Here is a 44,771-nt window from a genome sequence, read left to right on the forward strand (position 1 = left end):
ACACCCCGCGGGCCCGCGCCAGGTAGTCCGCCAGTGCTGTGCGCAGCTCCACCCGGCCGCGGGCGTCGCCGTAGCCAAAGGCGTCGTGTGACGCGGCGGTCAAAGCCCGGCGGGCCGCGGTGAGCCACTGCGAGCGCGGAAAGGTCGCGAGATCCGGTGCGCCAGTCCACAGGCCATACCCGGGACGGGGCTCGTCCGGCCTCGCGCGGGGAGCATCGGGCGCGGCTCTGTGCGGCTCGGCCCGGGTGGCCACCCGGGTCCCGGAGCCCTGCTGGGCGGTGAGCCAGCCCTCGGCGACCAGCTCGGCGTAGGCCTCGACCACGGTGTTACGCGAGAGGCCGAGATCCGCGGCGAGTGAGCGGGAGGCCGGCAGCCGACTGCCGGGCGTCAGACGTCCCGTGCGCACGGCCTCCCTCAAGGCGTCCCTGAGCCCTGCACGCAGCCTGGGTCCGTGCAGCTCCAGATGCAGGTCGGCGCCGAACGCAGGGGGCGGGCCGGCCGCGGAATTGGTAGGGGAACCTGTCATGTAAATGAACCATACTCCCATACCACTGGCTGGCCAGCAGTCCCATTGGGCCGCTCTGCGCGCCTGTGGGGCTCGGAACCTCAAAGCCTTGGCCCCGTACGGGCGCCGTGCTCACTGACGGTTAGCGCCTGCCGGCTTGACTCGGTCATTGAGGCGTCACCGGCCTGGACGTCAGGGCGCAGCCGTGGCCGAGCGTAACGGTAGGATCACGGAGTCCTTGCAAGGCCTCACTCCCAGGAGACGAACCCATGTCTACGAAGGTCAACTTTCAGGGCAACCCGATCGCTGTCGCCGGTGACCTCCCGTCGAAGGGGCAGAAGGCGGAGCCGTTCAAGCTGGTCGCCAAGGATCTGTCGGATGTCTCGCTGGACTATTACGCCGGGAAGCGTAAATTGCTGAACATCTTCCCCAGCTTGGACACCGGCGTCTGCGCGGCGTCCGTACGGAAGTTCAATGAGGTGGCGGGCAGACTCGACAACGCCGTGGTGCTGTGCATCTCCGCAGACCTGCCGTTTGCACAGTCGCGGTTCTGCGGGGCCGATGGCCTGACCAACGTGATCACCCTGTCAACGCTGCGTGGCCGAGAGTTCCTGCGGGACTATGGAGTGGAGATCACTGAGGGTCCGCTGACTGGTCTGGCCGCCAGGGCCGTCGTCGTTTTGGACGACGACGACACGGTGATCTACTCCGAGCTCGTGCCGGAGATCACTAACGAGCCCGACTACGACGCGGCCCTGGCCGTTCTGGGCTGAGGCCGGCGAGCAATGGTCAAGCGTTGTGCGTGAGCTGAGTTCAGCCACGAGCCGGGTCGCAGCATCGGGCGGGCTGCAGGATGTCCCCATCAGCTTGCACTCCGAGATGGTCTTCACCTGCTCCCTGAAGGACAACACCCCCTGAGTCAGTTCTTGACGCCCTCCGCTGGCACATGGGCCTGCGCGCCGACCAGCCGGCACCTGTCGGTACTGATGAGTGCCCGCATCCCCTGCTGACTCCGAATTCGGACAGCAACACACACCTGGCCGGCGGTGAGCTCGCGAGTCTGGTGCACCAGTCCCGCGGCTCTCGCAATGCCTGGGGACTCTTCGTCCGCGTCTTCTGGCCGGACGACATATTGGAGGAGCTCGTAACGGTCCTTGAACTGCTGGCTCCGCACGTCGACGAGCCGGGCTACGGCGGCTACTTCCGTGAGGAAGCCGACGCCTGGCCCTCTGTCTTCATGTTCCGCGAAGGAACGTACGACGTGTCCGGGTCCCCCTTCACCCCGGCAGCAGCGACCCCGGCCGGTAACCATCCGGCCGGGGTCTCTCTACGTGTTGTTACTCGGGGCGGATGTGCTCCGCCTGCGGGCCCTTCTGACCCTGCCCGACGTCGAACGTGACTCGCTGGCCCTCTTCCAGGGAGCGGAAGCCGGAGGCGTCGATGTTCGAGTAGTGAGCGAAGACGTCGGGGCCGCCGCCGTCCTGCTCGATGAATCCGAAGCCCTTTTCAGCGTTGAACCACTTGACGGTACCGCTGGCCATGCCTGTCTCCCCCAAGGAAATTTAGGACCCCGCACCGCGCGGGATCCGGAGGTGATCGCCTTGGTCCGGAGAGGCGCTGAACAGCAAGAACGCCCGAGACATGTGCCACGGGCGAACGGACTTCGGAACCACGACTACTGGCATCGACGCTACACCGGGCCGGGCCACTCGTAACAGGCCTTACGGGATCATGCAGGCGAGTCTCTAGGGCCACGACGACCGCGCAGGTCAGGAGTTGAGCTGTGAGTGGCCCTGCTGGCCGCTACCGGCCGACGTCGCGGCGGCTGCGGACGGCCTTCCACGCCGGCCCAGTGAGATCCATGACCATCATCCCGCCTGTAGCCCCGCGGACGAGGATCCATCCCTTCGCCTTGAGCCCTTTGAGCTGCTGCCGAGTGTCCGGGCCCAGCTCCTCGACGAGGTGCGTCTCCAGCGGTTGCATGCCCGCATCCAGGAGCTTCGCGAGCCGGAAGACGAGCGCTTCCTCCTCAGCGGTGATACGGAATTCCATGCGCTGACGCTACGCCCCTGCCGACCAGGGAGCGCGGCCACCCCTAGGCCGAACACCAATTCGTGATCCTTGCAGCACCTGTTGAGCGACGTTCGTTGTGGTGACGAGCGGGCGGTGCTGCGGCCGGCGAGGCGCTGGTGGAAGATCCAGGTGACGATGGGACCGGTGCAGGGGTCGGGGTCGAGGCGGTGGATGCGCACGCCGCGGCGGGCCAGGGCGCGGTTGGAGTGGGGTCCGGCGTCGATGAGCCGGTAGCCGTAGGGCGGGCGCCCGCCGAGGTAGCGGCCCTGGTCGCGGGCCTGGACGGTCATGGCGGTGTGGGCACGGATGCGCGCGCGAGCGACCTCGCGTTTCGCGAGGATGCCCAGCAGGACCATGAGCTCCTCGTCGCCGAGACTGTGGCTGTCGGCGGCGCCGCCCAGTTCCGGGATCCACGCGATGACGCCGTAGTTCTCGAAGAGCGGGGACATGACGGTGAACTGGTTCCCGTAGAAGGCGCGCTCGCTGGAGCCGACGACGATCGCGTCGAAGTTGCGGTCGGGGTCGGTGAGCGCCGCGAGCAGGGCGCCGGCCTCGGGCGGCGGGCCCACGGCACTGTCCGACTGCGGCCGATGTCGAAGTACTCGGCGGTGATGCGCCCGTACCCGGAGGTGAGCGCCTGCGCACGAAGAAGCTGCCAGGCGCGGGAAGTGGCGGGGTCTTGGTGGTTCTCGGTGGAGACTCGGCCGTAGAAGGCGAAGCGGAGGGCGGTTGGCGCAGGCTTGTCGGTGGCCGCAATGGTCTGCTGGGCAATCCAGTGGTCCGACGGACGTAGGCGGGATTCTCGGCCACGAGAGTGCGGAGCAGGTCAAGGGCCCACGTGACGGTTTCTGGGCTCTCCAGTTCGGAGGCGGTCCTGGCGAGCGGTTGGAACGCGGCGAGGGCCGTGGTGCGCGCGAAGGCGTCCCGGTGCACGGCGAGTGCCTCCTCGTGCCGACCGGCCGAGATGAGGAGGTCGACGAGTTCGTCGTTCAGCTTCGGCAGGTAGGGGTTGCCGGGGTAGGCAGCGACGCCTTGTCGGGCCCAGTCGGTGGTCTCCTCGGGCCGCTTGGCTGCACGCAAGGCACGGACGATCTTCACATATGGTCAGGGCCGGTTCAGGAACTTGGCGAGGACGGCAACGTACTGGTCAGTGTCGCCGGAGACTTCGGCGAGCTGTTCGCGCAGGTGGCGGACGCCGTAGACGGTGCCCCAGCTGTCCTTGAGGGCTACATCCGCAGCGCGGGTATCGACCATGTCCGCCAGGTGCGCCTGTCCGACGTCGCCGAGCGCGGCGGTGAAGACAGCCAGGCGGATGTCAGGCCAGCCGGGGCCGTCGAAGAGGGCCTTGGCGATCCAGTTCGCCAGCGTCTTCGGGTTCTTGGGCGGGGCTGCGGTCAGGGTTCTCGCGTACATGCCGGTCAACTCGCGCAGCACATCCCCGGCCATGCCGGAGGAGTCGTCCATATACATCAGCGCCGTTGTGATTCGCTCGACTGCCTTTCGCAGCTCAGGGGCCACCAGCGCTGCGTGGCCCGCGTCCAGTAGGCGCCCGGCCTCCTCGTGCACCGCCCATGCCGTGTGCACGTACTCCCGGTGACTGGCGTACGGCCCGCGGCGCTTGTCTCGCCGCAGTCCGTCAACCAGCCCGCTCAGCGTCGCCGTCTCGCTCATCCGCCCATCCCAGCACACGTGGGGCGCGGGTAGGCTGCCGAGCCGTGAGCGAGTACCAGTACTACGAGTTCCTTGCCGTCGACCGCCCGCTGAGCGAGGAGGAGCTCAGGCAGGTACGGGCGCTGTCCACCCGCGCCGACATCACCCCGACCCGCTTCGTCAACGAGTACCACTGGGGCGACTTCCGCGGCGATACGACGAAACTGGTGGAGCAGTTCTACGACGCCCACCTGTACTACGCGAACTGGGGCAGCCGCCGCCTCGTCCTGCGCCTGCCCGCCGGCGTGCTCCCGGCCAAGCAGGCCGCCCCGTACGCCATGGAGGAGTCGCTGAGGGTCTGGACCCGCTCCGGGCACGTACTGCTCGACTTCTCCCTGTCTTCGGAGGACGGCGAGGAGTGGGACTTCGAAACGTCCTATGCACTCTCGACGTTCGTGGGGCTGCGCGCCGAGCTCGCAGTTGGCGACCTGCGGCCGCTTTACGTGGCCTGGCTCGCCGGGCTCACCGCCTGGGAACTGGCTGAGGACGACGAGGAGGAATACGCCCTCGAAGTCGAGCCGCCCGTCCCCGCGGGTCTGGCCTCGCTCACCGGCCCCCAGCGGGCCCTCGCCGATTTCCTGTGCGTCGATGCGGACCTGCTGACGGCCGCTGCCGAGAGCAGCGAGTCGGCCACCGCGGACGCCGTGGACCGTGCAGCTCTGGCGGCCTTCATCGCCGCGCTCCCAGCCGCCGAGAAGGATTCCCTGCTGCTCGAGGCGGCGCTCGGTACTGCTCCTCTGCCGGGCCACCGACTCCTGGCCCGCTATCGCGCCACCACCGCCCCCGGCCCCCGTGCCGGAGTCAAGCGGCGCACCTCCGCCCAACTCCTGGACGCCGCCTACCATCACCGCACCGAGCGCCGGCAACGCGAGAAGGTGGCCCGCGTCGCAGCCGAGCAGGCCCGGACGCGCGCCGCTGCCGAGGCCCGTGAGGCGCATTTGGACCGGCTTGCGCGGAACACCGGCAAAGCGTGGCGTGACATCGATGACCTGATCGCCCAGCAGAAGGCCGCCGCCTACGACGCCGCCATCGCACTCCTGCAAGACCTCCGCGACATTCAGGCCCGCACCGGGTGCACCGCCGACTTCGATCGCCGAGTCGGCGAATTGCGAGCCGCCCACCGAAGCAAACCCTCGCTGATGCAGCGCTTCGACAGCATGGCCATTCCCAATCCCTGACCAACCCCGAGGGCCCACCTTCTGCCGGTGCACCTCGGGTCTCCCACCGCGCGCTCAGCGAGCATCCTGCACCGCTGTTCGTTTCCGCCAGGACTGGCGCAGTCTCACGTTGAGCTGTCAGTGAGCAGGTGCCCGGCTCGGTGGGCGAATGCCGGAACCCCGGCTCAAGACAGTCATGGGCGGCTGGCCCTTGCCGGCCGCCATCCGTCGAGCGTCGCCATGACCTCGTCGGGACGCTCCCGTCGAACAGGGCGCACAGGTACGGTTCCGGTGGGGTCACGGCAACAAAAGAGCGGTGGGCCAGCTTGAGGTGGAGCTGGCTCCAGGAGCGCGCGATGGCGGTGTGGTAGATGCCCGCTTCGGTAACGGTTTCGGTGTTCGGCGTTGCGCGTGCCGATAACCTCATCCGCGCAGGTGAGCGCCCTGATCGGGAGTCTCAGCGAGCGCCCTCGTGAGAGTGGAATTGAACGCGTTCAATTCGCTTGCTCCTTCAGACCTGCGTGAGCCAGTCATGAGCGCGCTGAACTGCGCGGATGATTTATCGGCACCCGCAATGCTGGCCACCTCACCGGCACACCTGCAGCGGTACTGGTTGTTCGCCGCGGAGCGGCGGTACGGCCATGCCCGGGCTTGGCTTGCCGATCAGGGCTACCGGCCGTCGCCACCGGGCGACCAGTGACGGGGGCGGCCTCAGGTTCCCCAGTGCCGGTACGCCTCGATCCACTCGGCCCCCTCGGGCGCCGGATCCGGCAACGGAAGGTCGAGGATACCGATCGCCTGCCGGTGCCTGCCTCGCGTACAGACCGCCACGATCTGGCTGCCGGGTAGGAGGTCCGCCTTCTTCACGGTGACCTCGACCCCGAGAACGACCGTCTCGAAGGGGACGGCCAGATGCTCTGCGAGCATCGTGTAGAGGCCGGTGAGCTGCTCCTCGTCGTCGTAGGCGTCCACGGTGGCCTGCGCGACCAGTTCATCCAGTTCCGCGTTACTCAGCTGCCCGTCCACAGGGAGCACCCTACCGGCGGAGCACGCAGCTCCACTCCCTCGGCCCACTGCCGGCCGCTCCGCCCTGGGTCATGACAGCCGTGTTTCCTCTCCTGTGCCGAGGGCGATCGTGCTGCCTGGTAGCGCGCACCGACTCTGCGGCCGCACGGCGGCATGCAGGACGCGGCGGACGGTTGCCGGACTGATTTTGTGCCTGAGGCGCCGCAGTTCGCCGCGCACGCGCCGGAACCCCCACCGGGAGTTCTCGGTGCCGAGTCGGATGATCAGATCCCGCAGTTCGTCGTGTACAGGCGGACGGCCCGGTGAGGGTGGCTGAGGACCAGCCACGTGGAGGTCCGCGAGGTGATCAAGTAGAGCGTTCGTACGAGCACAAGGATCGATGGTGCCCTACTGGCTCCGAGGAGCCTCGTCCCAGCCCACGGGCTGTGCTGTCATTCATTCTGAAGCGGTACGAGCCGCCGATCAGGCGGCGTCAGTGTGCGGGGTGAGCTCGATGGTCAACTCGGCCTCCAAGGCGTCGGCCAGACGTCGTAGCAGAGGGATTGTCGGCACGGTGCCGCCGCCTTCGATCCGGGAGATCTGCGGCTGTTTCATGTCGCACCGCTCAGCCAGCTCGGCCTGGGACAGCCCGAGGGCGGTGCGCCGGTCGTGGACCAGCCGGCCCAGCTGCTTTGCCAGGACGGGTTCCGAGGGCTGCACGGCTGCCTCCGTCAGGCGGCCGGCGGGAGGATGGTCACGGTGGGCTCGGCGCCGGGCTCCAAGTGCATGTCCACGGTGAGGTCCAGGGCGCGGGCCAAGCTCATGATGACCGCGATGGGCGGCAGTTCGGTGCCGGTCTCGATGCTCTCGATCTCGGCCGTGTCGATGTGCATGCGCTCGGCGAGGTCGGCCTCGCTCAGCCCGAGTTGCTTGCGCCGGTCATACACGGCCTGGCCGAGTGTGATGGCCGATGCCGGTGGTGATGACCTTCAGGCCGGCGTCAGCCATGAGGGTGTCGAAGGTGGCGGTGAACTTCGAGTCGCGGTCGCGGATTAAGAATCTGGCCCTGTTGCCGCCGTCCTCCAGGTCCATGAGGAGGTTGCGCCCGAGCTGCACGATCCAGTCCGCGGTCGGGTGTGCGGTGGCACCGGGGATCCGGATGCGCCTCGTGGAGTGCTCGATGGCCGCGAAGACGTACAGGCGTGCTCCGGTCAGGGTGCGGACCTCGAACAGATCGCAGGCGAGCAGCACCTCGGCTTGGCTGCGTAGGAAGGCGGCCCAGGTGGTGCTCTGCCGTTCGGGGGCGGGTGGGATGCCGTGCTCCTTGAGGATTTCCCGGACGGTGGAGGCGGCGACTTTGATGCCCAGGACTGCGAGTTCACCGTGGATCCGGCGATACCCCCATGAGCTGTTTTCGCGGGCGAGGCGCAGGACCAGGGTGTGGATTGACCGGACGGTGGGTGGGCGTCCGTGTCCCCTCGGGACGCAGGTCGCGGCATGGTGGCGCTAGAGCAGGTTGCGGGGCCAGCGCAGGATCGTGTCTGGGCGTATCAAGGGGTGCGAGTGACCTGGCTCGGAGGAGTGCTGGTCATGTGCGGGTGAAGGCCGGCTGCACCAGGTCGGCCACGCGTGTGGAGCGCCCGAGCAGGGCCACCTCGCGGAACTGCCACAGCAGTGCGCCCGTCGGCGCGTGCAGCACCATTCCACGGCGCAGCGGCATCTGCAGCACAGGCCGGCCGTCGCAGTCCGTGCGCCAGCGTGGGATGTCGGGGTCGGTGAGCCTGCGGAGCACGTCGCCGCCGGAGGAGGCGCCTGCCCCCTGCGGTTCCGCTGCGTGGGGTGCGACCACTTCTCCACCGACATCTCCTACCTCCCCGAACTCGGCGCCTACCTCGATGGTCTGCTGCGGCAGCGGGAGAAGCTGCGGTCGACGACTGGTCACCGAGCCGAGGCCGCCCCCTCCGAGGAGGAGATCGCCCGCATCCGGCGGCTGATCCGTCGCGTCACCGAGGGGGTCGACCAACTCACCGACGCCGAACGCGCCGAGATCCAGCAAGCCGCCGCCATGGTCCGCAAGACCCGCCAGGGCTTCCTCGGCATGCCCCGCATCCCCCAGCCCCTGCCCAACCTACGACCGGAGCGACCCGCATGACCCCGACCGACCCCGCGGCCCAGGCGATGCTGGAAGGCCGGCGAGCCGACACCGGCCGTCGCCGCAACCGCGTACTCGCCGCCCTGGCCGAGGCCGCGAAGGACGGGCTCCGAGGTCACCGCCGCGGCGATCATCCGCCGCACCTTTCTCTACCGCCACCGCGACCTCCTCGGCCAGGTCCCCGCCCAGGCAGCCGAGCCCCCCCACGATTCCCGGCGGCCGAGGCCCGGCCGCCAGCCGGGCGTCGCTTCAAGCCGGCCTGGTGGCCGCTGACGCCCGCACCGCCCGCCTCGCCGCACACATCCGGCGTCTCGAAGCCCGCCTCAGCGAGGTCCTGGGCGAGCAGGTCTGGCGCGAGTCCGGCATCGGCGGCCCGACGACACCGAACAGCTCCAAGCCCGGATCACCACCCTCGAACAGCAGGTGGTCGGCCTGGAGCTCAAGCTTTAAGACCGTGGCGACGACCTCGCTGCTGCCCGCGCCGCCAACCGCGAGCTCATGGCCCAGCTCGACCGCGGACGCGACACGCCCACGCATCAGGATGAAAGACCAGTGGCAGGTGCCTTGGGCGAAAGGAGGCCATCGCGCCCCTCTCCTCTCAACAAGGTCGGGGACTGGAAACGGAACCTTCACAGGCCACCGCGCCAGTCCCCGGCCCACCAGGCCGCAGCGACCCTTGACCAGGTCCATCAGGCGGATGTCGACGGGGCCGCATGGCCGAACTGGCGCTGGGCCGTGATTCGCGCTGCCGCTGGACTGGAAGTGATCTCTCGCATGATCGGTGAATCCGCTGAAGGCGAGCGGATGGTGCTGTCGGCAGCCCCGCCCCGGGAGTGGAGCGAGCCGCGGTGGCGCCATGGAACAGCAATGACGTATTGACCAATCGACAGACGGAGGGGCCGACCTATGCGGCGAATCGTTTCCCTTACGATGTTCCTCGCTCTCGCCATTTGCGGCACGGCCGCCTGGGCGCCACTACCGACATCAGCCGCCGAGCACGTGACCGCCTCCGCCTCGTCGGGCTGCCACCACCGGCCACCAGTCCGCCCGGGTGAGACTGTGGCGCAGACGCTCACGTCCGGCGGGCAGCAGCGCAGCTACCTCGTCCACGTCCCCGCCGACTACCAGGACGCCGAACACACACCGCTGATCCTGGCCTTCCACGGCGCCGGCGAGAGCGACGCCCAGATCGAGTCGTACAGCAATCTGTCGACCTTGGACGCCATTGTCCTCTACCCCGAGGGAACCACGGGCACCAACGGCGACGCGTCCTGGGAAGGCGCGCCCTACTCGTCAGGCGCTGACGACGTGCGGTTCACCCAGGACCTGCTCGACCGCACTCAGGCGCAGTTCTGCGTCGCCCCGGACCGGGTCTATGCGACCGGCAAGTCGAACGGCGGCGGCTTCACCGCCCTGCTCGCCTGCCAACTTCCCCGCCGTATCGCCGCGTTCGCTCCCGTCGCCGGCGCCTACTACCCGCAGACCATGCGAGGCTGCAGGCACAGCCCACCTGTACCGATGCTGGAGTTTCACGGCACTGACGACCCTGTCATCCACTATGACGGCGGAACCAGCCACGGCGAGAACTACCCCTCGATCCCCCGATGGCTGAACACCTGGATCAAAAAGGACCGTTGTGCGGCACACAGCCGCCATGCCATTGGCTCGGACGTGGTCAAGTTCGACTGGTCGCGGTGCGCTCGCGGCACCGAAGTCACCCACTACCGAATCATCGGTGGCGGCCATACATGGCCCGGAGCAGTGAAGCCCAGCGGACCGGGGGCCACCACACGGACGATCTCAGCGACCGCGATCATGTGGGAATTCTTCATCCACCACCCGCTGAACCGGTCAACTCGCCGAGGCTGGTGACGAGCCGACCGAACGAAGGTCTACCCCGCCGACCACCGCAGACGGCGGCCACCGGCACGGCCGCCCATCCGGGCAGGCTGCTAATGCTGCAACCGCACTCGATGATTCGCCGCAGGTCGAGCAGAGTGCCCCATCCTCACGAGGATGACACGCCATCAGTTCTGTGCGCCGCTGACCTGCTGGTTCGCTGACCCTACTGAGACAGGGACGCGGCCCGTGGCCGCTCGGTGGTGAATGCAGGTGTGTCCCTCCCGCCGCAAGGAGGGAGGGACACACCCGGTGTGTACCGCCGCCGGAGCGGGGCGTCAGCGGTGTGCGGCGGACGTGGAGGTGTAGGGGGCCGCGGCGTGCTGGGCGGCGTAGAGGAGGGCAGGTTCGATCTTCGGCCAGAAGTAGCTGTCCTGGCAGGAGTACGGGGGCGTGAAGCCGTCGCAGCCCACGCCGTCGCTGTCGCCGATCTCGATGGTGAAGCTGGCCAGACCGAGCTTGTCGTAAGTCCAGTCGTCGGTTCCGCCGGAGGCGTTGTAGAGGATCTCGCCTGCCTGGCCGTACTGGTAGCCGGTCTGTGAGGCCATGTGGGCGGCCAGCGCGCGCAGGGCGGTGTCGTTGCCGGTGTGCACGGTGGCGTCGTACTCCCAGGGGAAGAGCACCATACTGGCGTCGCTGTGCATGGTGATCATCATGCCCCTGGCGGTCGACGGCGCGGGGTCGGTGTCGCCGGTGCCGGTGCGTACCGCGGGGAACAGTTCGCGGAAGAGGTTCTCCAGAGCGGTGTTCTCCACCTCGGAGTCGCCCGAGGGACCGCCGTAGGTCTGGTCGCAGGACGCGTCGGAGGTGCCGGAGGTGCCCCAGTGGGTGCCGGCGTTGCGGTTGAGGTCGACGCCGATCTGGCTGTAGGCGCTCACCCCGCACTGGGAGCCGTGCGCGGCGTCGGCGTTCTTGCGCTGCAGGACGGGGTTGTCGCCGCCTGCCGCGACCATGTCGACGCCGTCGGGGTTGGCGTCGGGCACCACCCACATCTCGGTGGTGTCCATCAGCCGGGTGATCGCCGAGTCCTTGCCGTAGCCGCTGGTCAGCGCGTCGATCCAGCGCCACGACATCTCACCGGTCGTCAGTTCGCGGGCGTGGATCTGACTCATCAGGAAGAACCGTGGCTTGGTCGAGTTCGGGTTGAGGGCGCAGTCGCCCGCCTGGATCTTGGTGATGCATATCGCCTTGAGGTCGCGGCCGCCCTGCCCTTGCTGTTTGAGCCATGACTGGCCGTACGTCACCACCTTGGCGAGAGCGGGGTGTTGGGCCGCAGTGTCGTCCATGTGGGAGTGCTGAGCGGTGACCGTGTGGTAACCGCCGTCGTAGGTGTCCCCCACGGCGTGGGGCGCCGCGGCGGAGGAGGGGATCGCCTCGGTCAGTGTGGTGACGACGGCGGGGCTGAAGCCGAGCCGTCGCAGTCCGGTCGCGGTCGACGTGTCGCCGGAGACGAACAGGTTGTTGCCCTGCCGCTTCTCCAGCAGGTCGTATCCGGAGTCGATGAGGAGCTCGGCGTCGGTGCGCGGATGGCGGGTGGGCACGCGGTAGATGACGACCGTACGGTACCCATCGTGGGCGCGGCCGGAGGCGGTGGCGCGGCCCGCTACGGCGCCCATGTCGGTGCTGGCATGCGCCAGTTGTGGCAGCAGGGCGGCGGCGACTATGACGGTACCGGCGGTCAGACCCGCCAGGCGTTTGTGTGCCATGGAGGTGACCCTTCGTGGGGGATGGTCCCTCTCAATATGGCATGTCCATGATATGAGCGGTACGGGTTGCGCGGTATGAGCAGGTCCTTCTGGCCGCCGGCTCGGACCGTCGCGATGGTCTTCGGCAGCGGAGATCCTGTCCGACCGGCCCTGACCCCGCCCGCATCCGTCTTGCGATCCCGGACGACGAGATCATGCCGACGCACCGTCTCGCGCAACCGGCGGTGGGCCGGGTCGGGTGGTTGGTGACCGAGCCCTTCCGTCCGGGCCATGACGACCGGCCCGGTTCGGCTCGTCACGTGCGACCGGGGCCAGGCCATGCGGGCGGAGTCGGAAGGCCTGTGGGACCTGAAGTCGTGCGCCGACGCGGGCAGCGGCGAAGAGCCGAAGCGATCCCGGCGGACGGAGGGGAGCGTGACCAGGCCGCGGACGCCGGGCTCGCCGTGCCGGGAGATCATCGGCCGCCGTCGCCGGGGGCCTGCCTCAGTGAAGGGGATGTGGCGCCAGCACGGTCAGCCGCAGCAGGGCGATGGTCCCGGCGCCCATCAGTGGGGTGAGTATCTCGGTCTCCAGTTTGTTGCCGCTGCTCTTGATCAGCACGATTTCGTACCGGGTCTTCAGCGGCCACAGCCAGGGTGTGCCCTGTTTGGTGATGGAGTCGCCCAGCAGGTGGGTCAGGCAGCCCAGGCCGATCGCGTAGGGGAGCCAACCGGGCGCGGAGGGAATGAATTTGGCGATGGCTGCGGAGCCGAGCCCGGCCATGGCAACGATGGTGCCCCACGCGTGGAAGCCGTGTCCCGGCGGGCAGAGGTTGAGTGCCCGCACGGCCATCGCCAGCAGGAAGAAGCTCATGCCGAGAGTGAACGGCCTGCCCAGGTAGGTGATTCCGGCCCAGCTGCCCACGGCCATCAGGACGACGAAGAACAGCGAGTGCGTGGCATGGCGGTGGCCGCCGGAGATCCAAGCAACGAAGCGGCACAGTAGGCGGGAGATGGGGCCGAGGAAGTGCGCGATGGTTCCGTCATGGTGATCCAGGTCGGGCAGCAGCGCGGCACCCGCGCACAGCACCGTGCCCATGAGGATCTCCCGCGGTGCGAGGTGTGTGTGCAAGAGCAGCGGCGGCAGGAACGGTGCGCTGCCCGCGAACAGCAGCGCACCGCTCACGGCATGCGAATGGCCCATCATGGTGAGGTTGTTCTCCCCCGATCCGATGCCACCGAGACGGTGGCAACGTCGATGTGTCTGTGTGTCAGAGGTTGGTGAGCTGCTCGCCCTTGCGATCCTCGAGGATGTGGTCCACGCACACCGCCAGGATGATCAGCAGCAGGGCATCCGGCTCACTCATCACGTCGACCGCGTAGGCGTCACGGATGCTGAACCAGCGGCGCGAGATGCGCGCCAGTGTGGCGTCGCCGTCCGCGATGTCGAACTCGCGGTCCCAGAAGTTCCCGGCTATGCGCAGCCGCCGCCCGTCCCGCAGGCGCACCTTGAAGCGGTCCCCGAAGATCCGGATGACTCGCTTGCTGATCCAGCCCACCACGTCGCCGTTCTGCCTGATGAGGATGGTGTGGTGGAGGGTGAGGGCCTTCTTGACGATGCTGGCGACCTGGTTGCCCTCGGTGTCCACGAAGTTGAACGTGGTGCGCAGCCGCAGAAATTTACGGTCGACCTTGAGCAGCTTCTGCCGGTGCTCGGTCTCGACCCAGGCTTCCTCGTGGAACGCCAGCATGCGGTCGCGTACCAGGTAGCGCATGGGAAACCCCTTCCAGATCCGGAGATGGGCAGAACCCTTCGCTGAGATGATAGTTGCGCGGTTGCGCAAGGCAGCAGCCTCACCCGCGAGTGAATCGGCGACGCATGAATGAACGCCAGGCATCGGCACCACCACAGGGGGCGAGCCGTGACCGTGCTGCTCGGGTTGTTGCTCGGGCTGGCACTGGCGCTGGCACTGGCAGTGGCTCCGGCCTCCGCTCAAAGCCGCGGCCAGACGATGCACGCCGACCGCCTGGCCGCGGCGGCCGGCAGCCCGGCCGCTCCGTCCCGCCCATGTCCGGCATGACGTTCACCGCTCGCCCCCACCACGCCGCGTGGTGCGGTCGCGGGGCGGTGCTGTTGCCACCCAAGGAGAAGTGAACGGATAGATTCCGGTTAGAAAGATCGCTTGAACTCCGCCAGGGCGCAGCTCTATCCGCAGCCGTGACCTGCATGTTCATCGAAACTGAACCGCACCGACGATCGGGAGACATGGCGTATCCATCTCCCAGGCATCGAGGCCAGCTGCTAGCGTCCGGACGCCGCCCCCCTCGGTTGGCCGAAACGTGGCCATAAACAGGATGAGACGATCTTTGAATCGCAAGCAGCGAAAACACCGCCGGTCAGGGGTGAGGCGGGATTGGCGGTCGGGGGCGTGCTCGCGCTGGTCGCGGCGGGAATCGCCGCTGTGGCGCAGGCTAGCCAGTCGGACGGTTCGCACCCGACGGCGGTCGCTCCCACCGCCCTGCAGGACGAATTCGCCTCTGCCGCCCGGGAGTTCCGGGTGCCGCAGAGCGTGCTGATGGCGGTGGCGTACCAGGAGAGCCGCTGGGACACCCACGCGGGCCGACCGAGCATGACCGGCAACTACAACGTGATGGGCCTCACGCAGGTGACCTCGACGGAGGTGCACAAGCCGTCCGTGAGCGAGCGCACGCGGGAGTTGAACCTGCGGGGTGAGGGCCGCCCGGGATCCTTTCATCCCTCGAAGCACGTGCTTGCCGACGTGGGCGCCGTGCGGACCGGCGTACTCGCACTGCACACGCTGGACCAGGCGGCGAAGCTCATCGGCGCACCCGCGACGTCGCTGCGGAGCGACATGAGTCAGAGCGTGCGCGGCGGCGCGGCGCTGCTGGCCGAGTACGAGCGCGCCGCGACCGGCGGGCTGCCGGCCGATCCCGCGCGGTGGTACGCGGCGGTGGAACGGTACAGCCAGTCGCCGGACAGCCGGGGCGCGGCGCAGTTCGCGCAGCGCGTCTACACCCACATCCGTTCGGGGATCAGCCGTGTGACCGCCGACGGCCAGCAGGTGACGCTCAACCCGCGGGCCGGGCTGAAGCCGCAGACGAGCACGGCTGCCTACTCGACCACCGGCAGCACGCACACTGGCTACGCCACCGCGACGGACGCGAACTACACCAACGCCACGACGGCCACGGCGACCAGTAGCCCGGCCCCGGAGTGCCCGTCCGGTCTGGCGTGCAACTTCGTACCTGCCGCGTACCAGCAGACGAGTTCCACGGACACGACGCAGTACGGCAACTACGACGTCGCCGACCGGCCCTCGGACGGCGACGCGATCAAGTACATCGTCATCCACGACACCGAGAGCGATTACGCCTCGGGAGTCGGCCAGTTCCAGGACCCGACCGCCGGCGCCAGCGCCCACTACGTGATCCGCTCCTCCGACGGGCTGGTCACGCAGATGGTGCCCAATGCCGACGTCGCCTGGCATGCGGGCAACTGGTACATGAACCAGCACGCCGTGGGCATCGAACACGAGGGCTACGCGCTCCAGGGCGCGAGCTGGTACACCGAGTCGGAGTACGAGTCGTCCGCCGCGCTGGTGAAGTACCTCGCGGGCAAGTACGGCATCCCGCTCGACCGCGAGCACATCATCGGCCACGACGACGTCACCGGCCCGCTCGACGCGTACGTCTCCGGCATGCACTGGGACCCGGGCACGTACTGGGACTGGAACCATTACATGTCCCTCCTCGGCGCGCCGGCGAACAGCAACCCGGCCGGCTCGCCGCTCGTCGCCGGCGAAATCGTACGGATCGCACCGCCGTTCACCACGTCTTACGAACCGCCCGTCAACGGCCAGTCGGCGCAGCCAGCCAACTTCGCCTACTTGCGCACCTCGCCATCCAGCAGTGCATCGCTGATCACGAACCCGTACTTCTCCTCCGGATCGACCGACGCCTCCGACTGGAGCGACAAGGCGATCGCCGGCGAGGACTTCGTGGTGGCCGCACAGCAGGACGACTGGACCGCGATCTGGTACGACGGCATGGAGGCGTGGTTCGACAACCCGCACGGCTCGTACACCGTTCCGGTCTCCGACGCCTCCGCGTTCACGGTGGTCACCGCCCGCGACGGGGTCGACTCCATCCCGGTATACGGTCGCGCCTACCCTGAGGCGAGCGCGTACCCCAGCGACCTCACCCCGCAGCCGGTGACGCCGCTCACCAAGTACTCGATCCCCTCCGGGCAGTCGTACGTCGCCATCGCGAAGGAGACGTCGGACTACTACCGCTCGACAACGTACGACGGCAGCGCCCCGCACGACCGGACGGTGATCACCGGCACCACCACCTACTACCCGATCCGCTACAACCACCGCTTGGCATACCTGAGTTCGGCGGATGTGAAGGTGGTCTCCGCAGTGCCAGGGCCGGCCGCCTCGACACGGCAGGACCTCATCGCCCGCGACACCTCGGGCAACCTGTGGCAGTACCAGGGCACGGGCGTGGCGTCGTCGCCGTTCCTGTCGCGGTACGAGATCGGCTACGGGTGGGGCGGCTACAACGCCATGACGCCGATGTCGGTCTTCCACGCCGACGGCACGGGCGACATGGTCACCCGCGACGGCTCGGGCAACCTCTGGTACTACCAGGGCAGCGCCAACCCGTCGGCACCCTTCAAGGCGCGTGTGAAGGCCGGCTACGGCTGGGGCGGCTACACCATGCTCGGCATGGGAGACCTGACCGGTGACGGTAAGCCGGACCTGCTGGCCCGCGACTCCTCCGGGAACCTGTACGTCTACCCCGGCACCGGCAGCACCACCTCGCCCTTCGGACCGCGCATCAAGGCCGGCTACGGCTGGGGCGCCTACACCATGGTCAACTGCGGCGACCTCACGGCTGACGGCAAGCCGGACCTGCTAGCCCGCGACTCCTCCGGCAACCTGTACGTCTACCCCGGCACCGGCAGCACCACCTCGCCCTTCGGACCGCGCACGAAGGTCGGCTCCGGCTGGGGCGGCTACACCTTGGTCGGCCCCGGGGACGTGAACGGTGACGACAAGCCGGACCTCGTCGCCCGCGACTCCTCCGGGAACGTGTACCTCTACCCGGGCACCGGCAGCACGACATCGCCGTACGGCTCACGGAGCAGTATCGGTACGGGTTGGGACATCTACAACACCATCGTCTGACCCGGTAGACCGCCGGCCTGCCGGCCCCCGCCCGAACCGTGTGGTACGCCTCCGGATCGGGCCAGGGCCGGTCGTGTGCGCCGGACCGGTGGGCGTCGGGCGTCAGTACACAGGGCCGCGGGCAGCCGCGGCCCTGTCCGCGTTCGCAAGCGCACGCAACGAGATCCGTGCCAGATAGACGGGAACCCGGGTCGGGGTCAGCTATGGATTTCTGGGTCATCGCCGCCGCTTGCAGCGCCGGTTCCTGCGTGTGCCTGGTGCGGAACCTCTGCTTCGAAGGCCAGCCGGTGGGAGGGGACGGACTGGGCCGGGCACCCTTGGGGTGCCCGGCCCAGTTAATAGAGCTGGAATCGTTGGCGTTGCCTGCGCTGTCGGACGGGGAGACGAAGGTGGAGTTGGCGGTGAGGGAGTTGAGGTTGGCCCCGGCGGAGATGGTGAAGCTCGTCGGGTGTCGACGGCCGGGCCGCTTGTGGCGGCGTAGCCAGTGCTGCCGGTGAGTTTGAGGACGTTACCTCGTGTGCTGTCGCTGGCCCAGGTGTAGGCGCCAGTCAGCGATGCGGTGAGTCCGGTGCTGCAGTCGGAACTCGTGGCATTGGCGCAGTCAGCCGCTGTTGTGCCGGTGCCTTCGTCGAGGGTCCACGAGTGGGTGACGGTGTTGGTGGCGGTGCCGAGGTCCGGGGCTGGCCGGTTGTCGGAGCACACCAGGGGCCGTCGACGTCTACGTCGCGGGCTTGGCCAGGAGCAGTTCGGTGTTGTGGTCTGCGGCGGTGCCGATGCGAGTGGCGGGGGTGGCGTAGGGGTCGTTGTAGGCGAGTTCCCGGTACAGAGCCGCAAGGCCGGGATCGGAGGTGTCGCTGAAGTCGGTCCGGTAGGGGGCGGCGGACTCGATGAGCGTAGTGAACAACGAGAGAGTGCCGTCCTGGTTGTCGGCGATCTCGATGATCCGGGCGTGGTGCGGGTAATCGATGTGGGAAGCGGTGTTGATCTCCCAGAAGGCGCGCTCGGGGACGGTGTGGCCGTGCGGGATGATCTGGTTGGTGTGGGTGTGCCCGTTGACCCAGGCCACGACGTTCGGGAAGCGCTGGAGGAGCGTGACGAGCTCGTCGCCGCTGTGTCGGGCTTCGAAGGGGTGGTACGGATCGGGCAGCAGGTTGCCCATCGTGCCGCTGGTGTGGTGGCTGAAGACGACGACGAGACAGCTGTCAGATCCGCCACGTACTGCCTTGCCGTCGCTGTCGTACCAATGTCCGCTGTTCGCCTCGAGGACCGACTCCAGCCAGTTCAGTTGTGCGGTGCCGAGTGAACCGTCTGCGAACCCCGCCCGGTTGGTGGTGTCGAGGCTGATGCCGAGGACGCCGTTGGCGAGGTCGAAGGTGTAGTAGAGGTGTCCGCCGCTGACCGAGTCCTTGGTGAAGCCGTGGCCGACGGGGCCGGCACCGGTGTATGCGGGGTTCAGATGTGCCTGGGCGAAGTCGGTGGGGGCGAACGGGTGGCGCCGCTCGTCGGGTGTGACCGTGCGGATCGCGCTGCCGCTGGTCAGCAGCTTGCTCAGCAGCAGCACGGCTTCCGCCGGGTCGTGCAGCACGGCGTCCGCTAGTTGGGCCGCGGTGGCGTCGTCACAGCCCTCCAGCTTGCGTGAGCCGGTGTAGAGGTCGTTCAGCAGGCCGAGGTCGGGCAGGCTGCCCTCGATGCTGTCGTCGTGGTTGCCGACCGTCGTGTACCAGGGCACGCTCAGGCCTGGTGCGTCGAAGGGGCGGATGGCGCCGCTCAGGAAGCCGGGTATCTGCGGCAGGCCCTTGGCCTTGTAAGCGTCCTGGAGGGACGACTCGGGGTTCCAGTACTGGGCGCTGTCGGAGTTCTGTACGCCTTCGTAGCGGGCGGGGTCGCCACTGTTCGGGGTGATCCGGCCGCCACTCATGACGGTCAAGTACCAGTCGAGCTCGATCCGCTCATGGTTGTCGGTGTTGTCGCCGGTGGCCATGACCAGGCTGAACGGCAGGCCGGTGTAAGGCCCTTGGGTGCACCTGGTTGACCCGGTCGACGAGTGACGAGGCACCGCGCACGGTCAGCGTCTCCTGCGGCCGGTGCGCGCTGTCGTTGAACCGTGCCAGGTACTCGAACCGCACCGGCGACTCGGTGTCCGTCAGGTGCAGGTCGGTGAATTGCACGAAGGAGGCAAGTCCGGTCCGCCGGTCGTCCCGCCCGGAATCGGCACCGGCCAACTCGGCGCGCACCACGAGCGGCCAGCCGGCCCCTGCCACCAGCCGCTTGTACGCACTGTCGCCGGACGGCGTGGCCACCTGTTCCAGCGTGGTCCCGTCGATCCGAATCGCACGCGCGGCCGTGGCAGCCAGGGCCCGGTCCCGGGCACGTGCGCTGCTCGGCGTCAGCAGCGGCCATAGGGCGGCTCCCGCGGCTGCTCCCGCCACGAACCGGCGACGGCTCATCCCGCTCATGAATCCCCCTGTCCATGGCGGCGCTTGAGTGTCACGCCCGACGGTCGAACGCGTCCGCCGGAGCAACCTTACTGACGGGTATACAAGTGTCCAGAGCGCGCAGGGAAACTTGGGGGAAACAGGGAGAACGAGTGACGGGAGCCCGCGGTCGCGGTTGTGACCTGTGCACAGACCGACGCGCGGGCACGGGCGGTGCTGGAGCGGCTGCCGCTCGGGGAGTAACGACTGCATCTCCATCAACTAGCCCGCCAGTGGTGGGGCCTGGCACACGTACCTGGCCGCAGCTGGGATGCGGCCCAGCCGGATCCTGGCCTGCCCCGACAGCGGCCTCAGAGGCAGAGGTTCCCTTGCGCCACCACGACCGTATCGTCAGCCGTCAACTCGCCCCAGCAACCGGAGCCGACGCAGAACCTGGCGCGGCAGCGGCACCAGCAGAGCTGCGAGGAAGGCTCGGTCTTCCGAGGTGAACTTCACCCGGTCCGCCCCGAGCTGTCTCCACGCCACGCTCTCCCGCGCGTATCTGCCGCGGCACATCGGTACCGCCAGCGGCGTTCCCCTTGCGATGGCGACCACCTTCGAGGCTTCTACCCCCATTACCGTCTTCGTGGCCCCGCAACCGGGTTCCCGACCTACGGGCCCGGCATGACTGGTCCCCCCTGTTGACCATGATCTGGGGGGTGGTGTCACTGGGCCGGGAGGCACTGGGAGACCGCTGATAAGAGGCATGACCACCCACTCCGCCAGGGGTTTGGGAGGCTCTTCGTAATGTGGATGCCGGCAACCGGCGCCGCAGGTGAGGCCGGGACCCTGCGACCGAAGGATCCTTGTGATCGACACGAGTGAGATCGGCGTCATCCTCGGCCTGGACGTCGGCAAGGGCGAACACCACGCCACCGCCGCCACGCCGGCGGGGAAGAAGGCGCTCGACGAACGATTGCCCAACAGCGAACCGAAGTTGCGGGAGCCCTTCGAGAAGATGAAGGCCAAGCACGGGATAGTGCTCGTAGTGGTCGACCAACCCGCGTCGATCGGCACCCTGCCCCTGGCGGTCGCCCGCAACGCAGGCTGCCAGGTTGCCTATCTGCCCGGACTGACCATGCGCCGGGTCGCCGACCTCTGTCCCGGCGAGGCCAAGACCGACGCGAGGGATACGTTCACCATCGCGGACGCGGCCCGAGTCATGCCCCACACCCTGCGGGCCTTCGAGCTGAGCGACCAGATGGTCGCCGAGCTGGAAATGATCGTCGGCTTCGACGACGACCTCGCAGGTGAAACCACCCGCATCGCCAACCGGCTGCGCGGTCTGCTCACCCAGATCCACCCCTCGCTGGAACGGGTACTGGGCCCGCGCATCCAGCACCCGGCCGTGCTGTTGATGGTCGAACGCTTCAGCTCTCTTGAGGAAGGCAGGACGCCGCCAACTGATCAGCCTGATACGGGCCAAGACCCCGCGCATGGCCGAACGCCTGGTGAGCGACGTTTTCACCGCACTCGACGAACAGACGGTCGTCGTCCCGGGCACCGATGCCGCCGCACTGATCGTCCCCAGCCTCGCCAGCCAGCTGAAATCCGTACTCGACCAGCGGAAACTCCTTGCCACCCGGATCGAGGAATTGCTGGAGTCGCACCCTCTTTCCGCGGTCCTGACGTCCATGCCGGGGATCGGCGTCAGGACCGGAGCCAGGAATCTCGTCGACGTCGGCGACGGCCGCAGCTTCCCCACCGCAGGCCACCTCGCCGCCTACGCCGGTCTTGCCCCCGCCACGAGAAGTTCGGGCTCCTCCATCCGCGGCGAGCAACCGTCCCGACGGGGAAACAAGCAGCTCAAACGGGCCGCCCTCGCCGTCTCGCTCACCGAAAAGGAAGTGCACGAGGGGAAGACCCCGAACGTGGACGCACTCAACGACGAGGCCCTGGACTGCCGCAGGCCTAGCGGCACCGGCCGAGCGCATCCCGTCGGCCCGGGACTTTCCGGAGACAGACTCTGCCGACGGCGCCGCCTCACCGGCCGAGGGCCCGCGGTCACGCCTTCAGGCCCAGACGGAAAGCCCGGCTGCCCGGCTCTGGCCGTGATGCGAGCACCCCGGGCCCTGCAGGCCACCGTCGCCCGTACGCACCGCCCTCTAACGATCACTCGCCTTGTCCTGTCCCGTCGGACGGAACCGGTGATCGTGGGGTCCCCTCTAGCCAAGTAGCCCGCATGAGTGGTCATTGCGGACGCTACAGCCGGTAGCGCCCGCTTCACTCTCGTTCAGTGGTCCAGAAAGGTGGTCGTGTGTCTCTCACCGGAACGCCGTTCTTCGTCGCCCTCATCGTCGCGACGGTCGTGGCGATGGTTGGCACGATCGCCCTGTGGGCCAGGATCCGCGGGCCCAGGCCGGTGCGTTGGCTGGCGCACGCCGTGATGATCGGCCTGTGCCAGCTCACCGCGATCAGCGTCGTGGCCACCTGGATCAACAACAGCTACGGGCTGTATGCGTCCTGGGACGACCTTATGGGCAACACGGACAACACCAAGGCGGTCGCGATGCCAGGGCCGCCGGTGCAACGCGCGAAGTTCAACCAAAGCACCAAGGGCGGTGTCCTGGACACGTACTTCCACGGCCAGAAGTCCGCCCTGTCCGGGCAGGTGCTGGTGTGGAAGCCGCCGCAGTACGACGAGCCGGCCTACAAGAACAAGCGGTTCCCGGTCATCATGCTGCTGCACGGCGTGCCCGGATCCCCGGAGTCCTGGCTGGAGCACGGCGGCATGCCGGGCGCCTTCTCGGACCTGCTGAAGCAGAACAAGGTGCACCCTTTCATCCTGGTGATGCCCGTGGTCAACCCGGGCAGTGTGGACACCGACTGCACCGACCTGCCCAACCGCAAGGTCGCGACCTGGATGTCGGTGGATGTCCCGGACCTGATCAGACACAAGTTCCGCACCCTGCGGGGTGCCGGTGGCTGGGGCGTGATGGGCTTCTCGACCGGCGGCTTCTGCGCTGCGAAACTGCCCCTGCAGTACTCGAAGGTCTTCGGTGCGGGCGCCGCTCTCGACCCCGACCCGCTGACCGGCGACGAGTCGGTCCTCCCGGACCCGACCGTGCGCCGGCGCAACAGCCCGACCTACCTGGTGCGGCACACGAAGTCCCACGTCAGTCTGTTCCTCGCCACCTCACGCGAGGACCGTCTCAGCCCGCCCTCCTACATCACGCAGTTCCAGGCGGCCGCGGCGTCCTCGCCGGTCACGGTGCGCACACTGTTCCTGCCGAACGGCGGCCACAACTACAACACCTGGTCCGCGGAGTACCCGCCGGCGTTCGCTTGGCTCAGCCAGTGGCTCTCCGCCCCGCACTGACCCCGGCCGCGGGGTTGGCTCAGCGGGTGGTCGGGATTTTGCCGAGCAGGTTGTGATCGTGTGGCGGTAGGCGGCAGCAAGGTGAGTGAGGTTGGCGGCGTGTCTCTCGCTGGGCAGTGGCTGCACGCGCAGCGCGCCGGGCGCGCATGGCCACGTGTCGGCTGGAGGTGGGGGTGAACTGGGGGCCATGGCCGGGTAGGGCACCTGCTGCTGGGCCGGGTGCGACGGTGGGCGGGGGAGCGGGACGGTAGTGCTCCTCGGCGAGGTGGTCCAGCGCGATGGCATCGGGCTACCGGATCGGTACCGGTCCCGTCACAGAGCGCGGTTCCTGCGCGTGCTGCGAGCGGCTCCGCCCCGCCTCGCTCTGAGCGAGGTGAGGAATCCGACATTCCCCTGCAGGAAAAGAGCCACAGGGAACCGCCCCCAGAAGAGCCGAGTGGACCGGTCGCCCGCTCGCCCTGCACCCCCGTCCGATCGCCCGCGCGGTGGCCGAGACCGTGCAACGCGCCCAGGATGCCATGGACGCCCACGAGTGGCGGGCCGCACCGACCGACGCGGCCGTGGCCGAACGGCTCGCGCAGTCCATGGACTGCGCACCGCCGCCCGGAGAGGTCGTCGACGAGCCGCCGTACTCGCCCGCCTGGCGACAGTGGGAGCGGCGCTGGAGCAACTGCGCCGGGCGGCTGCCGAACCACTCGGCGAGCACGTCGGCACGCTGCTGAACGATCTCCTGCGGGCCCTGCCCACCGCTGCGGATCTCCCCTCGGACGAACTGCGCGCCGAGAGCGGCCCCCTGGCCTCGCCCCGGCTTTGGGATACCGAGCGGGCGCTGCGACTGGTCCAGCATTTCGTCCTTGACATCACTCTCCGTTAAGTCTTCCCCAACCGGGGCCCGGCTCTTCCTCACCCCGGGCTGGAGCCGTGATCAAGGGCTGGGGTGGCGCTTCCAACCAGAGCCTGGGCCGCGAGGGTACTCACGCCGCAACCGCCTCGGGACGCTCGACGGGCTGGCCCCGTTCGAAGCGGGCTCCGGCGCGGAGGAGGGCAGCGAGGGCGGACCGCGATCACGGCTCGCCACCGTTGCTGCAATGATTCGACGGCATTGACGGCCATGGCCAGGGTGGCGGTACGGGAATCGGCGCCGCGGGAGACCTATGACGACCGTCATTGAGAGCCTCCGTCAACGCGGGTCACTCACCGCCGCCGAGCAGCTCGGACCTGCCTACGGGGGTGTCCACAGCAAGGCCGCGAAGGGGAAGTGGCCTGCGGTCCGCCCGAGGCGGCACCGGAAGAGCCGGGGCAACAACCGAGTAAAGCCCAGAGAATCACGGTCGGTGGCGGCGGATGGATGCCTGATACTGAGGGGATGCGCGATACGGGGCGGGGGCTGGCGGAACGGCTGACCGAATCGCATGAGGGGCGGTTGGACGGAGCAGCGCTGGTAAATGAGTTCCGGCGGGCGCTGGTGCATGTGCCGGTGATCGGGGAGGCGTTGTGGTCGGCGGATTCCGGGGGCGTGAGGTGGGTGTATGCCTTCACCGGTGAGGAGTCGCTGGGGCGGTTCCTGGCCGCGCGGGCTGTCGGACCAGGCACGGAAGTGCCGTACATGAGGGCGTACGGGGCGCGGTTGCTGGATGTTGCGGTGCCTGCGGTCGGCCGCCCGGCCGGGATCACGGTGGATGTGGCCGGGCCGTGGCCGGGGCTGCTGCCGCCGGTGGCGGGGATCGTACCGCCGGCGGCGGTGGCGGTGTGAGCGGCGGCTACCAGGTCGATCCGGATGCGCTCAAGACGGTGGCGAAGGGCATCAACGAGGCGATCGACGAGCTGAAGTCGCTGGGATCGACGAGAGCGGCGAGGTCGGCCGGGGCTTCTCGAACGTCGAGTTGAAGGGCATGGAGCTGGGCAACGCCGGGCTCCGCAGTGCCTTCGACGCGCTCTGCGAGCGGTGGTCGTGGGGCGTGCGCACGCTTATCCACGACGGCAACGAGATCGCGTTGCGGCTGGGGCTGTCGGCCAGTCTGTACCACGATCAGGAGCAGTACGTGGAGAAGATGCTCAAGGACGTGGTCAACGCGGCCATGGGCAATCCGGACCTCACACGGGAGCAGGTGGAGGCCCAGTCCTGGGGCAAGACGCTGTCGGACAACTCGTTCAACGACTTCCGGCACGCGGACTGGTCGGAGAAGTCGATGGAGGAGGCGGCCCAGCACTCGGCGCAGACGTGGAAGGCCGAGGGCCGGGATGCGATGTAACCAGGCGGTGTCCGCGGGGCATGACCCGGGGGCGGCCCCCACCAGGCCGGGGAAGTTCGACGGCGATTCCTACGCGGCGGAGATGGCCCTGGCGGAGATGGATCTGCACCGGGCCCGCGCGCAGCGCGACTCCGCAGCGCGCGCTGCTGCCCAGGCGGTCGAGGCGGCCACGAACACGGCTCCCAAGGAGCCGAGCTTCGCCTCCCGCCTGCTGGCGGACGGCGAGGACCTGGCTGCCGGATACTCGCTCACCCTGGACCATGTCGCCGGCGGTGTCGTCAAGGGGGCCGCGGACCTGGTGAAGTTCGCCCGCGGCCTGAACCCCATGGACCCGTACAACGTCGCTCACCCGGCAATGTGGCTGGAGCAGGTCAGCACTACGGCGGCCGGGATGCTGCACGCCTCCAACCATCGACGGCCGCGACCTGCGGCCGCCTAATCGATCAACGCTCTGACGTGCTGCTGAGCTGTCGGCAGTTGTTAGCGTTGGTTATCGTTGCGCGCCCTTCCACGGCCCGAGGACGCCCGGGAGAGCGCTCGTGCAGACATCACGGTTGCGTACGTTCACGCTGTACAGCCGTGCCGCGTCTGGGGTTCGACGCCAACGGATACCCTGCGGCAATGACGCGAACTGCAGCGGACTCTGTGCTGGACGGCTGGTATGGCCCGGCCACACCGGTTGTCCGGCAGTTGCGGGCTTGTCGACCACAGCGGGATGGCCAAGTCGTTTTGCGACGCTGGTCTCGCGTCCTTCTGGCTCGATGCACGGCCGCGGGCTTCACTGTGGTGGCTCTCTTGGGAGCGTCGCGCTGGGGCCCTCGACCAGGGCACCAGGTGGATGCCGCATTCGTCGGGGCGCTCCTTCTGTTCCAGGCGGCCGGTCTGTGGCAGTGCTCGCAAATTCGCCTGGTCCTGCGGCCGGGAGTGATTGTGCTCTACGGCCCGTTTCGTCGGGTGATAGTGCCGTGTCGGGCGGTGCAGCACGTGTACCGCACCCATCCGTCACGTGGCAATTGCAGACTGGTGCTGGAGACCCAGGACAGCCGGAGATTTGAGCTCCTGTGGTTCGAAGATGTGCTGTGGGATCGTCTCTTCGACTCCTCGCAATTTTGCGAAGACGAGCTCCGCGCTCACCTGCGGCGAGCGGATCGGCAACCTTACAGAGGGCAGCCTGGGAGACGGATCTCATTGTCGATGATCGCCATGACCCTGTTGGGCGTCTCTATAGGGTCCGTGCTGTGCGGTGTCGTCCTTGCTCTCCATTAGAAGAGTCGAGCTCCAGTTTGGAAGATCGCGTATGCGGATGCGCCTGAGCTGACAAGACGCTGACCTGTGCGTTCCTGGGAGTCTCGCCGGTGTTCCCCGTCGTTCCCCGTGGGTCGCTGCTCCGTCGGGCACGCCAGGGGCACGGCTTCGTGTCGGGGCGAACCGTGCCCCTGGCGCCGCTGACGCTTACGTCACAAGCCTCGGCGGGACTTGCGCTGAGCACGCTTCGCTTCCTTCTCCGCTGCCTTCTGCGCCGCCCGTTGCTGCCGCTCCGCCTCACGGGCGGCCGCTGCCGCCTCCTTCTCCTCGGCGCTGTCGTGCAACAGTTCGCCGACGGAGAAGCGGCAGCCAAAGCCGCGCATGTCAGCGTCGCTTGGCTTCGGTGCTGATCAGGGAGCGGATCACCAGCGCGCAGATCGCGAGCGAGGCGCCGGTGATGGCGACCGCGAGGAGCATCGAGGCGAGCCTTGGACGTCGTACGTGAGGCCGGTGGCGCCGACGTCACGGGACCGTGGCCTGCGGCTCGCTCCGTGACGGCTGCCACAGCACGCCAGCAGAGTCCCGGTGCGGGAATCCGGCGAAGGCGATGTCGGCGAAGGTGACACCGTCGGCACTGCGGACGACGGGCGGCTGCTTGAGGTGCTCGCTGCTCCACGAGGTGATGTGCGGAACGGTGTGACCCTTGTAGGTCAGGAGTGCTGACATGGCTCTCTTCACGGCGACGAGTCGGAAGGTGGAGTGCGCCGGCCGTGCGCGTCAGGGGACAGCCACGCACGGCCGGCGCGGTCTATGCGTCACCCGGGACGGGCGTCGGGTCTGGCAGCGTGAGCGGCGTGTCGGTTCCGGCGGCGATGTGGCCGGCCGCCCATAACACGGCCAGCGCGCTGCCTAACGGGTCGCGGCTCACACGATCACCTGCGAGGCGCCCTCCGGGGCATCCTGCTGCTTCGCGGCCTCGGCCACTCCCGCGCGTATCATCTGAAACAGGTGCTGCGGGTCGGTGAGACGGCCGGTGCCGTCCGGCAGTGTCAGCCAGTACGGCCCCGGAGGAGAGATCAGGTCCAGCCTCGGCACCCCCACGTGGTGGATGTACGGCCGGGTACCGCCCAGGCATTCAACCCCTGCAGCGGCGAGGGTGCGCGGCCACTCCCGGTCCGTGCCAGGGGGAACGAGGACGTACAGGTACGGCCGGTACGGGTCGCAGAAGACCGGGCCCGGAACGTGCAGCTCCTGCAGTCGGCGGCGCAGCTGCTCGGGTTCGGCGTCGCGTTCCAGGTCGGCTCCCAGCGGGGCGTACGGCACGCGCACGACGTCCCACACGATGCCTGCGGTCAGCAGCGCGATGCCCTGCTGCCTCCACTCCGTGCCAGCCTCTTGGCGGGACTTGGCCGCCCGGTACATCCACGTCTGAGCCGCAGCCCTCTGTGCCCGGTCCGCGCCGCGCAGCGGGACCAGTGGGGCCTGTTGTCCCGCGCCGGTCACCGCACTACCCCGTCCACATCAGGCGCCGCTCCGCCGGCGTTTGCGGTGGTGCCGATGTCCAGCGACTCGGGGCCGATCGCTGTCTCTAAGGGGCCAGTCATCGGGCAGCACGCTCCCTTGGGCTGCAGGCGGGAGCGGTGCTGGCCCGGCCTCTGACGGGGGTACAGGCCAGCACCGCATGACGCCATCACGCTATATACTGGCGCGATGACAGCCCAGTGACAGAAGCCACCAGTCGCGGGCCCAAGTCTCGCCCAACTAGGACACGTTGTCCTACCTATCCGCCCTACGCGGCCGGATCCACTCCCAGTCGAGCCGCGAGCGACCTCAACGGCGTGTTCCGGCGCCGCTCCGTCTCCAACATCTCCCGCACCGTCGATGTCGCAAGAGCCTGGAACCGGATCCATTCCGGCTGCTCGGTCTCCACCTCCAGCAGCGTCGCCAGCGCCCCATCGCTGTCGCCGGTCTGGTACTGGGCCTGCGCGACGTCGACCCGGTACGCAGCCGAGTGCACCGGCCGGGAGATCTCGTCCAGGTTCACGTCACCCGAGAAACGAAGCGCCTCATCAGGCCGCCCGTCGCTTCCGGCCAGCGCGATGTTCACCCTCTGCGTGCGCACATCGACCAGGGAGAAAGCCGTCCCGTACGCGCGCACCGGGCCCGAGCGGATCGCCGCAGCCTCAGCCGCGATCAGCATCTGCACGGCGTCGTCGTGCCGGTCACGCCGCGCCGCAGGAGTTGCCGCGGCCACCAACAGGTTGCCGTACACGGCGAGCTGATTCGGCGTGGACTTGAGGAACGATGGCTCCAGCGCGTCAGCTTTCCGCTCGGCGATGTCCTGCGCCTGTTCCCAACGGCCCTGCCGCAGCAGCACCCACGACAGCGTGGACACGCCCATGCCTTCCATCAGCGGGTCCGACGCGCGTGCTGCCGCCGCGAGCTGCTTCTCCACAGCCGTATACGCCCAGTCCGGGTGGCCGGCCTGCGTAGCCAGGCACGCCGCGAGCTGGTAAGCGAGCGCCAGCTGCCCCCACACGCGCTCTGTCGGCGTCTCCCGGGCGACCGCACGGCCATCCCTCAGCAGCAGCGGCAGCGTCCCCGACAGCCGGGAGTAGTCCCCCCGCCAGTACAGAGCGGTGGCATCCCGCACGCTGTCCGTCCACGCCTGCTCGTCAGGCGGACCCTCAAGATCAGAGTCCGCGAGGACCCCGGGGATGGCGCCGATGTCCTGGATGGCATCCCGCAGGGCCAGAAGGCCACCATCATCGGTGAGTTGCTGGGTCACGGTGGGCTGCCCTACCAGGCGTTCGAGCTGCGCATCGAGCGCCCTTGCAAGGGCGCGGAGAGTGTTGATGCGCGCGGACTGCCGCACGCCCTGCTCTAGCTTGCGGATGGTGTCGACGTGGACGCCGGCGCGTTCCGCGAGCTGCTCTTGGGTGAGGTCGCGGAACTCGCGGAGACTGCGGATGCGGTCACCGATCGTGGTCATATCTACCCCGCCAGAAGGTTGTGGCTCCACGGTACTGCCGGGCTGGGGGTACACGTCGAGGAAGCCGCACGAGTAGCAGCGGGCCTACGTCCCTGACCTTGCGCTTGCACGTCTGGGCGCGCTCCAACAGCGCGTCGACAGCCGGGGTGGGAGATCGGCCATGCTGCCGCCTCCTCCACGCTGCGGATCGTGCCGGTGGCTTGTCGGGGTCCTTGTGGCTGGTCCAGCCGCACCCAGCGCCCTCGAACACCTCCATGTACCGCACGCGCGCCTCACGGGCCCGGTTGAGGGTGCCCGCGTTGTAGGCGACGGCGCTCTTGGCGAGGGACGCCGCTTCCGCCCACGCCCGCACCGGAATCCGCGCACCGTTGCGGTAGATGACGTACGTGAGCTGGTGTTCGGCGGCGAGCCGGTCGACGAGGGCCTTCACCGCCTGCAGGGCGGTGGTGTGGCCGGCGGCCAGCAGCGGCACCTCGAGACGTCCCGTACGGCCCGATAGAAAACGGCGACCATGCCCTGCTCCTCCTCCGAGCACCAGCTCATGAGATCCGTGCCATAAGGAACTCGCCGGCTTCGACGGCCTCGTCGCCCGCTACCGCGACTACTGCACCCAGCACCCACCGGTCCTGCTACCCGGGAAACGCCCCGACGGCGGACCCGGCGCCGGCGCCCGCAGGCTCTCCGCCGCCGACCATCTCGTCGTCTTCCTTCTACACAAGCGCTGGTCCATGACACAGGCACCGCTTGCCGAAGCGACCGGCCTGTCCAAGAACAGGATCGGCGCAACCATCCGAGACGCCGCTCCCGTCCTCGCCGCACTCGGCCACACGGTGCCCACCGGCGGCCTCACCGTGACCTCCGCACAGCAACTCGCCGCGATCGCCGGCACACCCCACCCGTCCCACACGACCAGTAGATCCAGGGAGTTATTAATCGACAGGCCCCTGGCCTCCATCGTCGATCAAAAGCGGGGGTGGACGGCCACTCCCCGCCGTGCCCGCGCGGGTCAGCCAACACTGCGGGCGACCCCATCGGCCGGGTTCTCGGCCCGGCGCATGGCGGCGAAGGAGGATACGAGCCCACGCTTCATCAGCGGGGCCAACGGACGCTCCACGAAGCGGTGGATCAGCCACGCCGCCGCGAGCATGAGCGCGAGGACGACGGCCAACGTGGGGTAGGGCGACAGCCGACGACTGAGCCGGGTGATGACCTCGAAGCCGATCTCCTGATGAACCAGGTACAGCGGGTATGTCAGAGCCCCGGCCGAAGCCACCCACCGCCAACGGATCCAGTTGAACGCGCCCAACGCGGTCGCCGCCATCACCACGAAGCACACCGTTACGACGAGCGCTGCCACATGCCACGACAACCGCTCTCTCGCACCGTACTCGTTGACCGTCATGATCAACGCGATCCGGTTCTGCGCCATCAGCCAGCAGAATCCCAGCATCCCCCACAGCAGCAGATTCTGCCCGAACCGGTATATCAGGAACAGAACCATCCCACCTATGAAGTACCAGGAGAACTGCGATTGAACCACGATGTCGAGCAGCGGCCAGTGCGCCTGCGGCGCGAGCAGCGACAAGAATCCCCACACGCCACAAAATGCCAGCACTCGGCGGTACGTCACGCCGAACCACACCACCACCCCGAACAGCACGTAGAACCGCAGCTCGGACCAGAGAGTCCAGTACACCGGATCGATGTCCGAGACGCCCATCGGCGCGTGCGACATCGTCAGGTTGGTCAGCACCCGTGTCACGGTCGGCCTGGACGGGTCGTGACCCCAACGGTGCGGCGAGAAGTACAGCACGGCCGCTGTGAGCAGCACGCCCACCCAGTAGGCGGGGAAAAGCCGTATCACTCGGGAGGTCACGAAGTCCCCGACCGACCGGCCCCAGCAGGACATGCAGATCACGAACCCACTGATCATGAAGAACAGTTCCACCCCTAGCCAGCCGTACGCCCCGACGGCATGCCCGACCGGCATCAGCACACCCGTGCGACCGTGCCACACTCCCGTGAACCGCTGAACTCCCAACCAGTGCCACGCCAGCACCGCCAGCGCCGCGATCAATCGCAACGCGTCCAGGAAGTACAACCGCCCCCTGTCCGGCGACGGCGTGGTCCCAGTCGCTGCCCGGGCTGGGGCCGGGGCAGCGGGAGCCGGGATGGGGACATGATGAGCGGGCTGTGCGTGATCCGTCGTGGCATTCGACAATGTGCAGACTTTCGTCACGGCCGGCCGCGCTGCCCTACACCACGGCTGCAGGCCCAGCCTTTATAGGGGGACGGCACGCCACGTTACTGACCTACTCTAAGGAAATCGACAGCGGGCTCACAATGTACGCGGCGCTGCCACGTGTCCTGCGGCAGCAGCGCGAGCGCGTCCGTGACCGCGGCGGCCTTCTCGGAAAGGAGGGTGACGCGGTGGTCGGCGCGCACCGCGACCACGTAGCCCAGACCCAGCTCGCGGCATCCGGCGCGCACCTCGCGCGAGCCGTAGACCTAGCCCGCGGCGAAGTGCGGTTGACCTCACGACCTCGGACGACGGCCCCGAGTCATCTCGCCGAGCGTGTAGTGGACGTCGGCCTTGCTCCTCAGCCCGACTTCGGCGCCGATCTGCTCCAACGTCGGGTACCGCCCCTTGTCCGCCACCCACTCGCGGATGACGCGGGGGATCTCTCAGGCAACGGCCTCCGGCCCGGACTCCTGCAGCGCGCTGCCCAGCTCCTCCGGCACGAAGTCGACGCCGCGGCACGGTGCGAGATAACGCGGAACGCGGCGGCGAGGCTCGTCCCGGGGAGTTGCCGGAAGAGCCTCTCAGTGCTCGCGGGCTGCGCGGATGCTCGCTTCCAGCGCCGCCATCAAGTCCACGGCCGGCACAGGCTCCTCTGGCTCCTCCAGCCCGCCACCCGACACCTTGGCCACCACCAGTTGTTCCAGCGCGGCCGCGTACTCGTCGTGGAGGTCGGCAATCTCCACCCCGGCGAGCTGGTCCATCAGCAGTTCGGCAAGCTCCAGCTCCCGTTCCGTCACCGGCGACGCTGACGACAGGTCGCCCGGCTCGCGGAGCTCCTCCGGCCACAGCAGCGTGTGGAGGACGAGAATTCCATGCCTCGGCCTCAGTACCGCCAGCCGCTCGCGCGCCCTCAAGGTGACCTTGGCGACGGCAACCGTGCCGTGCCGGGCCAAGGCCTCAACAAGCAGTGCATACGGCCGCTGTCCCTGCTCACCGGCCGCGCCGACCCAGTACGGCCTGGAGTACAGCATCGGGTCAACCTCGCGCTCGGCGACGAAGCCGAGCACATCGACAGTCTTCCGCGTCGGCAGGGGCAACGCGGCCAGGTCCTCGTCGAGGAGGACGAGCATCCGGCCGTCCGGGCGCTCCCAGCCGCGCGCGATCTCCGACTGCGGCACCTCGACGTCCTCACGCTCGCAGACCTTGCGGTGCCGGATACGGGCGCCGTCGCTGGCGTGGACCTGGTGGAGCCCGGCGCCATGCTCCTCGGTCGCAGAGTAGAGCTGGACGGGGATCGTGACCAGGCCGAACGAGATGTAGCCCGACCACAGTGCCCTCATACGGACACCATGCAAGCCGGGGCGGTTCGGCGCACGGGGTGCTACTCCGGCCCGGTGATCACGAGTGCGTCGGCTAGGCCTCCGGCACCTGGTCGGGCCGGGGCCCGAAGGCGCGCGTGCACCGCGGGTGGGAGATCGGCCACGTCGCGGCCTCTTCGATCGTCCGGAGCGTGCCTGTGGCCTTGTCGGGGTCCTTGCGGCTGGTCCAACCGCAGTCGGCGCCATCGAACACCTCCATCCACTGCACGCCCGACTCCCGCGCCCGGTTCAGCGTTGTAGGCGACCGCGCTCTTGGCGAGGGTCGCGGCCTCCGCCCACACCTGCACCGGCATCCGCGCAGCGTTGCGGTAGATGACGTACGTGAGCTGGTGATCGGTGGCGAGCCGGTCCGCGAGGGCCTTCGCGGCCTGCAAGGCGGTGGTATGGCCTGCGGCCAGCAAAGGCACCTCACGCCGGGCCGCGTCCCGCACGGCCCGGTAGAACACGGCGGCCATGCGCTGCTCCTCCTCCGAGCGGCGCAGGAAGTCGGCGTAGGAGTCGGAGGCCAGCGACTGCAGGGCCTCCCGGTGGATCAGCGTCCACGAGAAGTGCCCGCCCACAGCCTGCGCTGCCGCCCGGGCGCCCTCCTCGTACAGGTGGGGCAGCTGCCGGGCCACGAACGCTCTCGCCTCGGCGTCGACGCGCTGCTGGAAGTCTGTGATGGCGGCCTGGAACTGGGCGAGCCGGTCGGCGACCATCCGGGAGCGGGCGTTGTCGCCGATCGCCGCGATCACGGCCGCCTGCTCGGCTGCCAGGCGCTGCCAGGCATCCTCGAGCACCGCGGCGACGCGCGCGGCGACGGTGCCGGCGTCGCCGGGCGTCAGCGGCGGGAACTCGTGGCCCACTACCGGCGCCAGTGGTGGCGTCGGCGGCGCGCGGACTCCAACGGGGCGAGGACGAGGGTGTCAGTGTCGGCCGTGTCGTCGGGCGCGGTCGCGGCCTGAACGGAGGCGATCTGCCGTTCCAGTCCGGTGAGGTTGTTGGACTGGTCCATGGTGGACGACGCCGTTGACGGTCAGCTGCAGCGGGTCGGCGAGCAGCTTGGCGCGCCGCTCGGACAGCACTTCCAGGGCGACAGCCCTCGCGGAGCCGAGCCGCGTGTAGCGGGTCTGCAGGTCGTTCTGGTCGGTGGTGGGGCCGAGCCGCGCCAGGAGCCAGGCCAGGACAGCAGAGTCCACGGGCGGGTCCTTCCGGGGTAAGGGGTGCGGCCCGGCACCCCCGCCACATAGGGGTGCCGGGCCGGGTCTGGCTGGGCCTACTTCTCGTCGGCCTGCTTGCGGGTCCGGGTCCGGGGCTTCGCGTCGGGCTCAGCCTCGGGCGTCGACGCAGGCGCAAAGACGGGCCCGGGCGTGGGCGTGGGCTCGGGGCCCGGGTCGGGTCCGCCGGCGGACGCCTCACCTTCCCCACCGTCCTCGTCGCCGTCCGGCTCCCACGCCGCCGGGTTGGTGATGACCTCGGCCAGGTCCTCGTCCGGCTCGTCGCCGGGCTGCAGGATCAGCCACTCGTTGGACTTCGGATGCCGCACGTGCACCGCTGCCCCGATCAGCGCGCCGTGTCCGCTCCGGGTGGGTGTCGGTGGCGATGCCGTCGGCAGTCACCGTTGAGCGCGCGTTCCGGGCACCCGTTGCGCTGGAAGGTCCGCGGCACCTGGACGACCGGCTGAGGACGTGCTCCTGCCGGCCCGGCGAATCGGGCGGGCCGGCAGAACTGGTCCGATTCACCCGGGGACCGTCGCCCGGAACCAGCGTCCGGGGCCGGTCCCCAACACCGCTCGCGGGTACGTCAGTTGTCCGGTGCGAGGCGCAACTCGTCGTGCAGGCCCTTGGCGTCGACACCGGCGAAGAGGCTGACGTGGCCGTCGCTCCACCGGACGAGGATGTCGTCGGCGGCAGAGTTTGCGGTGAACGCGCCGGCGGTGACCACGGCGGCGTCCTTCTACTCCGACTTCGCGGGCCGGATCCTGATCTCGCCGGGCAGAGCCTTGCCGGTCAGGCCCGGGTAGAGGGTGGTCTCACCGTCGATCCAGCGCACCACCAGGTCGTCGGTGTGGGAGAGGCCAGGCAATGAGCCGGTGAGAAGCACTCGGTTCAGCCGGTGACGCGGAGCTCGACGAGGACGGAGGGCTTGCCGCTGGCGCCCGCTTCCCCGATGGGCTTGTAGTCGTTCTTCGCGGCGTCGACGACGGTTTCCTTGTCGCCGCTCTTCACCGTGGCCTCGACGGGGTGGTCCTGGGTCCAGATGCCGTAGGCGTCGGGCAACTCCAGGGTCAGCTCGCCCTGCTTGCCGTGGACCGAGAAGCAGAACTGCTTCTGAGCGGTCCGGGACTCGACCATGATGGCGTATGTGGACTTGCAGTCGGTCAGCAGGATGTGGCCGTCTCCCCGCTTCAGGAGGATCTGCGTGTCCTGGAAGATCTTCGGCGCGTCCGGGTAGGCGAAGTCCTCCACGGCCGAGGGCATGGTGTCATCAGCCGGAGTGGCCGTGGCGGAGGCGGTGGGAGTGGGGTCCCCGGGAGCGGCGTGTGCGGCGGTCAGCGTGGCGAATGCGGCGCACATGGCCAGTCCTCCGGAAATGCCGGCCATGACGAGGGTTCGGCCCCTGGTTATCAAGGTTTCTTCTCTTTCCCCGTGGTGGTGCTGCACGGCGGTGAAGCTCCTGTGAGCTTCGCGTGCTTGGTCTGTGCTTAGGATGTTACTGGCGCGTCGTCAGATGTAGTGACGCACCGAGCAGATGACGACTGTGCGGCCGACCGTGTTCACCGGTCATGACCAGGTCGCTCGGCTGTGGCGGTCACCGCTTTCTGCCAACGGGTGCATGGCCCGACCAGCCGTACCCGCATGCGCGCCAGCTCATGACAGATCTCACATACTTTTCAGGGGGAGTGGGCCTGTGAAACGGCCTTTGCGTTCATCAGGAACGCCGTCCAAGAACGCGGCACCGGCACCGTGGGGGTGTGTGCGGGGTCTGCGCCGCGCGTGCACCGTGCTCCTGCCGATCACGCTCACCGCCGGCCTGTTCAGCGCCGTACCGGCTGTCGCGGACGACGACCCGGAGGACGGCGGAGCACCGGTCTCCGAGCGCGGCCTGGTCGTGGAGTTGTGGACGAACGGCGGCCCGGGTGTCAGGGCGGCGGCGGAGAAGGCCCTGGTGGGCTCCGACGACGACGTCAAGAAGTTCCTTGCTGACAGGGACGGCATCCAGAACGACGACGACCGTGTCGACGTCAGCCGTATCGTCGGCGTGGGCGGTCCCGCGGTGCAGGAGGCCGCCAAGAACGCGCTGAAGGACCCCGATCCGGGCGCGGTGCGCGCATTCCTCCTCGGCGGGTGGAAGGTGCCGCTGCAGGAGGACCACCGGGTGGAGGCCTCGCGGGTCATCAACTTCGGTGGGCCGGGCGTCAAGGCGGCCGGTATGGCGGCTTTGAAGGGCAGCCCGGATGACGTCGCGCAGTTCCTGAAGGTCGGTCAGTACCAGGCGCGTGAGACCGACGACCGGGTCGAGGTCTCGAAGATCATCAACGACGATGGGCCGGCGGTGAAGGCCGCCGGCAAACTCGCCCTGCAGGGCACCGCGGACGACGTGGTGGAGTTCCTCGAGGTCGGGCAGTTCGTCGCCCGCAACAAGGACCAGGAACACGCCACCGTCCAGCAGTTGCTGGACCAGGCGCAGAAGGCCGGGGTGCGGGCCCAGGCCGCGACGGAGGCGGCCAAGGCGGCCTCCGCGCGGGCGAAGGCGGCCTCGGCGCTGGCCAAGGAGGACGCGCAGCGGGCGGCCAAGGAGACTCAGGCCGCGAAGGGCGACTCCCAGGTGGCTGCGGCCAGGGCCCGGCAGGCGGCGGATGCTGCGCGGGCTGCTGCTGGTGCGGCGCAGGAGGCGATCGGTGCGGCGAACGCGGCGAACGAGTCCGCGCGCGTTGCTGCGGCGGCGGCCGCGCAGACCGCCAGTGCGGCCGCGGCCGCGTCGGATGCCGCCTCCCGCGCCTACAACGCCGCCGCGGCGGCCGCTGGCAACGCGGGCAAGGCCGAGGATGCGAAGAACGCGGCGGCGAACGCGCGGGCGACGGCCCTGCTGGCAGCCAAGTCGGCGCAGGCGGCCCAGGCGGCCGGGGATGCCTCCCGGGCGGCCAAGGCCGCCGCCGCGGACTCGCTCGCCGCCGGCGCGAACGCGAACGCGGCCGCTGACGCGGCGGATGAGGCGAACGCGGCTGCGGACGCGGCCGGGGCGCACTCGCAGGAGGCCGCGCAGGCCGCTGCGGAGACCCGCCGCCACGCGGCGGAGGCCAACCGCGCCGCCAACGCGGCCCAGGCACTTGCCGACGAGTCGGCGGACGCCGCCTACGCCGCGCGTGACGCGGCCAATTCCGCCGCCGCCCATGCGACCAAGGCCGCCGACGCCGCTGAGGACGCCGCCAAGCACGCCGGGCAGGCAGCCGATGCGGCCAAGCAGGCCGACAAGCAGGCGCAAGCGGCCAAGCAGGCCGCCGACACCGCGGACGTGGCGGTGGCGACCGCCAAGAAGGTGTACGACATCGCCCGCAAGAGCGAGGCCGAAGACCTCACCACCCGCACCAACGCCGTCATCGAACGCGCCCGGACCCGCAAGAGCCAGGCGGACGACTTCACTTCCCGGGCCGCCGCTGGCCTGGCGGGCGCCCGGGGCCTGGACGACACCGCACAAGCCCTGGCCGCGCAAGCCTCGAAGCCCGACGCGGACACCAAAGCCCTCGCCGTCAAGGGACGCGAGCTCGCCCTGAAGGCACTGCAGGAACTCGGGCCGTTCAGTCAGGAGGCAGCCAAGAAGGCCCTGTCCGGCACCGACGACGACGTACTCGCCTACCTGCGCACCGGCTGGCAGCAGGCCGAAGCCCAGGAGGTCCGCGAGAAGGTCTTCGAGCTCAGCACCGACAGCCCTTACCAGGCGGTGCGCACCGCCGCCACCGAGGCGCTCAAGGGCAGCGACCAGCAGATCGCCGACTTCTCCACCACCGGCCAGTACACGGCCGCCAACGACGACCTGCGCGTCGCCGTCTCCCAGATCGACAACGCTGGTGGACCCGGCGTCAAGGAAGCCTCCAAAGCCGCGTTGGCCACCAACGACCCCAAGGCGCTGGCTCTGTTCATCGCCAACGGCCAGTACTCGGCCCGCAACGACGACGAACGCGTCGCCGCGTCGAAGCTGGTGAACGACGGCGGTCCCGAAGTGCAGGCGGCCGCCAAGATCGCCCTGTCCGGCCCGGCCGACGAGCTGCACGACTTCCTCCAGGTCGGCCAGTACATGGCCGACCGCAAGGACAAGCTCGCCGCCACCCACAACGCGCAGATGCAGCGCCTGATCGCCGAGGCGTCCGGCATCGCCGCCACGGCCCGCCAGAACAGCTGGCTCGCCGCCAAGGCCGCAGCCGACGCGCACAAGGCCGCGACCGACGCACAGAAGGCAGCCACCCAAGCCGCCAACTCCGCCAAGCAGGCCCAGGGCTTCGCCCACGACGCCGACACCGCCGCCACCAGCGCCGAGAACTGGGCCCACCAGGCCGCCCAGTCCGCGACCACCGCCCGCAACGCCGCCGACACCGCCGACCGCGACGCCGACAACGCCACCGCTTCCGCGGCGCAGGCCCAGTTCGACGCCACCTACGCACGCTCCTCCGCCGAACAGGCCGACCAGGCGTCAGCCGACGCCCACGACTCCGCAATCGCCGCCGGCAAGAGCGCCAAAGAAGCCCAAGCCCAGGCCTCCCAGGCCTGGCAGATCACCATGGACAAGCGCCGCGCCGAGCAAGCCGAAGCCCGACGACAGGCCGAAGCAGCACGCAAGGCCCAAGCAGAAGCGAAGAAGAAGCAGCCGCGGGTCTGCACCCCCAGCCCCAACCACGAGATCGCAGGCTTCCTGCCCTGCGCACTCGCCCCCGGCGACTTCGTCGTCGACACCACCCCACCCGACCCGACCCTGACCGCCATCACCTGGCAACTCCTCGGCCTCAACGACATCAAGGACTGCATCAACAACCCCGCCCTCGGCAAATGCGCCTCCGCCGCCATGGTCGTGCTCCCCGCCGTCGGCGAACTCGGGGCTGCAGCGAGGATTGCCAAGGGAGTCGAAGGTGCGGCCGAGGAATCACGCACCATCTGGGGGGCAGTCAAGGCGACACAGCCGAACTACCCTGGAAGCGCTCTGCCGAAGTCCTTCGAGCTCAGTGCCGACGATGCAAACGTCTGGGTACACGGAAACGCAACCGAACATATCGCGGAATACCTGTCCGGCATGGCTAAACGAGGCTCGACCAAGGCGCAGATAGACCTGGCAACTCAGGCGCAGCTCGAAAGTCTGCGGGCAGCGGTAAGTGAGGCCGCGAAGGGCGGTATCCCCTTTGATAAAGTAGTGGTGGCCGGTGGATGGGAACTGAAGTTCAGTGCCCCGAGGAGTGAGGGACAACTCCCCGCATTGATTCACGCCCTACCCCTAGAATGATTGGCGATCCACATGATCCGAGTAATTGATACATTGACCTGCGCAGGGGCGAGTTCGGAGAGCGATCCCTGGATCCCCATGAAGGTCACCTGGGAGCCACGCCCTGCGGACACCCCCTTGTATCTGAGGATCACGGGCTCCAGCGGTGGAGAGGTCGAGCTGAAGATCGATCCCGCTACCGGAATGCTGGTGCAGGCGATCGTCATTGAGGAGCCCCGGCAGGCCGAGGCAACCGACCCCCTCTCCCTCGAGGAAACGCAGGATCATTCCCCGGTCGTCGATCGTGCCCCATGGGGGCCGACGCACGGTCCGGACGGTACGGAGTACAGCACCTCGGTGGTGTCGGTCGTCGAGGACCTGGGATTCGTGCGGACCGCCCATCGCGTTGAGTTGGTCTTCTTGGATCAGAAGCCCGCGCGTTATGTGCGCTGCGGGAACGTGACGGTCGCGCTGTCCGACAAGGGCGCCATCGCAACGATCAGGGCCATCCTGTAACGGTGGAGTGCCCGCGGAGTCACACCGAAGCGGCCGCCGGGTGAGGTTGACGCCGCGCCCGGCGGTCGTCGCGACGGATGACGCGGCCTTGGTGCAAGCACCTGCAGGATGTCGGTTTGCCGAGACCGGGCAGGCGGCCTTCGTGGGTACACAGTAGGATGCGGAACAACCGGGCCGGACACCCCAGGTTGGTCACGCAGCGAGTGTCGGGGGTCTGTGATTGTGCCGGAGACGTACGCACAAGAGCTTGACTATATCGTGAATTACGCCTGTTGAGAGCCTGGTCTACTTCGACATCGTCCGGGATGCGGCCGAAAAGGTCGTCGGATCAGAAAATGCAGAAGACCAGATCCAGCAAGCCACACTGAGACTCGTGTCAGATATGATCGAGCGAGGTGTGGAGGTAGGAGAACCCGACTCCGACGCAGACGGGGACCTGATTCCATGGAGCATGTCGAAAGATGAGGCGTTGAATCACATCGCCAGAGAAATGGCGATACGCGACGACCCCGGCGATTTCATCGACATCTGCTGGTTCAAGCCTCCCCGCTAGAGAGAAAATGGGAGGTCGGCCAGGGTCCGGGAGATCAGGGCCGGGAGGTCGTGGTCGAAGTCGTCGGAGGCGGGGGTGCGTCCGGTCGGGCGGATCTCCAGAAAGCGCATCACCGACAGCTCGAGGTAGAGCGGCAGGCCGTGGCTGTGGGCGGTGATCACGGCGCGCAGGTCGTCGGCGATGAGAGGCTGTCCGTCGTGGGAGAGCCGGCGGTCGAGGTAGTCGTCGCAGTCCTCGGGGCGAAGTCGCCGACCAGGACCTGCTGGCCGCCGCTGGAGGTGGGCAGCGGGGCGCGGGTGTAGGGGGTGTCGGCGGCGGCCAGGCCGGGCGAGGCCTCGGGGCCGGTGAAGTCGAGCTGGCCCTGGAGGCCTTCGTCGGCCCACTGGAGCCGGCCGCGCCCGGTGATCACCCACAGTGCGTTGGGCATTAGCCACACCACGCGCTGGATCAGCCGTTCCAGGTCGCGGCGGGTGCGGTCGCCGACGTCCTCGAAGGTGTCGAGCAGGACGACGGGGGTGACGCGTTTGCGGTCGGGGAGGCGGACGATCTCCCACGCGAGCAGGTGCGGATAGTAGGGGAGGGCGTCCAGATCGGGCTCGGCCTCCAGCAGGTCGGCCAGCCGCGCGCATCCGGCGAGTCGCGTGTACCGTCTGGCGGCGCTTGCGCAGTGCCCTCACCAGCGCGCCGGTGACCTGGCCGCCGACCGATCCGACCATGCCGGGCAGCGCGAGCATCGAGGCCGCCTCACCGAGCGCGGACTGCATCGGTTCGGGCAGGCCCTGCCCGAACCGATGCAGTCCGCCGCGGCGCAGGTCTCTTCGATCGGCTCGCTGGGATGGTTCACCTCCCAGTACCGGCGCAGGGCCAGGTCGAAGGCGGGCAGTGGGTGTCCGACGCGGGCGGCAAGAGCGAGCCGGATCGTGAGCACCAGCTGCTCGAAGTCGATGCCGGCGGCGCGACCGAGGTCGATCCGCACGGGCAGGATCCGCCCGTCCGGCCAGCCGGGCTCTCCCCACTGTGGCGGGCACTGCCCGGCATCGGCGAGAGCCGCCTCGAGCTTGCGGGACAAGGCGCTCTTACCTCCAGGTCCAAGGAGGTCTGCCATTGCGCCCTGAAAGCCAGGATTTCGAATCTGCCTCCACGTGCACGGAAGGGGATGCTCCCGCAGCAGGGCGTCTCCGAAGGCTTGCGGTACGCGCCCGTCGCTCGAAAACGGCAAGGGACATGGGTGTGATTCGGGGCAGCGCAAGGCCCACGGCTGCCTGTTCCTCGCTCTGACCGACGGTGCGGGCAACTTGGTGTGGATCTCGGCGGCGAAGCCGGGGCGCTCCAGCGAGATCACCACCGACCGCCACAACGAGATCACCACCCGCCTGCGATGTGCAGATTCACGGCGTGGGGGCGGTCGGACCGGTTCGTGATGGTGGTGCTGTACGGGCCGACGCTTCCTGATGCGCGGCGGTTCATACGGCCCGGGGACGGAGCATGCCTCCGGCGGGGGCGCTCAGGCGCGTCGCACACCTGCTTCAGGCCGGCCATGATGTCGCGTGGCCGGTTCTCGATGTGTCCGTCGGTGTAGAGCACGAGCTGCGTGTCCTTCGGCAGCTGCCGCTCGTCGGCCTGAAAGCGCAGGCCGGCTAGACCGAGGGGGCCTTCGGGCAGGTCGAGAATCTTTATTCGGCCGTCCGGATAGGCCATGGCGGGCGGAAAGTGACGCCACGCGCAGCTGCAGGAGGCCGGGTCGTAGATCGCATCCAGGCACGCGCGAACCACTCAGCGCCGGCCGTCAACCGATGCCCCCGCCGGCTTCCAGCCGTGCAGCTCAGGCGCCGGTTGGGGTCGGCGAGCCCCGACGCTGGATGACCCATAGAATGACGTTTGAGGTGATCGCGCTCACGGACCCTGGAGAGCGCGTATGGCACTAGAGATCGATTTCACAGCCTTCTGTGACGCCGCGCCGAGCCCTTATCTGGTGCTGGACAAGGACCTGGTGATCCGCTATGTCAATCCGGCATGTCTGCAGATCACCGGGCGAACCAGAGAAGAGCTCATCGGGAAGTACTTCTTCGACGCCCTACCAGGAAATCCCGGCGCCCCCGAGGACGCAGAATACGTAAAGGCGTCATTGCTGGAGGTCCTGGACACCGGGAAGCCGGACACCCTGACGCTGCAGCGGTACGACATGCCCGCCCCCGAACAGCCGCACGAGTTCGAGGAGCGATGGTGGTCTATGGTCCGCACCCCGATTCTGGGGCCGGACGGCAGCGTGAAGTGGGTCGTCCAGCGGGCCGACGACGTCACCGCCTTCGTCCACTCACCCGGGGCACGTCAGTTCACCGAGCACGACAAAGGCATAGCCGCCGAGCTCTACGTGAGGGCGCGCGAGCTACAGCGGCTGAATCAGGAGCTGCGCCAGGCCCACGCCCGGGAATGCCAGGTCGCCGTCACCTTGCAGGAAGCCATGCTCGACGACCCTGACCTGCTCCGATACGAAAACGTCGCCGTGCGGTACCTGCCCGCGACCACATCACTCAACGTGTGCGGCGACTGGTACGACCTCGTCGACCTGCCACCCGACCGCTACTCGGTGGCGGTCGGAGACGTCGTCGGCCACGGCCTGCACGCCGCGGCCGTCATGGGCATGCTCCGCAGCGCCCTGAGTGCAGCCATCAGGGCCCTCCCCAGCCCCGCCCAGGCCCTGGAAATCCTCGGCCTCTACGCCCGCTCCCTCGAAGGCGCGACGGCCGCAACGGCGGTCAAGGTACTCATCGACCCCCGCACCAGACTGATCATCTACAGCAACGCCGGGCACCCACCGCCCGTCCTGCTCCACCGCGACGGGGCCTGCGAGCTGCTCGACCAGGCCACCGATCCGCCGCTCGGCGCCCGCCCGCATCATGTCCCCCGCCCCCAGGCCAGCCTGACCTACAAACGGGGGGACACGCTCGTGCTCTACACCGACGGGCTCATCGAGCGCCGCGACGAGGACATCTACACCGGCCTGGCCCACCTGACCAAAGCCCTGGCTCAGGACACCACCCTTGCCCCTGACCAGCTGGCCGACACGCTGCTGGCCCGCCTCGGCGTCGCCAACGGCGCCAGCGACGACATAGCCCTGGTCGTCATCCGCCTATAACTTCGAGCGACGCGGCTCACGCGGTACGTCACCGGGCCGTGCCCCCTGCGTCCCCGATCGGATGGCGAGTGGCGGGGAGTAAGGGGGGAACGTCGGCGGGCGTTCCAGGAACGCTCAGGTCAGCGTCTCGCCACCTCAGCCCCGATTCGCATACGCGATCGTCCAAACTGGTGCTCTTGCTGGAGCGAGCAGCCCTTGTCAAGACCGCGCGGCGGCTGACACCAGGGGCCGACACCAACAAGCGCGAATACCGGAGGTCGACGCCGGATCTCAGTGGATGATCGACCGAGGCGCAGAGCCGGTTGATCGACATTTCCGGTCCCCCGTGATCGACCTGATAAGGATGAGGCCGGACCTCAAAGCCTGCGTCCAGCACGCCGTCGACAACCATTCGACGGCGCTCCGCTGGCTTGCCTCGGATCGAGGGAGTTTCACGCGCTATGGGCCGGCGGGACTGCGGCGTTCGATCAGGACGACGTTGCGCCACTCACCGTGGTGTCGGCCGATGCCTTCGCCAGTGCCGAGGGCGAGTTGGGCGTTGTCGGATGTGTGGGGGCATCCTGCGCAGTGAGGTGACCCCCGGAGTGTGGACACAGGGGTTCATGCTGCGAGGGAGAGTCTAGCTGTCTGGTGGTGCTGCTGTTCGAACTCCATCGGGGAGAGGTAGCCCAGCGCACTGTGGCGTCGGCGGGCGTTGTAGTAAGCGAGCCACTGGAAGATCTTCAGCCTTGCCTGTCGCATCGTCACGAACAGCTTCCCGTGCATCGTTTCTCGCTTGAGTCCCTGCCAGAAACTCTCGGCCAGGGCGTTGTCGTAGC

At 68.6% G+C, this 44,771-nt stretch carries 47 protein-coding genes and 5 pseudogenes; 19 read left to right on the forward strand and 33 right to left on the reverse strand.

Translation table 11 applies throughout. From position 1 onward, the window contains the following. On the reverse strand, positions 1-526 hold a 526-nt coding region (locus ACFYX0_RS36920), incomplete at its 3' end, for a GntR family transcriptional regulator (protein WP_388977432.1). Positions 527-774: 248 nt separating this feature from the next. Between ACFYX0_RS36920 and tpx the strand changes: the two genes are divergently transcribed. Then, positions 775-1,278 (forward strand): thiol peroxidase, encoded by a 504-nt coding sequence (gene tpx / locus ACFYX0_RS36925; protein WP_388977435.1) that lies wholly within the window; start codon positions 775-777, stop codon positions 1,276-1,278. 564 nt (positions 1,279-1,842) lie between these two features. Here tpx and ACFYX0_RS36930 read toward each other — a convergent pair. The 3 genes from ACFYX0_RS36930 to ACFYX0_RS36940 form a co-directional block, all read right to left on the reverse strand. Further along, complete coding sequence (locus tag ACFYX0_RS36930) at positions 1,843-2,046, reverse strand: cold-shock protein (RefSeq protein ID WP_141360305.1); 204 nt, start codon at positions 2,044-2,046, stop codon at positions 1,843-1,845. A 327-nt stretch (positions 2,047-2,373) separates the two neighbouring features. Beyond that, on the reverse strand, positions 2,374-3,147 hold the full coding sequence (locus ACFYX0_RS36935) for a hypothetical protein (protein ID WP_388977438.1): 774 nt from the start codon (positions 3,145-3,147) through the stop codon (positions 2,374-2,376). 535 nt (positions 3,148-3,682) lie between these two features. Further along, positions 3,683-4,249 carry a hypothetical protein gene (locus tag ACFYX0_RS36940; protein WP_388977442.1) on the reverse strand — a complete coding sequence of 189 codons (567 nt, stop codon included), beginning with the start codon at positions 4,247-4,249 and terminating at the stop codon, positions 3,683-3,685. Positions 4,250-4,293: 44 nt separating this feature from the next. On the opposite strand from ACFYX0_RS36940, the gene ACFYX0_RS36945 reads away from it, so the two are divergent. After that, on the forward strand, positions 4,294-5,466 hold the full coding sequence (locus ACFYX0_RS36945; protein WP_388977444.1) for a hypothetical protein: 1,173 nt from the start codon (positions 4,294-4,296) through the stop codon (positions 5,464-5,466). 457 nt (positions 5,467-5,923) lie between these two features. Beyond that, the gene (locus tag ACFYX0_RS36950) at positions 5,924-6,145 is read left to right on the forward strand and encodes a hypothetical protein (RefSeq protein WP_388977447.1); all 222 of its coding nucleotides are present in this window, start codon (positions 5,924-5,926) and stop codon (positions 6,143-6,145) included. 11 nt (positions 6,146-6,156) lie between these two features. Here the strand turns inward: ACFYX0_RS36950 and ACFYX0_RS36955 are convergent, their stop codons facing one another. The 6 genes and pseudogenes from ACFYX0_RS36955 to ACFYX0_RS36980 form a co-directional block, all read right to left on the reverse strand. Then, positions 6,157-6,471, reverse strand: a complete 315-nt coding sequence (locus ACFYX0_RS36955; protein WP_388977450.1) for a calcium-binding protein — start codon at positions 6,469-6,471, stop codon at positions 6,157-6,159. A gap of 69 nt (positions 6,472-6,540) precedes the next feature. Beyond that, positions 6,541-6,798 carry a helix-turn-helix domain-containing protein gene (locus ACFYX0_RS36960; RefSeq protein ID WP_388977453.1) on the reverse strand — a complete coding sequence of 86 codons (258 nt, stop codon included), beginning with the start codon at positions 6,796-6,798 and terminating at the stop codon, positions 6,541-6,543. Positions 6,799-6,933: 135 nt separating this feature from the next. Then, complete coding sequence (locus ACFYX0_RS36965; protein ID WP_388977455.1) at positions 6,934-7,170, reverse strand: helix-turn-helix domain-containing protein; 237 nt, start codon at positions 7,168-7,170, stop codon at positions 6,934-6,936. An 11-nt stretch (positions 7,171-7,181) separates the two neighbouring features. Further along, positions 7,182-7,397: a helix-turn-helix domain-containing protein gene (locus tag ACFYX0_RS36970; protein WP_388977458.1), complete on the reverse strand. Its 216-nt coding sequence runs from the start codon at positions 7,395-7,397 to the stop codon at positions 7,182-7,184. A 22-nt stretch (positions 7,398-7,419) separates the two neighbouring features. Continuing rightward, positions 7,420-8,004 (reverse strand): annotated as a pseudogene (locus ACFYX0_RS36975) (integrase); the annotation flags it as partial. A gap of 34 nt (positions 8,005-8,038) precedes the next feature. Continuing rightward, positions 8,039-8,299 carry a hypothetical protein gene (locus tag ACFYX0_RS36980; RefSeq protein ID WP_388977461.1) on the reverse strand — a complete coding sequence of 87 codons (261 nt, stop codon included), beginning with the start codon at positions 8,297-8,299 and terminating at the stop codon, positions 8,039-8,041. Between ACFYX0_RS36980 and ACFYX0_RS36985 the strand changes: the two genes are divergently transcribed. Next, positions 8,285-8,602, forward strand: coding sequence for a transposase (locus ACFYX0_RS36985; RefSeq protein WP_388977464.1), 318 nt, complete (start codon positions 8,285-8,287; stop codon positions 8,600-8,602). The genes ACFYX0_RS36980 and ACFYX0_RS36985 overlap by 15 nt on opposite strands. Before the next feature lie 1,059 nt (positions 8,603-9,661). Further along, positions 9,662-10,474: an alpha/beta hydrolase family esterase gene (locus tag ACFYX0_RS36990; protein WP_388977467.1), complete on the forward strand. Its 813-nt coding sequence runs from the start codon at positions 9,662-9,664 to the stop codon at positions 10,472-10,474. A gap of 305 nt (positions 10,475-10,779) precedes the next feature. Here the strand turns inward: ACFYX0_RS36990 and ACFYX0_RS36995 are convergent, their stop codons facing one another. The 3 genes from ACFYX0_RS36995 to ACFYX0_RS37005 form a co-directional block, all read right to left on the reverse strand. Then, a complete protein-coding gene (locus ACFYX0_RS36995) occupies positions 10,780-12,207 on the reverse strand; it encodes a M14 family zinc carboxypeptidase (RefSeq protein ID WP_388977470.1) in 1,428 nt (475 codons plus the stop codon). Between the two features lie 483 nt (positions 12,208-12,690). Further along, a complete protein-coding gene (locus tag ACFYX0_RS37000) occupies positions 12,691-13,392 on the reverse strand; it encodes a metal-dependent hydrolase (RefSeq protein WP_388977473.1) in 702 nt (233 codons plus the stop codon). Positions 13,393-13,456: 64 nt separating this feature from the next. Further along, positions 13,457-13,960: an LURP-one-related family protein gene (locus ACFYX0_RS37005; RefSeq protein ID WP_355923792.1), complete on the reverse strand. Its 504-nt coding sequence runs from the start codon at positions 13,958-13,960 to the stop codon at positions 13,457-13,459. A gap of 147 nt (positions 13,961-14,107) precedes the next feature. On the opposite strand from ACFYX0_RS37005, the gene ACFYX0_RS37010 reads away from it, so the two are divergent. Further along, entirely contained in the window at positions 14,108-14,266 is a 159-nt protein-coding gene (locus ACFYX0_RS37010) for a hypothetical protein (protein WP_388977476.1), read from the forward strand. A gap of 333 nt (positions 14,267-14,599) precedes the next feature. Beyond that, on the forward strand, positions 14,600-17,398 hold the full coding sequence (locus ACFYX0_RS37015) for an N-acetylmuramoyl-L-alanine amidase (protein WP_388977478.1): 2,799 nt from the start codon (positions 14,600-14,602) through the stop codon (positions 17,396-17,398). A gap of 718 nt (positions 17,399-18,116) precedes the next feature. Here the strand turns inward: ACFYX0_RS37015 and ACFYX0_RS37020 are convergent. Beyond that, positions 18,117-19,854: pseudogene (locus ACFYX0_RS37020) on the reverse strand (TIGR03767 family metallophosphoesterase). An 826-nt stretch (positions 19,855-20,680) separates the two neighbouring features. Between ACFYX0_RS37020 and ACFYX0_RS37025 the strand changes: the two are divergent. The 7 genes and pseudogenes from ACFYX0_RS37025 to ACFYX0_RS37055 all read left to right on the forward strand — a co-directional run. Further along, positions 20,681-21,689: pseudogene (locus ACFYX0_RS37025) on the forward strand (IS110 family transposase); the annotation flags it as partial. A gap of 440 nt (positions 21,690-22,129) precedes the next feature. After that, positions 22,130-23,191: an alpha/beta hydrolase-fold protein gene (locus tag ACFYX0_RS37030; protein WP_355923784.1), complete on the forward strand. Its 1,062-nt coding sequence runs from the start codon at positions 22,130-22,132 to the stop codon at positions 23,189-23,191. Between the two features lie 485 nt (positions 23,192-23,676). Continuing rightward, positions 23,677-23,913, forward strand: a complete 237-nt coding sequence (locus tag ACFYX0_RS37035) for a hypothetical protein (protein ID WP_355923782.1) — start codon at positions 23,677-23,679, stop codon at positions 23,911-23,913. Between the two features lie 644 nt (positions 23,914-24,557). Then, positions 24,558-24,944 carry an SseB family protein gene (locus tag ACFYX0_RS37040; protein ID WP_388977481.1) on the forward strand — a complete coding sequence of 129 codons (387 nt, stop codon included), beginning with the start codon at positions 24,558-24,560 and terminating at the stop codon, positions 24,942-24,944. Next, positions 24,941-25,078: a hypothetical protein gene (locus tag ACFYX0_RS37045; protein WP_355923778.1), complete on the forward strand. Its 138-nt coding sequence runs from the start codon at positions 24,941-24,943 to the stop codon at positions 25,076-25,078. Before ACFYX0_RS37040 ends, ACFYX0_RS37045 begins: the two co-directional genes overlap by 4 nt. 5 nt (positions 25,079-25,083) lie before the next feature. Continuing rightward, the gene (locus ACFYX0_RS37050; protein ID WP_388977484.1) at positions 25,084-25,443 is read left to right on the forward strand and encodes a hypothetical protein; all 360 of its coding nucleotides are present in this window, start codon (positions 25,084-25,086) and stop codon (positions 25,441-25,443) included. 7 nt (positions 25,444-25,450) lie between these two features. After that, the gene (locus ACFYX0_RS37055) at positions 25,451-25,882 is read left to right on the forward strand and encodes a putative T7SS-secreted protein (protein WP_388977487.1); all 432 of its coding nucleotides are present in this window, start codon (positions 25,451-25,453) and stop codon (positions 25,880-25,882) included. Between the two features lie 1,018 nt (positions 25,883-26,900). Here the strand turns inward: ACFYX0_RS37055 and ACFYX0_RS37060 are convergent. From ACFYX0_RS37060 to ACFYX0_RS37085, 6 genes and pseudogenes are all read right to left on the reverse strand, one after another. After that, a complete protein-coding gene (locus ACFYX0_RS37060; protein WP_355924977.1) occupies positions 26,901-27,071 on the reverse strand; it encodes a hypothetical protein in 171 nt (56 codons plus the stop codon). Between the two features lies 1 nt (position 27,072). After that, positions 27,073-27,174, reverse strand: a pseudogene (locus tag ACFYX0_RS37065) (SpdD-like protein); the annotation flags it as partial. Positions 27,175-27,210: 36 nt separating this feature from the next. Then, positions 27,211-27,414 carry a hypothetical protein gene (locus ACFYX0_RS37070; protein WP_355924979.1) on the reverse strand — a complete coding sequence of 68 codons (204 nt, stop codon included), beginning with the start codon at positions 27,412-27,414 and terminating at the stop codon, positions 27,211-27,213. Positions 27,415-27,612: 198 nt separating this feature from the next. Beyond that, a complete protein-coding gene (locus ACFYX0_RS37075) occupies positions 27,613-28,191 on the reverse strand; it encodes a hypothetical protein (protein ID WP_388977490.1) in 579 nt (192 codons plus the stop codon). Positions 28,192-28,477: 286 nt separating this feature from the next. Continuing rightward, the gene (locus tag ACFYX0_RS37080) at positions 28,478-29,680 is read right to left on the reverse strand and encodes a helix-turn-helix domain-containing protein (RefSeq protein ID WP_388977493.1); all 1,203 of its coding nucleotides are present in this window, start codon (positions 29,678-29,680) and stop codon (positions 28,478-28,480) included. Continuing rightward, the gene (locus ACFYX0_RS37085; RefSeq protein WP_388977496.1) at positions 29,664-30,152 is read right to left on the reverse strand and encodes a hypothetical protein; all 489 of its coding nucleotides are present in this window, start codon (positions 30,150-30,152) and stop codon (positions 29,664-29,666) included. The genes ACFYX0_RS37080 and ACFYX0_RS37085 overlap by 17 nt, the downstream gene beginning before the upstream one ends. A gap of 88 nt (positions 30,153-30,240) precedes the next feature. Between ACFYX0_RS37085 and ACFYX0_RS37090 the strand changes: the two are divergent. Further along, positions 30,241-30,567 (forward strand): annotated as a pseudogene (locus ACFYX0_RS37090) (ISAzo13 family transposase); the annotation flags it as partial. 119 nt (positions 30,568-30,686) lie between these two features. On the opposite strand, the gene ACFYX0_RS37095 reads toward ACFYX0_RS37090, so the two are convergent. From ACFYX0_RS37095 to ACFYX0_RS37130, 8 genes are all read right to left on the reverse strand, one after another. Then, positions 30,687-31,781, reverse strand: a complete 1,095-nt coding sequence (locus tag ACFYX0_RS37095) for an acyltransferase family protein (RefSeq protein ID WP_388977499.1) — start codon at positions 31,779-31,781, stop codon at positions 30,687-30,689. Between the two features lie 722 nt (positions 31,782-32,503). Then, the gene (locus tag ACFYX0_RS37100; RefSeq protein ID WP_355924963.1) at positions 32,504-33,262 is read right to left on the reverse strand and encodes a Ku protein; all 759 of its coding nucleotides are present in this window, start codon (positions 33,260-33,262) and stop codon (positions 32,504-32,506) included. A gap of 41 nt (positions 33,263-33,303) precedes the next feature. Then, on the reverse strand, positions 33,304-34,146 hold the full coding sequence (locus tag ACFYX0_RS37105; protein WP_355924965.1) for a hypothetical protein: 843 nt from the start codon (positions 34,144-34,146) through the stop codon (positions 33,304-33,306). 60 nt (positions 34,147-34,206) lie between these two features. Beyond that, entirely contained in the window at positions 34,207-34,479 is a 273-nt protein-coding gene (locus ACFYX0_RS37110; protein WP_388977501.1) for a hypothetical protein, read from the reverse strand. Positions 34,480-34,556: 77 nt separating this feature from the next. Beyond that, positions 34,557-34,826, reverse strand: a complete 270-nt coding sequence (locus ACFYX0_RS37115; RefSeq protein ID WP_355924969.1) for a hypothetical protein — start codon at positions 34,824-34,826, stop codon at positions 34,557-34,559. Positions 34,827-35,083: 257 nt separating this feature from the next. Next, positions 35,084-35,224 (reverse strand): hypothetical protein, encoded by a 141-nt coding sequence (locus ACFYX0_RS37120; RefSeq protein ID WP_388977503.1) that lies wholly within the window; start codon positions 35,222-35,224, stop codon positions 35,084-35,086. A 12-nt stretch (positions 35,225-35,236) separates the two neighbouring features. After that, the gene (locus ACFYX0_RS37125) at positions 35,237-35,365 is read right to left on the reverse strand and encodes a hypothetical protein (RefSeq protein ID WP_388977506.1); all 129 of its coding nucleotides are present in this window, start codon (positions 35,363-35,365) and stop codon (positions 35,237-35,239) included. Between the two features lie 23 nt (positions 35,366-35,388). Beyond that, entirely contained in the window at positions 35,389-35,856 is a 468-nt protein-coding gene (locus tag ACFYX0_RS37130; protein ID WP_388977509.1) for a hypothetical protein, read from the reverse strand. Between the two features lie 400 nt (positions 35,857-36,256). Here ACFYX0_RS37130 and ACFYX0_RS37135 point away from each other — a divergent pair, with 400 nt between their 5' ends. From ACFYX0_RS37135 to ACFYX0_RS37145, 3 genes are all read left to right on the forward strand, one after another. Beyond that, the gene (locus tag ACFYX0_RS37135) at positions 36,257-39,769 is read left to right on the forward strand and encodes an ALF repeat-containing protein (RefSeq protein ID WP_388977511.1); all 3,513 of its coding nucleotides are present in this window, start codon (positions 36,257-36,259) and stop codon (positions 39,767-39,769) included. A 78-nt stretch (positions 39,770-39,847) separates the two neighbouring features. Continuing rightward, complete coding sequence (locus ACFYX0_RS37140) at positions 39,848-40,264, forward strand: hypothetical protein (protein WP_355925191.1); 417 nt, start codon at positions 39,848-39,850, stop codon at positions 40,262-40,264. 373 nt (positions 40,265-40,637) lie between these two features. After that, on the forward strand, positions 40,638-40,817 hold the full coding sequence (locus tag ACFYX0_RS37145; protein WP_355925313.1) for a hypothetical protein: 180 nt from the start codon (positions 40,638-40,640) through the stop codon (positions 40,815-40,817). Here ACFYX0_RS37145 and ACFYX0_RS37150 read toward each other — a convergent pair. From ACFYX0_RS37150 to ACFYX0_RS37165, 4 genes are all read right to left on the reverse strand, one after another. Then, positions 40,814-40,978: a hypothetical protein gene (locus tag ACFYX0_RS37150; protein WP_355925315.1), complete on the reverse strand. Its 165-nt coding sequence runs from the start codon at positions 40,976-40,978 to the stop codon at positions 40,814-40,816. The genes ACFYX0_RS37145 and ACFYX0_RS37150 overlap by 4 nt on opposite strands. Then, positions 40,975-41,244, reverse strand: a complete 270-nt coding sequence (locus tag ACFYX0_RS37155; RefSeq protein ID WP_388977514.1) for a hypothetical protein — start codon at positions 41,242-41,244, stop codon at positions 40,975-40,977. The genes ACFYX0_RS37150 and ACFYX0_RS37155 overlap by 4 nt, the downstream gene beginning before the upstream one ends. 246 nt (positions 41,245-41,490) lie before the next feature. After that, positions 41,491-41,886 (reverse strand): hypothetical protein, encoded by a 396-nt coding sequence (locus ACFYX0_RS37160; RefSeq protein ID WP_388977516.1) that lies wholly within the window; start codon positions 41,884-41,886, stop codon positions 41,491-41,493. Between the two features lie 293 nt (positions 41,887-42,179). Further along, positions 42,180-42,590 carry a SpoIIE family protein phosphatase gene (locus tag ACFYX0_RS37165; protein ID WP_388977519.1) on the reverse strand — a complete coding sequence of 137 codons (411 nt, stop codon included), beginning with the start codon at positions 42,588-42,590 and terminating at the stop codon, positions 42,180-42,182. Positions 42,591-42,732: 142 nt separating this feature from the next. Here ACFYX0_RS37165 and ACFYX0_RS37170 point away from each other — a divergent pair, with 142 nt between their 5' ends. Then, positions 42,733-43,953, forward strand: coding sequence for a SpoIIE family protein phosphatase (locus ACFYX0_RS37170; RefSeq protein ID WP_388977522.1), 1,221 nt, complete (start codon positions 42,733-42,735; stop codon positions 43,951-43,953). Between the two features lie 600 nt (positions 43,954-44,553). On the opposite strand, the gene ACFYX0_RS37175 is transcribed toward ACFYX0_RS37170, so the two are convergent. Next, on the reverse strand, positions 44,554-44,771 hold a 218-nt coding region (locus ACFYX0_RS37175), incomplete at its 5' end, for an integrase core domain-containing protein (RefSeq protein WP_388977525.1).

The sequence above is a fragment of the Streptomyces sp. NPDC002573 genome (genome assembly GCF_042889625.1).
GTDB lineage: Bacteria > Actinomycetota > Actinomycetes > Streptomycetales > Streptomycetaceae > Streptomyces > Streptomyces gibsoniae.

What these genes read in the sequence shown, in the direction of transcription:
- ACFYX0_RS37100 (WP_355924963.1), bottom strand. Translation starts at nt 33,262, where the DNA reads ATGAGGGCACTGTGGTCGGGCTACATCTCGTTCGGCCTGGTCACGATC.
- ACFYX0_RS37130 (WP_388977509.1), bottom strand. Translation starts at nt 35,856, where the DNA reads ATGTGCGCCGCATTCGCCACGCTGACCGCCGCACACGCCGCTCCCGGG.
- ACFYX0_RS37140 (WP_355925191.1), top strand. Translation starts at nt 39,848, where the DNA reads ATGAAGGTCACCTGGGAGCCACGCCCTGCGGACACCCCCTTGTATCTG.
- ACFYX0_RS37155 (WP_388977514.1), bottom strand. Translation starts at nt 41,244, where the DNA reads ATGCCCAACGCACTGTGGGTGATCACCGGGCGCGGCCGGCTCCAGTGG.
- ACFYX0_RS36995 (WP_388977470.1), bottom strand. Translation starts at nt 12,207, where the DNA reads ATGGCACACAAACGCCTGGCGGGTCTGACCGCCGGTACCGTCATAGTC.
- ACFYX0_RS36930 (WP_141360305.1), bottom strand. Translation starts at nt 2,046, where the DNA reads ATGGCCAGCGGTACCGTCAAGTGGTTCAACGCTGAAAAGGGCTTCGGA.
- ACFYX0_RS37080 (WP_388977493.1), bottom strand. Translation starts at nt 29,680, where the DNA reads ATGACCACGATCGGTGACCGCATCCGCAGTCTCCGCGAGTTCCGCGAC.
- ACFYX0_RS37040 (WP_388977481.1), top strand. Translation starts at nt 24,558, where the DNA reads ATGCGCGATACGGGGCGGGGGCTGGCGGAACGGCTGACCGAATCGCAT.
- ACFYX0_RS37050 (WP_388977484.1), top strand. Translation starts at nt 25,084, where the DNA reads ATGGAGCTGGGCAACGCCGGGCTCCGCAGTGCCTTCGACGCGCTCTGC.
- ACFYX0_RS37070 (WP_355924979.1), bottom strand. Translation starts at nt 27,414, where the DNA reads ATGTCAGCACTCCTGACCTACAAGGGTCACACCGTTCCGCACATCACC.
- tpx (WP_388977435.1), top strand. Translation starts at nt 775, where the DNA reads ATGTCTACGAAGGTCAACTTTCAGGGCAACCCGATCGCTGTCGCCGGT.
- ACFYX0_RS36940 (WP_388977442.1), bottom strand. Translation starts at nt 4,249, where the DNA reads ATGAGCGAGACGGCGACGCTGAGCGGGCTGGTTGACGGACTGCGGCGA.
- ACFYX0_RS37000 (WP_388977473.1), bottom strand. Translation starts at nt 13,392, where the DNA reads ATGATGGGCCATTCGCATGCCGTGAGCGGTGCGCTGCTGTTCGCGGGC.
- ACFYX0_RS37170 (WP_388977522.1), top strand. Translation starts at nt 42,733, where the DNA reads ATGGCACTAGAGATCGATTTCACAGCCTTCTGTGACGCCGCGCCGAGC.
- ACFYX0_RS37060 (WP_355924977.1), bottom strand. Translation starts at nt 27,071, where the DNA reads ATGCGCGGCTTTGGCTGCCGCTTCTCCGTCGGCGAACTGTTGCACGAC.
- ACFYX0_RS37005 (WP_355923792.1), bottom strand. Translation starts at nt 13,960, where the DNA reads ATGCGCTACCTGGTACGCGACCGCATGCTGGCGTTCCACGAGGAAGCC.